This window comes from Halomonas sp. LBP4, from assembly GCF_003202205.1.
In the GTDB taxonomy this organism is placed as follows: Bacteria; Pseudomonadota; Gammaproteobacteria; order Pseudomonadales; family Halomonadaceae; genus Halomonas; species Halomonas flagellata.
This window is the reverse complement of sequence record NZ_PDOG01000001.1, coordinates 1,461,059-1,517,048: the sequence shown is the minus strand read 5'-3', so window position 1 is coordinate 1,517,048 and position 55,990 is coordinate 1,461,059. Positions and strand designations below refer to the sequence as shown.

The window sequence follows — 55,990 nt, the reverse complement described above, 5'->3', positions numbered from 1 at the left end:
ATGGCACCATCGATGGCATCGTCGGCTACATGGACTTCCCGGTGTCGACCATGCTGCCGATCCTCTGCGAGCGCTTCGGCACCCGCTCCACCTCCCTGGAAAGTCTGCTCAAGTGCGAGCACAAGTACTGGAGCCGACGGGTCCAGCGCGAGGTGATTCCCGACTTCATCCCCGCCTTCACCGCCTTCGATCCCTTCGACGATGACGCCCTCACGCGGATCGGCGAGGCGGGGCTGTATATCCCCTTCTTCGTCAAACCGATCAAGTCCTCGGGCTCCCGGCTGGGCTTCCTCATCGATAGCCCCGAGACCTTCTACCTGGCCATCGAGCAGCTGCGCGAGCAGATCGGCCTGATCGCCGACCCCTTCAACACGGTACTCGAGCATGCCCGCCTGCCGCCGGAGGTCGCCGCCGTGGATGGTCACTTCTGCATGGCCGAGGAGATCATCGGCGGCTGGCAGTGCACGGTGGAGGGCTACGTCTTCGAGGGCGAGGTCGTGAGCTACGGTATCGTCGATTCGCTGCGCTACCCCCAGGTGCTGAGCTTCTTCCACTACCGCTACCCCACGGGGCTGCCCGGCTATGTGCAGGAGAAGATGACCGAGCTGACGCGCACGGTCATGACGCATATCGGCTACGACAACGCTGCCTTCAATATCGAATACTACTGGGACGAGGTGCAGGAGCGGATCTGGCTGCTCGAGATCAACACCCGGATCTCCCAGTCGCACTGCGACCTGTTCGAGAAGGTCGACGGCGTCAGCAATCAGCAGGTCACCATCGACCTGGGGCTGGGGCGGCGCCCCGACATGCCCCATCGCGAGGGCGAGTTTCCCATGGCCGCCAAGTTCTTCTACCGGGTGTTCTTCAGCGATGCGGTGGTGACCCGGGTGCCCAGCGAGGCCGAGATCGCCGCCCTGAAGGCGGACTTCCCCGGCACCCTCATCGCGCTCCAGGTGGCGGTCGGCCAACGCCTGTCGACGTTACCCGAGCAGGACAGCTACAGCTATGCCCTGGCCCACATCTGGATGGGGGCGCGGGATGAAACGCAGTTGCTGGCCAACTACGACAGCCTGGCCTCGCGCCTGGGCTTCGAGTTCGACGACATCCAGGGTTGAGGACATCCAGGACCGAGAAAGACCACTAGGGGCAAGGAGAGCAGGGCCATGCGTATCGTGAACGACTTTCCCCGCCGGGTGCAGGAGGAGGAGACCTGGATACCCCTGGCGGATGGCACCCGCCTCGCGGCACGCATCTGGCGCCCGGTGGATGCCGAGCGCCACCCGGTACCGGCCATCCTCGAGTACCTGCCCTATCGCAAGCGCGACCTCACCGCCGAGCGCGATGTCCAGAGTCATCCCTACTGGGCGGGCCACGGCTATGCCGGGGTGCGGGTCGACATCCGCGGCACCGGCGAGTCCGATGGCGTGCTCACCGACGAGTACCTGCCCCAGGAGCTGGACGATGGCCTGGAAATCCTCGCCTGGCTCGAGGCCCAGCCCTGGTGCACCGGCGAGGTGGGCATGATCGGCATCTCCTGGGGCGGCTTCAACGGCCTGCAGATCGCCGCCCTGCAGCCCCCCCAGCTCAAGGCGGTGATCACCCTGTGCTTCACCGACGACCGCTACGCCGACGACATCCACCACATGGGCGGCTGTCTGCTGGCCGACAACCTCTCCTGGGCCTCGACCATGTTCGACGGCAACGCCTGCCCGCCGGATCCCAAACTGGTGGGCAAGCGTTGGCGCGAGATGTGGCTCGAGCGCCTGGACGGCAGTGGCCTCTGGCTGACCAAGTGGCTCGAGCACCAGCGCCGCGACGACTACTGGAAGCACGGCTCGGTGTGCGAGGACTACTCGCGCATCCAGTGCCCGGTGTATGCCGTCAGTGGCTGGGCCGACGGCTACTGCAACGCGGTGTTCCGGCTGCTGGCCGGGCTATCCGTGCCGCGCAAGGGGCTGGTCGGCCCCTGGGCCCACAAGTACCCGCACCTGGGCGTGCCGGGGCCGGCCATCGGCTTCCTGCAGGACTCGCTGCGTTGGTGGGGGCAGTGGCTCAAGGGCGAGGATACCGGGATCATGGAGGAGCCGATGCTGCGCGTCTGGATGCAGGAGTCGGCGCCGCCCTCGGCGCGCTACGACGTGCGTCCCGGTCGCTGGGTGGCCGAGCCGGTTTGGCCATCACCGAACATCGTGCCGACGTCCTTCCGTCTGACCGCGGGACACGACCTGCTGCCGGAAGACGACGCCGAGGATGACGAGGCCAGCCTGGATATCCGCTCGCCGCTGTCGGTGGGGCTCTACGCCGGCAAGTGGTGCTCCTACAATGCGCCGCCCGACCTGCCCCATGACCAGCGCGACGAGGATGGCGGCTCGCTGATCTTCCAGACGCCGCGCCTCGAGGCGCCGCTGGAGATCTGCGGCCAGCCGCTGGTCGAGTTGGAACTGGAGGCAGACCAGCCGGTGGCCATGGTGGCGTTGCGCCTTTCCGACATCGCCGAGGACGACAAGGCCACCCGGGTCTCCTACGGGCTTCTCAACCTCACCCATCGCGACAGCGACGAGGATCCCGAGCCGCTGGAGCCGGGACGCCGCTATCGGGTGCGGGTGCTGCTGAAGCACATCGCCCAGCAGTTTGCCGCCGGGCATGCCGTTCGCCTGGCGCTCTCCACCAGCTACTGGCCGCTGGCCTGGCCGGCCCCGGAACCGGCCCGGATCACGATCCGGCCGGGTCGCAGTCGACTGATCCTGCCGGTGCGGGCGCCGCGGCCCGCCGAGGAGGCGGCGCTGCCGGAGTTCGCCGAGCCGGAGGGCGCGCCCCCCCTGGCCAAGACGTTGCTGCAGCCGACCCAGGAGACCTGGCAGGTGATCCGCGACCTGGCCAATGACCGCACCACCCTGGAGGTGGTCAACGACGAGGGGCGTTACCGTCTCGACGACATCGACCTGGAGATCGCCGCCCGGGTCACCGAGCGCTATCAGTACGCCTACGGCAGCTACGACAGCGTCAGCGGCTGGACGGAGTGGCAACGCAGCTTCAAGCGCGGCGACTGGGAGGTGCACACCCTGACCCGCACGCTGATGACCAGCGATGCCGACAGTTTCCGTATCCGCGCGACCCTGGACGCCTGGGAAGGCGACACTCGCATCTATGCCCGGACCTGGGACGAGACCGTGCCTCGCGACCTGGTCTGACACTTCACCCCCGGCCCTGCCGGCAGGAGAGCGGCCATGCCGAGAATCACCGGCCTCGACCACCTGGTGCTGCGCGTCACCGATCTCGACGCCATGCTGCGCTTCTACTGCGAGGCACTGGGCTGCGAGATCGAGCGCCGCAACGACGACCTGGGCCTGATCCAGCTGCGCGCCGGTGCCGCGCTGATCGACCTGGTGCCGGTGGAGAGCGAGCTGGGGCGTCGGGGCGGGCCGGCACCCGGTAGCGCGGGGCGCAACCTGGATCACTTCTGCCTGCGCGTCGAGCCCTTCGACGCCGCGGCGATCCGTGCCGAGCTGGCCCCCTTCGGTATCGAGGTCGGCGAGGAGAAGACCCGCTATGGTGCCGAAGGCAGCGGGCCCTCGCTCTACCTGCGCGACCCCATGGGCAATACCGTCGAGCTCAAGGGGCCACCGCTGCCGTGAATGCTCGGCGCGCCCGATTTGCTGGTAGGCTAGGGGGCTGACGGGCCCCGGCCCCTGCATGGCAAGGAAGGCGCGCATGAGTGTGGTTCCAGCGGCTGCCGGCACATCGCCCCGGCAGCGGGCAACGAGAAAGGAAATCTTCGGCTGGGCGATGTTCGACTTCGCCAACCAGGCCTATACGCTGCTGATCATCACCGTGGTGTTCGGCGAGCTGTTCACCACGGTGATCGTCGGCGACCGCGGCGACGACCACCGGCTGGCCAACCTGCTGTGGAGCCTGGCGCTGGCGGTGAGCTACCTGCTGGTGGTGATCACCGGCCCCCTGTGCGGGGCGGTGATGGACTACCACGCCGCCAAGAAGCGCTTCCTGTTCGCTAGCTACCTGGCCACCGTGGCGACCACCGCCATGCTCTACTTCGTGGCGCCGGGCTATGTGGTGCTGGGCCTGGTGCTGATCGTGGTGTCGAACTACGCCTACTCCATGGGCGAGTCCTTCATCGCCGCCTTCCTGCCCGACCTCGGGCCCCCGGAGGACCTGGGCAAGATCTCCGGCTTCGGCTGGGCTCTGGGCTACGTCGGCGGGCTCTTCGCCGCCGGCTTCACCCTGGTGGCGCTGGGCGAGGCCACGGCGGAGAACTTCGAGCGCATCCGCTGGGTGGGGCCCTTCGCCGCCGGCTTCTTCCTGGTCACCGCCATCCCCACCTTCCTGTGGGTCAGGGAGCGCGGCACGCCGCAGCCGCCCGGCATGCCCTACCACCGGATCGCCTGGGAGCGGGTCGCCACCACCCTGCACGAGCTCCGGCGCTTCCGCGACCTGGGCATCTTCCTGGTCTCGCTGCTGTTCTCCATGGCCGGGGTCTACATCATCATCGCCTTCGCCTTCATCTACGGCGCCCAGGTGATCGGCTGGGACGAGTCGATCCGCAACCTGATGTTCATCATCGTGCAGATCACCGCCGCGGCGGGGGCGCTGGGGTTCGGCTTCATCCAGGACCGCATCGGCACCAAGGTCACCTACCTGATCACCCTGATGCTCTGGGTGGCGGCGATCTTCGCCATCTGGGCCACCCCCGAGGTCACCGCCTTCCTCAATGCGCGACTGGGGCTCGACTGGGAGGCGCAGCACCTCTTCCTGGTGGTGGGCTGCCTGGCCGGCCTCAGCCTGGGCTCGAGCCAGTCGGCGAGCCGCGCCCTGGTGGGGCTCTTCTCGCCAACCCGCAAGGCCGCCGAGTTCTTCGGCTTCTGGGGCCTGGCCAACAAGCTGGCCGGGGTCTTCGGCATCATCGCCCTGGGGCTGCTGCAGTCGCTGGTGGGCCTGCAGGCCTCGATCCTGCTCTGCGCGGCACTGTTCATCGTCGCCATCCTGATCTGCCTGGCCGTGAATCAGGCCCGCGGCCAGCAGGCGGCGCGCGACTGGGAGGTGCGCAACGGCCTGGAGCCGGCGAGGACGCCCTGAGTGTCGGCGCCGGATGTCGGGATGCTGGCATTGGTGGGTGTGACCTTCCTCGCCGCCGGCACCGTGAAGGGCGTGATCGGCATGGGCATGCCGACGGTCTCGCTGGCGCTGCTCACGGCGACCCTGGGGCTGCACTCCGCCATGGCGCTGCTGCTGGTGCCCACCGTCATCACCAATGTCTGGCAGGCGCTGGTGGGCGGCCGACTGGTGATGATCGCCAGGCGGCTGTGGCCCTTCCTGGTGACCTCGGTGCTGGCGGTGTGGCCCGGGGTGGTGGTGCTGGCCGGTGTCGATGTGCGTTGGCCGTCGCGGCTGCTGGGGGTGTTGATCATCGGCTATGCGCTGATGAACCTGGGCATGGCCCGACTGGTGCTGCCGGTGCGCCATGCGCGCCGCGCCGGGGTGATCTCCGGGGTGGCCAATGGCCTGCTGACCGGCATGACCGGCTCGTCGGTGTTCCCGGGTGTGGCCTATCTGCAGGCGCTGGGGCTGCCGAGGGACCAGTTGATCCAGGCCATGGGGATCCTGTTCACCCTCTGTACCCTGACGCTGGGCCTGGCCATGGGGGAACAGGATCTCTTGACCGGCGACCTGATGTTGACCTCCAGCCTGGCGGTGATTCCCGCTATCCTCGGCATGCAACTGGGCCAGCGGCTGCGCCGTCGGCTCTCGGCGGAGAGTTTCCGGCGCTTCTTCTTTTCCGGGCTGCTGGTGATGGGCGGCTATATCGTGCTGCGTTCCCTGAGCGGATAGCGGGCCGTGACGCAACGGCGGCTGAGGTGTCATAGACTGGAAGGATCCCGCCCAGCCCGGCCCACTGGAAGTTGCCGCCATGGACCCCGTCATGTTGCGTGCCGTCGAGCGCATCCTGGTCGTGCTGTTCGCCGGCATGGCCATCTATCTCGGGTATCGTCTGTTCCTGGCGGTGCCCGCCCACCGCGACAGCGACGGCAAAATGACCCTGCCCGGCGGCACCGAGGTAGTGCTGAACCGCGCCGCGCCGGGACTCTTCTTCGCCCTGTTCGGCAGCGTGGCCCTGGGTATCTCGCTCTACAGCGCCGTCCAGGCCACCTCGGCACCGGCCGTGACGACCGGCGATGCCCCGACGCTGGCCAGCTACTCGGGGCTAGGCCAGGACGCCGGTGGTATCGACCCCGCCCTGGAGCAGGCTCAGCTGCGCCGTCTCTTCTTCACCCTCAATGCCCTGGGCGACGCCTCCTCCGCGGAGGGCAGCCAGGCCGTGGCCGAGCGTGGCGACCTGCGCCAGGTGAAGCTGCGGCTGATGCGCGATGCCTGGCTGGACGCCTGGGGCGACCATGCCGCCTTCAGCGACTGGGCCAATGGCACCGACGCCCGGGGGGAGCCGCCGGATGCCCGTTTCTCCGAGCCGGCGGCCCTCTACCATCAGGGCAGGGACCGGCCATGAACGCCGGCTGGCGGCTCGGCCTGGCCCTGTCATGCTGGCTGCTGGCATCGCCGGCCGTGGGCATGGCCACCCTCTACGACGATACGACCCTGGCCTACTGGTCGCGCATCACGCCCGCGGACATTCGCCGCGTCCATGACGAGGACCTGTTGCCGGCATTCGAGGCCGAGGAGCGCGAGCGGCTGGCGGACGTCGAGCTGCAATTTCCGCTGCGCTGCCCGGTGCTCGCCAGCGAGCCGTTCTGCTACTACCAGCAAACCCTGGCCGATGGCCGCCGTCAGGTGGTGATGTCGGTGGCCTCGCTGCGCCTGTTCGGCGACCTCGCCCTGGCCATGGCCTGGTTGCAGCTCGAGGGACTGTCGATCGAGACGCCCGGCCAGTACCTGGCCATGCTGCGTCACCGCCGGCGCGAGTCGTTTCCCGACGATCGCTACCCGCCGCCCCTGGAGGCACTGGGGGTGCCCGATGACGTACGGGATCGGACGGAGGTGATGGAGCTCTACGGCAAGATCTTCACCTCCTCGGTGGTCTTCGTGCTGCTCCACGAACTGGGGCATGCCCTGCACCGTCATCCGGGCTACGGCCCCGAGGTATCCCGGGAGGCGGCACGCCGCCACGAGATCGAGGCCGACGATTTCGCCCTGGACGTCATGGCCCGGCTCGCCTATCCGCCGCTGGGCATGAGCGTCTTCTTCACGCTGCTGGCCCACTGGGAGCCCAATCGCTGGCACTTCGCCGACGAGGCGGCGTATCGGGCCCATCTGGCCGAGGCCACCCATCCGTTGACCTCGGACCGGCTGCGCGGGCTGGCGTCGGCCCTGGCCCAGCGCCGCGATGCCTTCGCCCGGGCCGAGCCGGACTTCGCCGCGGCCCGCGAGCGGATCGACGGCGTGGCCGCCGAGATCGGTCGCCTGGCGGATTTCATGGACGACCGCGACATCCAGGAGGGCATCGTGCGCCTTGGCCGTGCCACCGAACCGGCCGTCCTGCGGCCGCGGCGGGAGGGGGAGCCGGCCATCGCCCCGGCGGTGCCGGCCGCCGGGCTCCCCTTCGCCGGTACCTTCCAGGGCCGGCTTGGCGACGCCTCGGGGGAGCTGCCGGTATGGCTGGTGCTCGAGCGGCAGGGTGACCGGGTCCAGGGGGTGTTCACCTACGGGTTGGGCCTGGGTCATCTGGAAGGGGAGGTGTGGGCGGGGCGCCTGCACTTCGGCTGGACCCTGGGGCTGGAGCGGGGGCTGGGTGTGCTCGAGGCGACGGCGGACGACGAGCGACTGCATGGCAGCTGGGGGCGCGAGCGCTCCGCCGACGATGGCGGTTATTGGGAACTGTGGCGAGAGGAGCTCGAGTAGGGAAAGCTTGCCCCTGTGGCAACGACGAGGGAGGCAAGGGCATGCGTGGGCGGGGAAGGCCGACGCTTCGCGGCCTGCGTACAGGGGGGGCTCCTTGTCGGCGGGTAGACAGCGCCGGAATAGGTATCAATGCTGTAGTAGTGGCCAGCGGCAGCGGTCGCCGGGCCCAGTGAGGGAGGACGGCGGATGAGCGACGAAGACTCCACGCGGCGTGCCGGGCTCGGCATGATGCTGCTGTTCTGGGTGCTGTTCATCGGTTCCGGCACCTGGTGGTTCCAGGGTTACCTGGCAGAGCAGCGCAATCCCAACGCCCATCTGGCCACGACCGTGGCGGGGGACGGGGAACCGGTGATCCTGGAGCGCAACCGCGCGGGCCATTTCGTGGCCACCGGGCGCATCAACGGCGAGCCAGTGGAGTTCCTGCTTGATACCGGGGCCACCTACGTGGCCGTGCCCGCCGGCCTGGCCGACAGGCTGGGCCTGGAGCGGGCCGATTCGGCCTGGTTCAACACCGCCAACGGCCGGGTGCGCGGCCATCTCACCACCCTCGACGAGGTCAGCCTGGGGGGCTTTTCCGCCACCGAGGTGCGCGGCTCGATCAGTCCTGGCCTGGACGGCGACGTCGCCCTGCTGGGGATGAGCTTCCTCAACCGCTTCGACATCGAGATCCGTGACGCACGTATGGTCCTGCGCCCGGCACAGCAACCCTGAGGAGTCCATGTCGAACCACCCGAGAGGCCATCGAGCCGAGCAGCCGCGGGAGATCTCCGGCCCCGGCTGGCTGGACATCCTGTGGCGCGTCAAGCAGGAGATGAGCGACGACCGTATCACCATGCTGGCCGCCGGTATCGCCTTCTATGCCCTGCTGTCGCTGTTTCCTGCCATCGCGGCCGTCATCTCGCTCTGGGCGCTGGTGCTCGACCCCCAGGACATGGCACGCCAGATCATCGAATTGAGTCGCTTCCTCCCCCAGGGCGTGACGAACCTGATCGAGGAGCAGGCCCGCAAGATCGGCGACAACACCGATACCGGGCTGAGCCTGACGGCCCTGACCAGCCTGGTGATAGCGATGTACGTGGCCTCCAAGGGCGTGCGAGGCCTGATCGTCGGGCTGAACGTCGTCTACGGCGAGGACGAGCGCCGCGGCCTGGGCCACCGCACGCTGGTCATCGCCGGCCTGACCCTGGGACTGATCGTGCTGACCCAGGTCACCATCGTGTTCATCGCGCTCGTTCCCCTGGCCATCGGCATGCTCGGCCTCGACGACACCCCGGTCAGGGTGATCGGCTGGCTGCGCTGGCCGGTCCTGCTGCTGGTGATGATGTTCGTCATTGCCGTGCTCTACCGCTTCGGCCCCTATCGGCGCTCGCCGCGCTGGGAGTGGGTCAGCGTCGGCACCGTCACTGCCACCCTGCTGTGGTTGCTCGGCTCCGGTGGGCTCTCGCTCTACGTTGGCCATGTGGCGAATCTGGGCGAACTCTATGGCTCGCTGGGCGCGGTGGTGGTACTGATGCTGTGGTTCTGGCTCTCCGCCTTCGTCGTATTGCTCGGTGCCGAGATCAACGGTGAAATGGAGCGCCAGACCCGGCACGACACCACCATCGGCGAGTCGCGGCCCATGGGAGAGCGCGGCGCCCATGTGGCCGATACCCTGGGCCCGAGGCGCCGCGATCGCTCCAGCGACACGCCCGACCAGGGAGAGAACCCGTGATCCTCAAGCAACAGCTCGGCATCGACCTGCCCATCCTCCAGGCACCCATGGCGGGCGTGCAGGGGGCCGACCTCGCCGTGGCGGTCTGCGAGGCCGGCGGCCTCGGGGCACTACCCTGCGCCATGCTGGGGCCGGACGCCATGGCGCGTGAACTCGAAACCATCCGAGCGCGCACTCGCGCACCGCTCAACGTCAACTTCTTCTGTCATACGCCCCCCGAGCCCGACGCCGGCCGCCAGGCGCGCTGGCACCGGGCGCTGGCGCCCTACTATGCCGAGTTCGGCCTCGACATCGCGAGCGTGCCGGCGGGGGCGGGACGCCGGCCCTTCGATCACGAGGCCTGCGATCTGCTGGAGGCCGTCCGCCCCGAGGTGGTCAGCTTCCACTTCGGGCTGCCGGCGCCGGCACTGCTCGAGCGGGTCAAGGCCTGGGGCGCCACGGTGCTGTCGTCGGCCACCACGGTGGAGGAGGCCTTGTGGCTCGAGGCCCGGGGCGCCGATGCGATCATCGCCCAGGGGCTCGAGGCGGGCGGCCACCGTGGCCTCTTCTTCTCCGAGGATCTCACCACCCAGGTCGGCACCTTCGCCCTGCTGCCCCAGGTGGTGGCGGCGGTCGAGGTGCCGGTGATCGCCGCCGGCGGCATCGGCGATGCCCGCGGAGTGGCGGCGGCCCTGGCGCTGGGCGCCGACGCCGTGCAGGTCGGCACCGCCTTCCTGTGCTGCCCGGAGGCGACCACCACACCGATTCACCGGCAGGCGCTGATGAGCGAGGCGGCTCGCCACACGGCCCTGACCAACCTCTACAGCGGCCGCCCGGCGCGGGGCATCGTCACCCGCTTGATGCGCGAGCTGGGGCCGATGAGCGAGCTGGCGCCGGCCTTCCCCACGGCTGCGGCGGCCATCGCCCCGCTGCGCGCCGCCGCGGAAGCGCAGGGCAGCGGTGACTTCTCGCCACTCTGGGCCGGGCAGAACGCCAGTGGCTGTCGGGAGATTCCTGCCGCCCAGCTAATTCGTCAACTGGCCGAGGGGGTGGAACAAGCAGCCATCGACGAGGTGACGTATCGGCCATGACGCCGATCAGGCCCGATGGCGAATCTCCAGCACCTGGGCCGGGGGCCGGAAGCTGTCGGCCCGGCTTGGCGCCCTGGGAGAGCTTGATCTCGATCATCTTGACCTCAGGGCGCGCGGCATTCTCGGCGAAGGTCGCCGCATCGAAGCCTCCCAGGCGATCGCGACAGCCGAAATAGCCCGAGCCGATCTCCCACACCAGGTCACCGCCAGCCAGGTGATGGCGGGAGATTCCGCCTTCGCCGGTGTCGTGGTAGAAGCCGCCGCGCTTGGCTCCCTGGTTGAGGGCCTGGATGGCGTTACCGGAAAGGGCGATGGCGAGACCCAGCCAGCTCATCAGGTAGGCACTATAGCGCAGCGGGACGGGCCATCGAATACGAGTCGCCATTGGTGCGAGGTATCCGCTCGGCGCAAAGCCCGTATTGGCCCTCAGGGGTCCTGTCGTGCTTGGGGTGCATCGTTGCGCCGGGGTGCCGTGGTGGCGACTTCCTCGTCGGCTTCGTACAAGGCTTCCAGTTCCTGGGCGGCCTCCTGCACGGTCTGTATCAGTTTCTTCTCGTTGCCGAAGACTTCGAGCTGACGCATCAGCGCCTGCTCGTCGTGGGGACGGAAGGTGTCGATGGTGTGCTGTGCTTGTTCGTTGGGGATGCCCAGCTCGATCAGCACGTCGCGGGTGAGTTCCAGGCTGGCGGGCAGCAGTTCGCGCACGATGTCGTGGATGCCGGCGCGCATCAGCAGGTGGGCATGGTAGCGGTTGCGGGCCCTGGCGAAGATGCGCAGGTGCGGGAACTGACGCTTGACCTGCTCGACGATGCGCATCGAGGCTTCGATGTCGCCCACTGCCACTACCAGCACGCGGGCCTTGTCGGCGCCGGCGGCACGCAGCAGGTCGATGCGCGAGGCATCGCCGAAATAGACCTTGTTACCGTAGCGGCGCACGAATTCGACGTGATCGGCATTGATGTCGAGCACCGTGTAGGGAATCTTCAAACCCTGCAGCGCGCGGCCCATGATTTGCCCGAAACGGCCGAAGCCGGCGATGATGATCTGTGGCGCATCATCTTCGGGGCTGTCGTAGGCAGGCGTGGGCCGGGACTTGCCGAACAATGGCCGGATCCAGTGCAGGTGAGCCAGGAAGAGTACCGGGGTCGCCGCCATCGACAGCGAGATCACCAGTACCAGCAGGCTTACCAGTTCAGAGCCGAGCAGGGCGGCAGTGCCCGCCGCAGTCAGCACCACGAAGCCGAACTCCCCGCCCTGGGAGAGCAGCACAGCGAGATTGGTCGCCTCCCGCCAGCCGGTGCCGAACAGCCGTGCGGCCACCACCATGCTCAGCGCCTTGGCCAGCAGTAGGCCCAGTGTCAGCCCGACGATCATCCAGGGCTGCTGGGCGAGCAGCCCGAGCTGGGCGGTCATCCCCACGGCCATGAAGAACAGTCCCAGCAGCAGGCCGCGGAAGGGCTCGATATCCGCCTCGATGTTGTGGCGATATTCCGAGTCGGCGAGCAGTACCCCGGCGATGAAGGCCCCCATCGCCATCGACAGGCCGGCGATCTCCATCAGCAGGGCAGAGCCGATCACTACCAGCAGGGTGGTGGCGGCGAAGACCTCGCGGCTGCGGGTGCTCGCCGCCAGGCGGAACAGTGGACGCAGCAGATACCGGCCAACGATGATCAGTCCGAGGAAGGCACCCGCGGCGAGCAGGATCTCGCCCAGCAGCGGTGCGACGCCATCGGCGATCAAGGATCCGGCGGCGAGGATGGGGATGACAGCCAGGACCGGGATCGCCGCCATGTCCTGGAACAGCAGCAGCGCGAAGGCATGGCGCCCATGACGGGCCTGCAGCTCCTTGCGCTCGCCCAGCAGGTGCAGCACCAGCGGTGTGGAGCAGAGCCCCAGGCTGAAGCCGACCACCAGGGCCGCAACGGGGGGAAGGCCCAGCCACCAGGCGCCTGTCGCCAGGAGTACGGTAGTCACGGCGACCTGCAGACTGCCGAAGCCGAACACCGCCTTGCGCATCACCCTGAGACGCGCCGGCTTGAGCTCGAGGCCGATCACGAATAGCAGGAAGACGATGCCCACCTGGGCGAACTGCAGCACGCCCTCGGCATCCGGCACAAGCCCCAGTACCGATGGGCCGATCACGACTCCTGCGGCCAGGTAGCCCAGCACCTCGCCGAGCCCCAGGCGCTTGAATACCGGCACGATCAGTACCGCCGCGGCAAGGAAGATCAGGGCGTTGAACAGCAGTCCGGTGGCCAAGGGTGACTCCTTCTTCGAGGTGGCGAGGGGGCCCCATTCTACCCGAGCGGGGGCTGCTTATTGATAAGCAAGCACCGGGCCAACCGGACGGCCGAGGCCGGGAACGCCTGGCGGGCCCCGGGGTCCGACATCCTGAACATCAGCGAGGCGCCACGGCTCCGGCGAGCCGGTAGCGAGAGGAGAGCACCATGCGACTCAATGCCGACTTCTCCCGGCGGGCGGTGGTCACGCCCGAGGCCTACCGCTGGGTGGACTCGCCCACGCCCGGCGTGGAGCGGATGATGTTGGATCGCGTCGGCGAGGAGGTAGCCCGTGCCACTTCGCTGGTGCGCTATGCACCGAACAGCACCTTCCCGACCCATGAGCACGGCGGCGGCGAGGAGATCCTGGTGCTCGAGGGCGAGTTCGCCGATGAACATGGCAGATACCCGGTGGGAACGTACCTGCGCAATCCCATCGGCACCGCCCATGCGCCGAGGGTCGGTGAGCAGGGGGCACTCATCTTCGTCAAGCTGCACCAGTTCTCTCCGTCAGACAGCGCACGGAAGGTCATCGATACCCGCACGGCCGACTGGCAGCCGGGGCAGGAGAAGGGGCTCGAGGTGATGCCCCTCCACGAGTTCCGAAACGAGCACGTGGCACTGGAGCGCTGGGCGCCGAATCTGCGTCTCGCCCCGCGAGAATACCGGGGCGGCGCGGAGGTCCTGGTACTGGAGGGTTCCTTCCACGACGAGCACGGCAGTTACCCGGCTGGCAGCTGGCTGCGCAGCCCGCACGGGAGCCGGCACACGCCCCGCACCGGGGCGGACGGGGCCCTCGTCTATATCAAGGCGGGCCATCTGCCACCCGGCTGAACGCGGCTCGACTTGGCGGTCACCGATTCCGATTGTGCCGGGTCATGAAGATATGCTACCCATGATCGGCCAACCCATTGAACTGCAAAGGAGCATGCATATGGGCATCGAAGTGGGCGGCCTGCTGGGCCTGATCTGGTTGATCATCGTCATCTGGGCCATCGTCAAGGTCGCCAAGAGTTCGGCGGGAGGGGTCGCCAAGCTGCTGTGGATCCTGATCCTGCTGTTCTTCCCCGTGTTGGGCCTGATCATCTGGCTGTTGCTCGGACCCAAGGGGTAGCGGTTCCTCAGGCGTCATCCTTCCTCGTCGGCGGGTGCCTCGCGGTCCAGCAGGGCCGCGAGCGCTTCGCGATGCGCGTCCAGCGCATGAGCGTGCCCGGGCATAGTAGTCGATCAGGTCCCCCTTCGTCAGGCCAGCCTCGGGGAAGAACAGCTTGTCGCGGTTCGAGGTGTCGATGCGATGGCCGTCAATGTCCATTTCGGCCCTGGCCCTCCTCGACCGCGATCTGCTCCAGGGTGCGCCCCGACTGGACGGACTCGGGCTCGGTGGAGGTCGGATTGCGCCGGGCATCCGCCATCTCGTCGTCGATCTTCACCAGCAGCCAGTCCTTGCCCTGCTCGAGCCGCGTGCGGATCAGCGCATAGCCGCCGCGCAGCTTCTCGCCCTCCAGCCAGACGGTGGCGTGGCCGTCGGCGAGCTGCTCGGCGACCGAGGGCGGATCCTTGCCTTCCTTCAGGTTACGGTAGTGGCCCCGGTCCCAGATCAGCACGGTGCCGGCGCCGTACTCGCCTGCGGGGATCACGCCCTCGAAGTCGGCATAGGCCAGCGGGTGGTCCTCGGTGGGGATGGCCAGGCGCTTGACCCGCGGGTCGGTGGAGGGGCCCTTGGGGACTGCCCAGGACTTCAGCACGCCGTCGACCTCGAGTCGGAAGTCGTAGTGCCGGGTGGAGGCATCGTGCAGCTGGATGACGAAGATCGGCCCGCCGTGCTGCCCGCGTCGGGCTTCGACGACGATGGGCTCCGGGGTACGGCGGGCCTCGCGCTTCTGCCGGTAGCGTTCGAGGGTGTCGCGGGACTTGGCCATGGGGTCGACTCTCGACCGAGATATCGAGACTAGTCTAGCGTCTTCTCGGGGGTGTCGCGGGGCTCGCCCCGATCGCACTTCACGCACGCGAGCCGCATGCCGAGCCGCGAACGGCGCCCCGCCTCGCTGGTGACCCAGGGGCGCTCGACCCAGGGCGGCCGATGGCGCACATGCTGGTGGTGGCCGCAGGCGAGCTCGGCCACCCAGTAGCCCTCCTCGTCGCGGTGGTAGCCGGTGATGGGCTGCCGCATGGCAAAAGATCAGGGGCAGGGGCCGTCGTCGCTCATTTCTCGTGAGCCCTGTAGTGTCCCGGCACCTTCACGCGCTCGCCGCTGGGGAGCTGGCGAACATGGGTGGGGACATAGACCCGCTTGATGACGCTTCTGTCGTTGCTCTCGGTCATGGGTGAACCCTCCGTGTCATCCCGCAGACTAAGCTCACTACGTTAGCGCCACGCGCGGCTGAGGATCAATCCCGCTCAGGATGCCGCTGCCCCTGAGCAAGGCGGGCTATGCAATGTGCGTAATGACAGGGACGGCATCTACCGACGCAGTGGCGGGGACGAGCTGGTGCTGGATCTGAGCGACAGCGGAGAGGGCTGCGCGGGGGCCTTCCGCATAGCCCTGGAGATGAGTCGAGAGCGCAGGGTGGGTAGGAGATGGCAACGAAAAACCCCACCCGTTTCCGGGTGGGGCAGGCGAGACTTCGATTCTCCAGCCAGTCATGAGCAATCCCGCCTCAGCGTGCCAGCGACGGGGCAGCGAGTGCCCCGGGGCGCGCCGTCAGCTCGACGGCCGCGGGATGGCGATAGGCGCTTCGCTGGCCTGGCCGGCGGCCCCGAGGTCGGTAGCAATGGCCTCGCCCTGCTCCTGCCAGAGTTGCCGCTCCTCCTCGCTGGCCCGGGGGGAGAACAGGCCGGTCTGCGCATAGAGCAGGCCGATCACCGGGGACATCCAGCAGGCGAAGGCCAGCGGAATGTACAGCAGGTTCTCGACATTGCCCTCGACGATACCGAGTCCGAGGGCGCTGATCACGAAGGCCCCGCCGGCATTCCACGGAATCAGCGGCGAGATGAGGGTTCCACCCTCTTCGATGGCGCGCGACAGGTTCAGGGTCGAATACCCCATGCCGCGGTAGGTGGGGGCGTACATGCGGCCGGGAAGGGCAATCGAAAGGTACGGGTCGCCGGCGACCAGGTTGGTGGACACCGAGGTCAAAACCGCGGCTGTCTGTACACCTTTAAAGCTGCGCACCTTGGTCATGATCGCGCGGATGATCGCTTCCAGGCAGCCGGTCTTTTCCAGCGCACCGCCGAAGCCGAGCGCGATGAGAATCAGTGAAATGGTCCACATCATCGACTGGATGCCACCGCGATTGAGCAGGCTGTCGATGGCGCCGATACCGGTCTCGATCGAATAACCGCTGTTGGCATAGGTGAGCAGGTCATGCACGCCGACCCCCTGCGCGACCATGGCGGTGACCGCACCGGCCAGGGCGCCGGCGAACAGCGACGGGATGGGGGGCATGCGCTTGACCGCGAGCACGATCACCAGCACCGCCGGCAGCAGCAGCCAGGCCGAGATGGTGAAGTTCGCCTGCAGCGCGGTGGTGATGGCATCGATCCGGTCGAAGGAGGCGGCCTCGTCGTCGATCAGGGTGAAACCCGCCACCAGGTAGATGGCGAAGGCGATCAGCATCGCCGGGATCGTCGTCGGCATCATGTTCTTGATATGGGAGAAGACGTCCGTGCCGGTGACCGCCGGGGCGAGGTTCGTCGTGTCCGACAGCGGCGAGACCTTGTCGCCGAAGAAGGCGCCCGACACCACGGCGCCGGCGGTCCAGTACATCGGGATATCGAAGCCTGCGCCGATGCCCATCAGGGCGAGGCCCACCGTGCCGACCGTGCCCCAGGAGGTGCCCAGCGACACCGAGACGACCGAGCAGAGCAACATGGCCGCCGCCAGGAAGATGGTCGGCGATAGAATCGTCAGCCCGTAATAGATGAGGGTCGGTACGGTGCCGCTGGCGATCCACACGCCGATGATCATGCCGACGCAGATCAACACCGAGACGGAGGGCAGGGACACGTGGATGACGTGAAAGATGCCCTCTTCGATCTGTTTCCACCGGAAGCCGAGCTTGACCCCCACCAGCGCCGTGATCGCCAGGCCGATGGCCAGGGGAATGTGGGGAGTGAAGTCGCCGAAATAGAAGAGTTGTACCGCCAGTACCAGCAACGTCAGGACGACGGGAGTGAGCGCCAGCATCAGGCCTGGCTGTTTATAGTCGAATGGACTTCTTGGACTTGTCATGTCAGTTACCTTCGGTTTGATGTGCGTTGTTCTTGCTTTGCTTTATCAAGCGTTACGCAACTTTCCGATTGTTATCGATCGACTCTCGATCGGTAGAAGCTATAACAGTAATAGCGGTAGGCAGTTGCCGTGCATTCGTATCCCCCTTTGCCGCCAGATGTCGCAAGGCCCGACCGGAAGGCTGCAAGGACACCGTGATCCAGGTGTCGTGGGCGGTCGGATCGCTATATCTGGCTACTTTGTGCCTTCATTCAGCCTTCAAGGCTTATTGTTGGCCATTTTGGCTAGGAATTGGCTCCAAATAACGCTAGATTGGTTTACCTTTGTCCTTGATATAAGATGGTGATAGGCAATATGGCTAAGAAGATGGAGCGCCTGGATCGCATAGATCGCCGCATTCTGCATCAACTTCAGGAACATGGACGCCTCCCCATCGTGGAGTTGGCCAACCGGGTGAACCTCACCAAGACGCCCTGTGCACAGCGTGTACGCCGACTCGAGCAGGCCGGTATCATCCGCGGCTATCGTGCCGACCTGGACCCGGGGCAACTCGGTGCGGGCCATGTGCTGGTGGTGCTGGTGACCATGGAGAAGACGAGCGAGGACGCCCTGGACCGATTCAACGAGGCCGTGCGCCTCATTCCGGAAGTGCAGGGCTGCTATATGGTGGCGGGGAACTTCGATTACCTGCTAAAGGTAAGGACCCACGATATCTCGCACTATCGTGCCGTGCTCGTCCAGCAGATCGGTCGGCTGCCGAATGTTCACCAGACGCACTCCTTCGTGGTGATGGAGCTCGTGAAGGACGAAGTGACGGTGCCCATCGATCACGTCACCTGGCCGGAATAGTTCACGACTACCAGGCGGGCGCCTGGCCTGGGCGGTGACGCGGTCACGAGGAAGGGGGGGCTGTCGATGGTCGCGTACGGGCTCGGCACCCGGGGGGAGGGGCGGCCTCGCCCGGGGCGGGGCCCCGGGCGAGGCGGTTCAGTGATAGCGAGGTCCGGCGCCGGCGCGCAAGGCCCCGCGGGGGAGTCGGGTGAAGCGGACCGGCGGGCTGTACTCCTCGCCCTCGGGGGCTCGCTCCGGCGCCGGCCGGACCCGCCAGCCACGCGAGCTTGCCCACTCCTTGAGTTCCCGGTAGTTGAGCAGCGGGTAGTGCCGCGAGTAGGGGTTGGGTGACGACGAGGGGAAGGCGAAGGCCACATGGGGGTAATGGGCGAAGGCATCTTCGCTGTCATGGGCGGCCAGTGCCCGATCCAGGGCGGACTGCCACGCCTGGGAGTCGCGACGTGCTACGGCTTGGGTTGCATGCATCGGATTGCCCTCCGTTGTTATGCCTGTTTCCGGGCCATGAAAAACGCCCCGCCCGGCGTGGCCGGACAGGGCGTCATCATCGGGGTCGGCGAAGTCGGCCCGAAGCGCTCGGGAGCCGCGGGCCCGCCTGAGGGAGGCCGGTGGACGCGGGCGGCCTCACGGGGTCGCGCGTCGAGGGTCGGGGTCTTCTGGTCCACCATGGCGATGCCTCCGGAAATCACGCCGGGGAGTGACTCCCCGGACGAAACTCGCTCAATCCCAGCTCAGCGCGCCACCCACCTGGTACTCGGTGACGCGGGTCTCGAAGAAGTTCTTCTCCTTGCGCAGGTCGATGATCTCGCTCATCCACGGGAAGGGGTTCTGGGCGCCGGGGAACTGCTCCTTGAGGCCGATCTGGGCCAGGCGGCGGTTGCAGATGAAGTGGAGGTACTCCTCCATGATCGCCGCGTTCATGCCCAGCACGCCGCGCGGCATGGTGTCCCGGGCGTAGGCGATCTCCAGCTCGGTACCCTCGAGGATCATCTGGGTGACCTCGTCCTGGAACGCCGGCGTCCACAGGTGCGGGTTCTCGATCTTGATCTGGTTGATCATGTCGACCCCGAAGTTCAGGTGCATCGACTCGTCGCGCAGGATGTACTGGAACTGCTCGGCCACCCCGGTCATCTTGTTGCGCCGGCCCATGGAGAGGATCTGGCTGAAGCCGCAGTAGAAGAAGATGCCCTCGGTGACGCAGTAGAAGGCGATCAGGTTACGCAGCAGCTCCTGGTCGGTCTCCGGGGTGCCGGTGTTGAAGTCCGGGCGCGCCAGCGACTGGGTGTGCTTGAGGCTCCAGGCGGACTTGGCGGCCACCGAGGGCACCTCGCGGTACATGTTGAAGACCGCGCCCTCGTCCATGCCCAGCGACTCCACGCAGTACTGGTAGGCGTGGGTGTGGATGGCCTCCTCGAAGGCCTGGCGCAGCAGGTACTGGCGGCACTCGGGGTTGGTGATCAGGCGATAGAGCGCCAGCACCAGGTTGTTGGCGACCAGCGAATCGGCGGTGGAGAAGTAGCCCAGGCTGCGCTCGACGATGCGCCGCTCGTCCGCGGTCAGGCCATCCTGGCTCTTCCACAGGGCGATGTCGGCGTTCATGTTCACTTCCTGGGGCATCCAGTGGTTGGCGCTGCCGTCCAGGTATTTCTGCCAGGCCCACTCGTACTTGAAGGGCACCAGCTGGTTGAGGTCGGCGCGGGCATTGATCATCTGCTTGTCGTCGACCTCGATGCGCGCCGCGCCCATCTCCAGCTCCTCGAGGCCGGCGGCCACATCGAGCTCCTCCAGCGACTTGCGTGCCCGGGTCAGGCGGTCCTGATCGACCACGGCGTAGCGAGCGGCACCTTCTCTTACGGTCTCTGCTCTCACGGCCTCTTCGCGCACGGCCTCTTCCCGGGGCGCGGCGGCGGGCTGCGGCTTGGCGGCGGGCGCCGGTGCGGCCTTGGACTGCTCGGTGACCGCGGTCTCGTCCTCGTGGAATTCGTCCCAGTTAAGCATCTCTATCTACCTTTCGATCTCTGGTCGATGAGCCGGAAGAAACGGGTGTTCCTTCCAGCTTCCGGCTTATAGCTTCCTGCTTTATTGGCAGGCCTCGCAGCCCAGTTCGTCGATATCGCCGGCCGAGGGCGGGCGCTGGCCACCCTTGCCCTTGAGAAAATCAGCCTGCAGGAAGTCCTCGATGCCCCGCGGCTCGGGGTTGGCCGGCGCGGCGGGGGTCGGGCTCGGCTCCGCCGCCGGGGCTCCGCCATTGCTCACCGCATTGAGGGTGCCGCGGTCGACGGTGGACTTCTCCACCGAGGTGGCCCCCAGGGCGCGCAGGTAGTAGGTGGTCTTGAGGCCGCGGAACCAGGCCATGCGGTAGGTGACGTCGAGCTTCTTGCCCGAGACGCCCTGGATGTAGAGGTTCAGCGACTGGGCCTGGTCGATCCACTTCTGGCGACGGGCGGCGGCCTCCACCAGCCACTTGGGCTCCACCTCGAAGGCGGTAGCGTACTTGGCCTTGAGATCGTCCGGAACGCGGTCGATGGGCTGCGCCGAGCCGTCGTAGTACTTGAGGTCGTTGATCATCACCTCGTCCCACAGGCCGCGCGCCTTGAGGTCGTTGACCATCTGGGCGTTGACCACGGTGAACTCGCCGGAGAGGTTCGATTTCACGTAGAGGTTCTGATAGGTCGGCTCGATGGACTGGGTCACCCCACAGATATTGGAGATGGTGGCGGTGGGGGCGATGGCCATCACGTTGGAGTTGCGCATGCCCTGCTCGGCGATCTTGTCGCGAATGCGGGCCCAGTCCTGGGTGGCGGAGGTGTCGACCTCGATGTACTTCTCGCCACGCTCGGCCTTGAGCTTCTCGATGGAGTCGATGGGCAGCACGCCCTGGCTCCACAGCGAACCCTCGAAACTCTCGTAGCGGCCACGCTCGGCGGCCAGGTCACTGGAAGCCTCGATGGCGTGGTAGCTGACCAGCTCCATGGAGCGGTCGGCGAAGGTCACGGCCGCCTCGGAGGCGTAGGCGATGTCCTGGGCGTAGAGGGCGTCCTGGAAGCCCATGATGCCCAGGCCCACCGGGCGGTGCTTGAAGTTGGAGTTCCTCGCCTGGGGCACCGCGTAGTAGTTGATGTCGATGACGTTGTCGAGCATGCGCACCGCGGTGCGCACGGTCTTGCGCAGCTTGGCGTCGTCGAGCTGGCCGTCCACCACGTGCTGGGCCAGGTTGACCGAGCCGAGGTTGCACACCGCGATCTCGTCGACGCTGGTGTTGAGGGTGATCTCGGTGCACAGGTTGGAGGAGTGCACCACTCCGGCGTGCTGCTGCGGGCTGCGCAGGTTGCAGGGGTCCTTGAAGGTGATCCAGGGGTGGCCGGTCTCGAACAGCATCGACAGCATCTTGCGCCACAGGTCCTTGGCCTTGACCCGCTTGTAGAGCTTCAGCTGGCCGGTACGGGTCATCTCCTCGTACTCGGCGTAGCGCTGCTCGAAGGCGGCGCCATAGAGGTCGTGGAGGTCCGGGCAGGTGGCCGGCGAGAACAGCGTCCACTCCTTGTCGTCGAAGACCCGCTTCATGAACAGGTCCGGCACCCAGTTGGCGGTGTTCATGTCGTGGGTGCGGCGGCGGTCGTCACCGGTGTTCTTGCGCAGCTCGAGGAACTCCTCGATGTCCAGGTGCCAGGTCTCCAGGTAGGCGCATACCGCCCCCTTGCGCTTGCCGCCCTGGTTGACCGCCACGGCGGTGTCGTTGACCACCTTGAGGAAGGGCACCACGCCCTGGGACTTGCCGTTGGTGCCCTTGATGTAGGAGCCCAGCGCGCGCACCGGGGTCCAGTCGTTGCCCAGGCCGCCGGCCCACTTGGAGAGCAGGGCATTGTCGCGGATCGCGCTGTAGATGCTGTCCAGGTCGTCGGGTACGGTGGTGAGATAACACGAGGAGAGCTGGCTCCTGACGGTGCCCGAGTTGAACAGGGTGGGCGTGGAGGCCATGTAGTCGAAGCTGGAGAGCAGTTCGTAGAACTCGATGGCCCGCGCCTCGCGGTCGTCCTCGTTCAGGGCCAGGCCCATGGCCACGCGCATGAACATCACCTGGGGCAGTTCGTAGCGCACGTCGTCCCGGTGGATGAAGTAGCGGTCGTAGAGGGTCTGCAGGCCCAGGTAGGTGAAGGCGTTGTCGCGGGTATGGTCGAGGGCATCGCCCAGGCGCTCGAGGTCGAACTCGGCGAGCCGCGGGTCGAGCTGCTCGAATTCGATGCCCTTGGCCACGTAGGCGTGGAAGGCCGGCTTGTAGAACTCGGCCATCTCGCCGAAGGTGGCCTCGTCGGCCACGCCCAGGAACGACAGGGCCTCGCGGCGCAGGTTGTCCTGCAGCAGGCGGGCGGTCACGTAGGTGTAGTTGGGCTCCTTCTCGACCAGGGTGCGGGCGGTCATCATCAGCGCCTGGGAGACGCCGTCGATGGTGACGCCGTCGTAGAGGTTCTTCAGCGACTCCTCGACGATGCGGTTGGGATCGACGTTGGCGAGTGCCTCGCAGGCGTCGAACACCAGGGTCTCGACCCGGCCCAGGTCGAGCGGACGGGTGCTGCCGTCGGCCAGGGTCACATTGAGCGTCGGGTGCGGCTTCTCGATGTCGCCGCCGGCGGCGGCGCGGGCGCGGGCATGCTCCTCGCGGTAGAGCACATAGGCGCGGGCGACCTTCTGCTCGCCGGCGCGCATCAGGGCCAGCTCGACCTGGTCCTGGATGTCCTCGATGTGCAGGGTGCCGCCGTCGGGCATGCGGCGCTGGAAGGCCTGGGCGATGGCGTCAGAGGAGTGCTGGACGAAGTCACGCACCCGCGAGGAGGTGGCGGCGTTGTCGCCTTCCACGGCGATGAACGCCTTGCTCATGGCCACGGCGATCTTGCCGGCATCGAAGGGCACCACGTCGCCGGTGCGCTTGATGACGCGCAGGGTACGGGGTGCGGTGACGGAGACGGATGTCTTGTCCGGGGTAGCGGTGGTATCCATGGCGCCGAGGGTCCCTGTCTGATGGTCGAAAAACACGCGAACGAGGCCGCTGTTGACAGCGGGCGAAACGGTTGCTATGGCACAGTATATGGTGTGCGTGCCGTGACGAAGCACAAGATAGTGTGCTTTCATGGCTCCATCAAGTGGATAAGTTGTGGATGGCCTGTGACCATTCGGGGAGAGTTCCGCGACGGCCTGTCAGGCCGCATGGTTGGGCCTTTCCCTCCTGCCTCACCGGGTTTCGGGAGGGCGAAATCGTGGTTTTCGGGTATCCTTTAGCCAGTGGCGGTAGTCGACTCGTCTGCGGGTGGCCTGCCGTACCCGATCACCAGCCCATCAGGACGGATACACAGGATGGATGACAGCTTGGAACCCCAGGAACAGGATCATGTGCTGATCATCGAGGACGATGAGCGGTTGGCCGGACTGACCCGTGACTATCTGGAGGCCAACGGTTTCCGGGTCACGCTGGAGGCCGACGGTGCACGAGGCGTCGAGCAGATACTGGCACTGCAGCCGGATCTGGTGATTCTGGATCTGATGCTGCCCGGCGAGGACGGCCTGTCGATCTGCCGCCGCGTGCGTGCCGACTACCCCGGCCCGATCCTGATGCTCACCGCGCGCACCGACGACATGGACCAGGTGCTGGGCCTGGAGATGGGAGCCGACGACTATGTGCCCAAGCCGGTGCAGCCACGGGTCCTGCTGGCGCGCATGCGTGCCCTGCTGCGGCGTACCGATCCCAGCGAACCGGGTGGCGAGACGCGGCTGGCCTTCGGCAACCTCGAGATCGACAGTGCCACCCGGGAGGCCTGGCTGGAGGGTGAGCGCATCGACCTGACCAGCGCCGAGTTCGATCTGCTGTGGTTGCTGGCCAGCAATGCGGGGCGGGTGCTGACCCGCGAGGAGATCTTCTCCCAGTTGCGTGGCATCAAGTACGACGGTCAGGACCGCTCCATCGACGTGCGCGTCTCGCGTATCCGTCCCAAGATCGGCGATGATCCCAACCAGCCGCACCGCATCAAGACGGTACGCAGCAAGGGTTACCTCTTCGTCAGGGACAGCTGATCCATGCGACGGTCGCTGGCCGACAGCACCTTCCTGCGTGTCTATGTGCTGCTGGCACTGGCGCTGCTGTTGACCTTCGGCCTGGCCCTGCTGGGCCTGGCCATGGTCGATCAGGTGCGTCGCGAGCATCATCGCGAGCAGCTCGCCGACGCGCCCACGCGCCTGCTGGTGGAGAAGCTCTCGGCGCTGCCACAAGACAAGCGCGAGGCGTGGCTGGATCGCCGTGCCGAGCGGCTCGACATGACCCCGACCCTCTATCCCGTCGACTCCCTCATGCTGAACTACTTCGATCGCACCCGGCTCGAGAGTGGCCGGGTGCTGGTCTCCTCCCGGGGCGAGCATGGCTGGCGCCTGCAGCGGCTGCTGCCCGGCGGCGACTGGCTGCTGGAGGTCGACCTGGTGGGCATGAGCGAGCAGCAGCTACGCGGACTCACCGAGCTGTTCGGCGAGTGGCTGACCGAGGTGGAGGGCGAGGAGCGTCAGCGGCGCCTGGAACTGGTCTCCGGCGGGGGCATTCCGGTGACCCTGACCGACCGGGCGCCGGAAGGGCTGGATGCCCGCCAGCTGTCGCGGCTGGCCGAGGGCGAGGTGGTGATCCGCCTGCTGCCGGGGCGCTGGTCGATGACGATGTATCTGGAGTTGCCGGATCCCGACGACGAGGCCCGTTGGCTGGCCATCGGGCCGGTGCAGGCCTTCGAGCCGATGCCGGCGTCCCTGCAGCTGCTGCTGCTGATGATCCTGCTCGGTGTGCTGGCGGTGATCATCTACCTGATCGTGCGTGGCGTGGAGGCGCGCATGGCACGGCTCGAGCTGGCCGCCACACGCATCGCCGGCGGCCGCCTGGACACCCGGGTGAAGGTCGAGAGCGGCGACTTCCTGGGGCGGCTGGGCATGGCCTTCAACGGCATGGCCACCCAGGTGCAGTCGCTGCTGCGCGCCCAGCAGGACATGATCCGCGCCGTCTCCCACGAGCTGCGTACCCCGGTGGCGCGCATCCGCTTCGCCGTGCAGATGGTCGAGGACATGACCGATGACCCGGCGATCCGCCGCCAGCTCGAGGGCATCGACGGTGACATCGAGGAGCTCGACGGCCTGATCGACGAGATCCTCACCTATGCGCGGCTGGGCAACGAGTCGGTCAACAGCATGGAGATGGATACCTCGCTGGTCGACTGCCGGGCCATGGCGGAGCGGGTGATCGAGACCCTCAGCCCGCTGCATGGCCACCTGCGCCTCGAGCTGGCCGGGGGGGACGAGGTGGAGATCAGCGCCGAGCCCCGGTATCTCCAGCGGGCGCTGCAGAACCTGGTCGCCAACGCCTGCCGGCACGCCCGCTCGCACGTGCTGATCCGCCTGCATTCCGAGCCGCACCTGGTGCGTATGGACGTGGAGGACGACGGCCCCGGGGTGCCCGTTTCGGAGCGCCTGGAGGTCTTCAAGCCCTTCGCCCGGCTTGACGATAGCCGCACCCGCAGCTCCGGGGGCTACGGGCTGGGGCTCTCCATCGTGCAGAAGGTGATGACCTGGCATGGCGGCAGCGTCGCGGTCGATGACAGCCCGCAGCTGGGCGGCGCCCGCTTCACCCTGCTGCTCCCGCGTCGGCCCGTCACGCCGGCTTGATGCCCTCGAGCACCGCAAAGGACGTCTCCCGGGCGGTGCGCAGGAAGTCCTCCATCCAGGGTGCCTCGCGGCTCTCCTCGCGAATTGCCGCGAACAGCGTGCTCCATACCCCCTTCTCGCCGAGTGCCACGGCGCTCACGTAGCTGCGCTCCAGGTACTCGGTCAGCGCCCAGTTGGGCAGGGCGCAGACTCCCCTGCCGCTGGCCACCAGCTGCATCATCATGATCGTCAGCTCGGCGGTGCGCACCTCCTTCGGACGCACGCCGGCGGGGTCGAGGAACTGGGTGAAGACGTCCAGCCGCGCATGCTCCACCGGATAGGTGATCAGGGTCTCCTCGGCCAGGTCGTCGGGAAGCACGAAGGGCCTGCCCGCCAGACGATGCTGGCGGGCCACCGCCAGCAGGCCCTCGTAACGGAACAGGGGCTCGTAGAAGACCCCCGGCAGCGGCTGGGGATCGGCGGTGATCACCAGGTCCAGCTGCTCCCGGGCCAGCGCCGGCAGCGGGTCGAAATGGTGGCCGCCGGGGATGTCGATCTCCACCTCCGGCCAGTGGTCGCGGAAGTGGTCGATGGTGGGCATCAGCCACTGGAAGCAGCTGTGGCATTCGATGGCCATGTGCAGTCGCCCCTGCTCATTGCCGGCCAGGCGGGCCAGGTCGCGTTCGGCCATGCGCACCTGGGGCAGCACCTGCTCGGCCAGGGCGAGCAGGCGCTGCCCGGCCCGGGTGAACTCCACCGGGCGGGACTTGCGCACGAACAGCGGAGTGCCCAGGCGCTCCTCGAGGTCCTTGATCTGGTGCGACAGGGCCGACTGGGTCAGATGCACGCGCTCGGCGGCCTCGACCAGGGAGCCGGCATCGCGCAGGGCGACGAGGGTGCGCAGATGGCGAAGTTCGAGCATTCGGGTGAGCCATTTTCATTTTAAAGATTAAGAAGTTTAGTTTGATTCACCAGCCGGAGCCAGCGAGACTCTGTCGCATCATTCATGCACAGAGGATCGCATCATGACCTTGGCTCATATTGGCGGCTATCCGCGCATCGGCGCGAACCGCGAGCTGAAGAAGGCCACCGAGGCCTACTGGAAGGGCGAGATCGACCTCGAGACCCTGGAGGTCACCGGCCGGGAACTGCGCCAGCGCCACTGGGCGGCCCAGCGCGAGGCGGGACTCGACCTGGTGACGGTGGGCGACTTCGCCTTCTACGACCAGGTGCTCGACGTCTCGGTGCTGCTCGGCGCCGTGCCGGGGCGCTTCGCGGCCGACGACGAGGTGGCCCGGGGCGAGGTGACGCTGGACACCGCCTTCCGCATGGGCCGGGGACGTGCGCCGACCGGCACCCCGGCGGCGGCCTGCGAGATGACCAAGTACTTCGATACCAACTACCACTACCTGGTGCCGGAGCTGCACGCCGGCCAGACCTTCCGCCTGGCAAGCCCTCGGCTGTTCGACCAGGTGGCGGAGGCCCGCGCCGCCGGCCACGCGGTCAAGGTCACCCTGCTGGGGCCGCTGACCTGGCTGTGGCTGGGCAAGACCCGGGACGAGGGGCTCGATCGCCTGAGCCTGCTGGAAGCGGTGCTGCCGGTCTACGGCGAGATCCTCGCGCGGCTGGCCGAGCAGGGCGTGGAGTGGGTGCAGCTCGACGAGCCGGCCCTGGTGCAGGACCTGCCGCTGGCCTGGCAGCAGGCCTTCGAGACCGCCTACAACAGGCTGGGAGGGGCGCCGGTCAAGCTGCTGCTGGCTACCTGCTTCGGCGGCCTGGGCGACAATCTCAACCTGGCGGTGAGCCTGCCGGTGGAGGGGCTGCACATCGACGCGGTGCGCGCCCCCGAGCAGCTCGAGGCGGTGCTCGACCGCCTGCCCGCCTACAAGGTGCTGTCGGTGGGCGCTATCGACGGCCGCAACATCTGGCGTGCCGACCTGGCGCTGCTGCACGAGCGCCTCGCTTCGGCCCGCATGCGCCTGGGCAAGCGGCTGTGGCTGGCCCCGTCGTGCTCGCTGCTGCACGTGCCGGTGGACCTCGCCGCCGAGACCGCGCTCGACCCCGAGCTCAGGAGCTGGCTGGCCTTCGCCCGCCAGAAACTCGACGAGGTGGTGACGCTGGCGCGCCTGCTCGATGGCCGCGCCACGGCGCAGGACCGCGAACGCGTCGAGGACGCCACCCTGGCGCTGCAGGCGCGCCGGGATTCCGTGCGCATCCACCGGCCGGCGGTAGCCGAGCGCCTGGCCGGAGTGAGTGCCGCCGATGCCGAGCGGGCCAGTCCCTACCCGGCACGGGCCGCCGCCCAGCGTCGGGGTCTGGGGCTGCCGCTCTTTCCCACCACCACCATCGGCTCCTTCCCCCAGACGGCGGCGATCCGTGCGGCCCGGCGGGCCGTCAAGGCCGGGGAGCTGGAGCCCGGGGCCTACGAGGCACGGATGCGCGAGGAGATCGCCCATGCCGTGGCGCGGCAGGAGGCCCTGGGGCTCGACATGCTGGTACACGGCGAGGCCGAGCGCAACGACATGGTCGAGTACTTCGGCGAGCAGCTCGAGGGCTACGCCTTCACCCGCTACGGCTGGGTACAGAGCTACGGCTCGCGCTGCGTCAAGCCGCCGGTGATCTTCGGCGACGTCAGCCGCCCCGGGCCAATGACAGTGCGCTGGAGCGAGTACGCCCAATCACTCACCGACAAGCCCATGAAGGGCATGCTGACGGGGCCGGTGACCATGCTGCAGTGGTCCTTCGTGCGTGACGACCAACCCCGCGAGACCACCTGCCGCCAGATCGCCCTGGCCCTGCGCGACGAGGTGCGCGACCTCGAGGCCGCCGGCATCCGGGCGATCCAGATCGACGAGCCGGCCCTGCGCGAGGGGCTGCCGCTGCGCAGCGGCGAGTGGCAGGCGTATCTCGACTGGGCGGTGGAGTGCTTCAGGCTCTCGGCGGCGGTGGCGCGGGACGAGACCCAGATCCACACCCACATGTGCTATTCGGAGTTCAACGACATCATCGCCGCCATCGCCGCCCTCGACGCCGACGTCATCACCATCGAGACCTCGCGCTCCGACATGGAGCTGCTCGATGCCTTCCAGGGCTTCGCCTACCCCAACGAGATCGGCCCGGGGGTCTATGACATCCATTCGCCGAACATCCCCGAGGTGGACTGGATGGTGCAGCTGATGGAGAAGGCGGCCGAGCGCATTCCGCCGGAGCGGCTCTGGGTCAACCCGGACTGCGGCCTCAAGACCCGCAGCTGGGCCGAGGTGGCGCCGGCGCTGGCCAACATGGTCGAGGCCGCGCGGGTACTGCGGCGGCGTCATGGCTGAGGCTGGGCGTTGAGCGGGTGGGGGCGGTTGGCGGAGCGCGAGGCCGCGGTGGCTGGTATCCTGGCGTCATCAGGGAATACGACACCACGCAAGGAGCCGCCATGTCTCGTCCTTCCGCCGTTCTCGCCCGGCCCGTCCCGCTGCTGCTTGGCGCTGCCCTGGTGCTGGCCGGTTGCGCCGCCGCCCCGGGTGGCGAGGGGCGCCCCGAGGTCGCCGACCGCTCCGCGGGTGATGGCGGCAAGGTCGTGCAACCCACCGCACCGCTGATGCCCTCGGCCTTCTTCGCCGGCGGCGCCGAGGCGTTCGTCGCCTGGCGCTGTACCCCGGCCCAGGACCTGGTCACGGCGCATCCCGACGACGAGCTACGGCTCTGGTCGGCCCACGGCGCCTGGCGGTTGTCGCCGGCGGTGGTGGCCAGCGGTGCCCGCTACCAGCAGGACGACCTCAGCTTCTGGAACAAGGGCGAGGCGGCCGTGGTGGAGAGCCCCAGCGGCCGCCTCGACTGCTCCCGCGACCTGGCGCGCACGTCCCTGACCCGCCACGATCGTCCCGGCGTCATGTTCCATGCCCGCGGCAACGAGCCGGGCTGGGTGGCCAGCCTGCCCAGCGACGTGGCCGAGATCGACCTGCTGCTCGACTACGGCAGTCGCCAGCTGACCCTGCCGTATCGGGTCACCACCCTGGACAACGGCGAGGGGCGCATGATCCTGGCCAGCGGCCGGGCCGACACCCCCTTCGAGCTGCGCATCGAGGGGCAGGCCTGCTTCGACGACATGAGCGGCGAGCCCTTCCCGGCTCGCGTGACCCTGACCATCGACGGCGAAACCTATCGGGGCTGTGGCCAGGGCATCGCCCCCTAAAGGCCTCAGGCTTTCGACTTTGTCGAATGTGGGCCGCGGTTTTTTGCGCTTTTCGTTGTAAAAATTCCACCTAGAATGGCAATCATTACCCTGTTAATGACTCAAGGAGATTGCCATGACTACCCGCGCCCTCGTCATCACGTCCTCCATCCTGGGCCACCAGGGCCAGTCCATCGCCCTGGCCGAACACTTCAAGGAGCGCGCCGCCGGACGCGACGGTCTCGAGGTGACCAGCCGCGACCTGGTCGCCGACGAGCTGCCCCATCTCGGCCCCGCCGAGCTCGGCAGCTGGCAGGTGCCGGTGGCCGAGCGCACGGCCGAGCAGCGTGACCTGGCGGCCCGCTCCGATGCCCTGATCGCCGAGCTGCGTGACCACGACGTGCTGGTGCTGGCGGTGCCGCTCTACAACCTGGGCATTCCGTCCCAGCTCAAGGCCTGGTTCGACCGGGTGCTGCGTGCCGGCGAGACCTTCCGCTACACCGAGCAGGGCCCTCGAGGGCTGGTCGAGGGCAAGCGGGCGGTGATCCTGGCGGCCCGCGGCGGCCAGTACGCCGGCACGCCGCTGGACAGCCAGACCCCGCACCTGAAGGGCATGCTGGGCCTGATCGGCATCACCGAGGTGGACGTGGTCTACGCCGAGGGCCTCGCCATGGGCGAGGGCCACCGCGAGGCCGCCCTGAAGGAGGCGAAGCAGGCCATCGACAGCCTGGTGGCGCGCCTGTAACCGCCACGATCAACGGCGGGTGTCGTACGCGAGCGGGGTGGCCGAATGGCCAGCCCGCCTTGGCGTCTGCACTCGGCCGGGAGGGCAGGCTCAGCACCAGCCGGGGCGGCTGACCACCCACCGGCTGGCCACGAAGGCGCTGGTGCAGAGTGACGCCTCCGGGTTGAGGATGCGGGCGCCGAGCCGCGCGAGGGCATCGCGGTTGCTTCGGGCGGGGGCAGGCACCTGCTGGGGGACGTCCAGCGGTTGCCAGTCGCCGCCGTCGCGGATCGCCAGGGTGAAGCTGAAGGGGTGGAAGCCCGGAAAGCCGAGGCGCAGGTCGGTGGCCACCAGGGTCTCCCGGCCATCGAGCTCGCGCACCTCGTAGCGCAGGAAGGGGCCGGCGAACCAGTCGAGCCTGGCGCCACGCCGGCTCGCCAGGGCCACCGGTTCCAGCTCGGCGCCGCGGGAGTAGGTCTCCAGTTCTGGCGCGCGGTCGCCGTCGAAGAGTCCGAGCAGGGTCTCGTACTGCCGGTCGCCGTCGACCACCGTCACCCGCCACAGCAGGGTATTGAAGGGCGTCGGCTGTACCAGCCGTGGGGCCTCCGCGAGGCCGTGACCGACCAGCACCGGCTCGAGGCGCTGCTCCACCAGGGTCTTGGCGCCCACCGCGAACACCAGGTAGGCCGTGGAGAGCGCCAGGCCCCAGGCGGGGCCGCGCCGGCCGTTGCCGCCGACCAGGGCCACGCCGATACCCACCAGCAGTGGCAGGGTATAGAGCGGGTCGATGATGAACACGATCGGCCAGGCCGACGGGCGCACGTCCAGCGGCCACCACAGCTGGGTGCCGTAGGTGGTCAGGGCATCGAGCAGCGGATGGGTCACCAGGCAGAGCCCGAAGAAGGCCCACCAGCGGCGGAAGGCGATGTCCCGGGGCGGGGCGAAGCGGGCGGCGAGCAGGGCGAGCAGGGTGGCCAGGCCCGAGAGCACGAAGAGCGAGTGGGAAAAGCCGCGGTGCTCGGTGATGTCGGCCACGGCATCGCCGTAGTCGATGACCACGTCCAGGTCGGGCAGGGTGCCCAGCACCGCCCCGATCAGCACCGCCTTGCGGCCCAACCGGCGACCCAGCACCACACCGCCGATCGAGGCGCCCAGCGCCACTTGGGTAACGGGATCCATGATTCGTGCCCCCTGGCGTGTTCCAACCTTTCTGTGATGCTCCGGGTCGCGAGCGGTTCCCGCTCAGAACCGCTGTGCCCAGGCGGGGCCGGCCACGAGGATGCGCGCGTGCACCGGGCAGTCGTCGCGGTGGGCGCCGGACAGGTAGCCGGTGCTCATCAGGAATTCCTTGACGATCTCCGGCCCGGTGAAGCGGAAGGTACGCCGGAACAGCCGTACCCAGTCGTCATGGGAGAGCGGGTGGTGGTGGTCGAGCCAGGCGCGGAAGCTGCCGTGCTCGGCCTGCAGACCCTGGATCACCGCGGCGTTGTGGATCGTCGCCTCAACCTTGAGACGGTTGCGGATGATGCCGGCGTCGGTCAGCAGGCGCTCGCGCTCGGCCTCGCCATAGTCGGCGATCCGCTCGATCGCGAAGCCCTCGAAGGCTCGCCGGAAGGCGTCGCGTTTCTTCAGCACGGTGAGCCAGGACAGGCCCGCCTGGTTGATCTCCAGGACCAGGCGCTCGAAGAGCGCGGTGTCGTCGGCGACCGGGAAGCCGTATTCGCGATCGTGGTAGGGGCCGTGAAACGGATGACCCGGTGCCAGGTCACAGTAGTGGCTCATCGATGGCTCTCGATCTTGGCAGGGAAAGGTCGGATTGCCGACAATACCCGTCTACCTTATTACACTCCGGGAGCAGGCGTCATGACACACAGCCCCCCGGCCGTGTCGACCGCCCTCCCGAGATCTTCAACGCCTGCACTCACCGATCCACGACCCAGGAGAAGGACATCGCCATGCAGTACCTGCACACCATGGTTCGCGTCAGCGATCTGGACGCCTCCCTGCGCTTCTATTGCGACCTGCTGGGCCTCAAGGAGGTGCGCCGCAAGGAGAACGAGAAGGGGCGCTTCACCCTGGTCTTCCTCGCCGCGCCGGAGGACGAGGCGCGCTCCGCCGAACTCAAGGCGCCGGAGCTGGAGCTGACCTGGAACTGGGAGCCCGAAGAATACACCGGCGGGCGCAACTTCGGTCACCTGGCCTACCGGGTCGACGACATCTACGCTCTCTGCGAGAAGCTGCAGGCGGGGGGCGTGACCATCAATCGCCCGCCCCGGGACGGTCACATGGCCTTCGTCAGGAGCCCCGACGGGATCTCCGTCGAGCTGCTGCAGAAGGGCGAGGCCCTGCCCCCGAAGGAGCCCTGGGTATCGATGGAGAATACCGGCACCTGGTGACATCCAGGCGAAAGCTGGCTGCGCTCGCTCATACGGCATTGAAACCGGCTTAAAATCCGAGGCACTCCCAGAAATATTTCAGCATTATCAATGCATTGGGCATGGGTGGGTGGCAAGCTGCCAGCGCTGCCGGTCCCTATGGGGTCAGACCCCGGCGGTGTCGAATCCGCTCGCAAGGCGCACCATGACGGGCTTCGTGACTTGGCTGGGGTCTGACCCCATAGGGGCAGACTCGGCGCCTTTTTCGGCGAACATGCTGTCAACATCGAGAAAAACGTGGAGATTCGTCAGGCTTAAAATGCTCATTTACCCGATTGTAAACTGCGCTTTCTCGCTGGATGACGGATCAATCCGGGCGCCAGGCCATGCGTCCGCTGCCGAGGAAGACGAGGGCCACGGCACCGAACAGGAAGAGCCCCTGCACCTCCAGGGCCCAGCCGCCGTTGCTGGTGAACTCGGTGAGCTGGTGCATATGGGCCAGGAAGATCGCCACCACCATGTTGGCGGCCATCAGTAGGCCAGCCAGGCGCGTCTGGATGCCGATGATGGCCATCAGGGGGGCGACGAGTTCTCCGATCAGCACGCCATAGGCGAGGAAGCTGGGCAGGCCTTGGGCGGAGAGGGTATCGCCGATCCAGGTCAGGCTGCCGGGGTTGAGCAGCTTGGTCAGGCCGTGGGGCAGCAGCAGGCCGGCTACCGTCAGGCGCAGGATCAGCTTGCCGAGGGCGTCGTTGTGAAGGGCATGGAACATGACGAGGTCCTTGTCGTGCGGCGGGGGAATTGTCTGCGGGCGCCGGCTGATGCAAGCTTGGCCCTCGGCGCCGAGCATCGGCATGAACCGCTGTGAGCCTCAAGGAAGATATCATGACGACCAATCGCTTCGCCAAGTCGCTCGCCCTGCTGCTGGGGGCGCTCACGCTGGCCGCCTGCAGCAGCCGTCCCGTTCCCGAACCCGGTGCACGGACGGCCGCGCTGGAGGGGCCGGTGGTGGGACCGCGCTGGAACCTGCTGCTGGTGGGGACCGACGAGCGCCTCTCGATGCCCGAAACTCCTCACATCGTAGTCGCGCCGGACGGCCGGGTGAGCGGCAGCGACGGCTGCAACCAGCTGAATGGCCGGGTGCGGCTGGGCGAGGGCAATCGCATCGAGTTCACCGAGCTCGCCACCACCCGCCGGGCCTGTCCCCAGGGGGAGGACGCCCGGCGCGTCACCGGGATGATGGAGAACGCCCACCGCTACCTGATCGACCACGACCGGCTGGTGTTCTTCGGCCCGGACCAGCGGGTATTGGGCGGCTGGCGCCGCGCCGACTGAGCAGGCCTCGGCATGACAACGGCCCGCCTGGGGCGGGCCGTTGTCGATACCCGGGGGGCAAGATCAGAGCGTAGCGATCTTGTCGCGCTGTTCGACCAGCAGGTTGCGGGTGGCCTGGAAGTCGGCGAGCTTGCCGCGCTCCTTCTCGACCACCGCCGCCGGCGCCTTGGCGACGAAGCTTTCGTTGGAAAGCTTCTTCTCGATGCCGCCGATCAGCTTGTCCTGCTTGTCGATCTCCCTGGTGAGCCGGGCCAGCTCCGCCTCCTTGTCGATCAGGTCGGCCATGGGCACCAGCACCTCCAGCTCGCCGACCAGCTGGGTGGCCGAGAGCGGCGCCTGGGCGGGATCGTCGAGCCAGGTGGCGCGCTCGAGCTTGGCCAGCTTGGCGAGGAACGGGCGGTTGGCCTCGAGGCGCTCGCGATCCGCCGGACCGCCCTTGGTCAGCAGCACCTCCAGCGGCTTGCCCGGGGCAATGTTCATCTCGGCGCGGATGTTGCGCACCGCGATGATCACGCCCTTGAGCCACTCGATATCGTGGGTCGCGGTCTCGTCGATCATCTCCGGCTCGGCCTGGGGCCAGGGCTCGCTCATGATCGACTCGCTGCCGTCACCACTCGCCTTGCCGGCCAGCGGGGCGACGCGCTGCCAGATCTCCTCGGAGATATAGGGCATCATCGGGTGGGCCAGGCGCAGGATCGCCTCGAGCACCCGCACCAGGGTGCGGCGGGTGCCGCGCTTGGCTTCCCGGCTGGCATTGTCGTCCCAGAGCACCGGCTTGGAGAGTTCCAGGTACCAGTCGCAGTACTCGTTCCAGACGAACTCGTAGAGCGCCTGGGAGGCGTGGTCGAAGCGGAACTCCTCCATGGCCCGGGTCACCTGGGCCTCGGTCTGCTGCAGGCGCGAGACGATCCAGCGGTCGGCCAGCGACAGCTCGACGGGCTCGTCGCCGGTGCCGGTGTCCTGCCCCTCGGCGTTCATCAGCACATAGCGCGAGGCGTTCCACAGCTTGTTGCAGAAGTTGCGGTAGCCGTCCAGTCGCCCCATGTCGAACTTGATGTCGCGCCCGGTGGTGGCCTGGGACAGGAAGGTGAAGCGCAGCGCATCGGTGCCGTGGGGCTCGATGCCCTCGGGGAACTCGTCGCGGGTGGCCTTGGCGATCGCCTTGGCCTTCTGCGGCTGCATCAGGCTGCCGGTGCGCTTCTCGACCAGGTTCTCCAGGTCGATGCCGTCGATCAGGTCGATGGGGTCGAGCACATTGCCCTTGGACTTGGACATCTTCTGGCCCTGGCCGTCGCGCACCAGGCCGTGGACGTAGACCTGCTTGAAGGGCACCTCGCCGGTGAATTTCAGGGTCAGCATGATCATCCGCGCGACCCAGAAGAAGATGATGTCGAAGCCGGTGACCAGCACGCTGGAGGGGTGGAAGGTCTTGAGCTCGTCGGTCTGCTCCGGCCAGCCGAGGGTGCCGAAGGTCCACAGGCCCGAGCTGAACCAGGTGTCGAGCACGTCCTCGTCCTGGGTCAGGGCGATATCGGCGGCGAGGCCGTACTTGTCGCGGGCCTCGGCCTCGGTGCGTGCCACGTAGACGTTGCCTTCGGCGTCGTACCAGGCGGGGATGCGGTGGCCCCACCACAGCTGGCGCGAGATGCACCAGTCCTGGAGGTCGCGCATCCAGGAGAAGTACATGTTCTCGTAGTTCTTGGGCACGAACTGGATGTCGCCCTTCTCCACCGCCGCGATGGCCGGCCCCGCCAGCTCCTCGACGGCGACGAACCACTGGTCGGTGAGCAGCGGCTCGATGACGTCGCCGCTGCGGTCGCCATAGGGCAGGGTGTTGCTGACCGTCTCGACCCGCTCGAGCAGTCCCGCTGCCTCCATGTCGGCGACGATGCGCTGCCGAGCCTCGAAGCGGTCGAGGCCGGCATAGGCCTCGGGCAGGCTGGGGTCGATCTCGGGCAGCGGTCGGCCCTGGATATCGAAGGCTTCCGCCCGGGCCAGGATGCTGGCGTCCTGGGTGAAGACGTTGATCAGCGGCAGGCCCTGGCGGCGGCCGACCTCGTAGTCGTTGAAGTCGTGGGCCGGAGTGACCTTCACGCAGCCCGAGCCCTTGTCCATATCGGCGTGCTCGTCGGCGACGATCGGGATGCGCCGGCCCACCAGCGGCAGCTCGATGAACTTGCCGACCAGCGAGGCGTAGCGCGGATCCTCGGGGTTCACCGCCACCCCGGTATCACCCAGCATCGTCTCGGGGCGGGTGGTGGCGACGACCAGATGGTCGAGGCCGGCGTCGCTGGTCACGCCGTCGGCCAGCGGGTAGCGGAAGTGCCAGAACTGGCCCTGCTGGTCGCGGTTCTCTACCTCCAGGTCGGAGATCGCGGTGTGCAGGGTCGGGTCCCAGTTGACCAGCCGCTTGCCGCGGTAGATCAGCTCCTCTTCATAGAGGCGCACGAAGACTTCCTGCACCGCCTTGTAGAAGCCGTCGTCCATGGTGAAGCGTTCGCGGCTCCAGTCGACGCTGGCGCCCATGCGGCGTAGCTGGCGGGTGATGTGGCCGCCGGACTCCTGCTTCCACTCCCACACCTTGTCGATGAAGGCCTCGCGCCCCAGGTCATGGCGGCTCTTGCCCTCCTCGGCGGCGACCTTGCGCTCCACCAGCATTTGCGTCGCGATGCCGGCGTGGTCGGTGCCCACCTGCCACAGGGTGTTCCTGCCCTGCATGCGCCGCCAGCGGATCAGGGTGTCCATGATGGTGTCCTGGAAGGCATGGCCCATGTGCAGGCTGCCGGTCACGTTGGGCGGCGGGATCATGATCGAGTAGGGCTCGCCCACGCCGCTCGGGGCGAAGCGGTCGCCGGCCTCCCAGCGCTCGTACCAGCGGGATTCGATCTGCTCGGGTTGGTAGGTCTTGTCCATGGGCGTTCCGGGTCCAGAAATGGGCAGCGCCGGCCGGGGGCGGGCCGGGCAGCAGGAATTCATCGAAAAATGGGCCCGATTATAGCGCGATGAGGCCTTGATCGTCAGCTCGACTGACCGCGCAGAGAGTGGGCCTCCAGCGTTGGCGGTCCCTTTGAGGTCAGGCCCCGGCGGTGTTGAAGCCGCTTGTCATGTGCATGACTGAGGGCTTGCAGGTTCGGCTGAGGTCTGACCCCAAAGGGGCCATGCCGCCGATATCTTCAGCGAAGACCCGCAGGGATAGACCCCAAGAAGTCGCGGCCTCGGCGTCCCTCCATCGTCAGCGCCGATTGCCCTAGCCACGTAACTGATGGGCCTTGACCGGATAGCCGCGTTGCTTGTAGGTCTGCCAGCATTCGCGCTTGGCGGTCAGCACGTCCTGGTGCTGGTTGATGATCTCGGCCACCCGTTCGAAGCGCGAGAACCACTCGGGGATGCCCGGGTGCAGGTTGAGCATCGCCTGCACGGCAAGCTCCGGCGCCGGCGGGCCCTCCCAACCGATGGTTACCGGCACGCCCGACGCCATCTCGCTGCCGAGCAGGTTACTGTCCACAAGGGCGTGGGGCAGGTAGGCGTCGGGACGGAAGGTCCACAGCCGGTCGTCGAGGTCCCGGGCCATGGCCTCGTCCTCGGCGTGCAGGTGCAGCCGGTAGCCCTTGCGGGCGATGGTCTCGGCCAGGCGACAGGCGAAGCCGAGGCGCGCCTCCAGCGTCGTGTCGGGCAGGATGTAGAAGTCGACGCGGGTCAAAGAGAGATCCTTTCAGAACCAGGCAGATAAGGGCTGCCCCCGGCGCCCTCTCGTCGGAGAGGGCATGGTACAGGCGTTCTTAGAGCTCGCGGCCGTTCTCCACGCTCTTCGTCTCCTCCTCGCGGTCCAGCAGGTACTGGGTCAGCAGGCCCACCGGGCGGCCGCTGGCGCCTTTCTGCTTGCCGGAGGTCCAGGCGGTGCCGGCGATGTCGAGGTGTGCCCAGGGGAACTTGTCGGCGAAGCGCGAGAGGAAGCAGGCGGCGGTGATGGTGCCCGCCGGGCGGCCACCGATGTTGGCCAGGTCGGCGAAATTGGAGTCGAGCTGCTCCTGGTACTCGTCCCACAGCGGCAGGTGCCAGGCACGGTCCCAGGCGGTCTCGCCGGCGTCGAGCAGGTCCAGCGCCAGGTCGTCGTCGTTGGAGAGCAGGCCGGTGGCGTGGTGGCCCAGGGCGATGATCGCGGCCCCCGTGAGGGTGGCGATGTCGACCACGCTGGCCGGTTCGAAGCGCTCGGCATAGGTCAGGGCGTCGCACAGTACCAGGCGGCCCTCGGCGTCGGTGTTGAGCACCTCCACCGAGAGGCCCTTGAGGGTCTTGATGATGTCGCCGGGCTTGGTGGCACGGCCGTCGGGCATGTTCTCGGCGGCGGCGACGATGCCCACCAGGTTGAGCTTCGGCTTGATGGCCAGTATCGCCTTGACGGTACCGAACACGCTGGCCGCACCGCACATGTCGAACTTCATCTCGTCCATGGCCTCGCCGGGCTTGAGCGAGATGCCGCCGGTGTCGAAGGTGATGCCCTTGCCCACCAGCACATGGGGGGCCTCGTCGGGGCTCTCGGCGCCCTGGTAGCGCATCACGATCAGCCGCGAGGGTTGATCGCTGCCGCGCCCCACGGAGAGCAGGCTGAGGGCCCCCAGGCGCTCGAGCGCCTCCTCGTCGAGGATCTCCACGGAGAGCGCGCCGTCGGAGGCCCTGCCCAGCGCCTCGGCCTGCTCGGCCAGGTAGCGCGGGGTGCAGACGTTGCCCGGCAGGTTACCCAGGGTGCGGGTGTAGGCGACGCCTTCGCCCACCGCCTTGCCGATGCGGGCGCCCTCGCGGGCCGAGTCGGCATCGCCGTTCTCGCTGACCAGCAGGGTGACGCGCTCGAGCCTGGGGGCCGGTGCCGGCTCCGACTTGAACTCGGTGAAGCGGTAGACGGCGCGCTGGGCGGCCTCGGCCACCATGTGGGCCTTCCAGTCGCAGGCGCGGTCGGGCAGCGACACGTCGGTGAAGGCCACGGCGGCGTCATCGACCGGCAACCCGGCCAGGGCAGTGAAGGCGGCGTCCAGGGCCTTGCGGAAGGCTCCCTCCCGGCACTTGTCCCGGTTGCCCAGTCCCACCAGCAGCAGGCGTTCGGCGCTGACCCCGGGGGCGAAGGGAATCAGTTGCACATTGCCCAGCTTGGGGTCGAAATCGCCGCGCTCGATCAGCTGGCCGATCAGCCGCTCGCTGGCATCGTCGAGCTTGGCGGCGGCGGGCAGGAGGTCGCCATCCTTGAACACCGGTACCACGATACAGGCCGTCTCGGTCTTGACGGGATTGCCCGTCTGAACTGGGAATTCCATGGTGTCTCCACAAGACAAGCGTTGGGGGATTCTGGATAATGCCGGCACTCGGCCGTGTCACGCCAGTGTACCCAAGGCATGGCCCGAATGCATGGAAGGCGGCTGCATGATCATCTTTCGTTACCTGACCCGCGAGATCCTGCTCACCATGGCCGCGGTGGCCGGGGTGCTGCTGCTCGTCATCATGGGCAGCCGTTTCATCCGCTACTTCACCAATGCCGCCGAGGGGGAGATTCCGGTGAGCATCCTCGGCACCCTGATGCTGTTCCATCTGCCGGGCTTTCTCGAACTGATCCTGCCGCTGGCCTTCTTCCTCGGCATCCTGCTGGCCTATGGCCAGCTCTATCTCAACAGCGAGATCACCGTGCTGGTGGCCTGCGGCACCAGCCCCAACCGGCTGCTGCAGGTGAGCCTGGTGCCGGCCACCCTGGTGGCGGTCCTGGTCGGGCTGTGCAGCCTCTGGCTGACACCGGCGGGCGCCCTGCACAATGCGGTGATGCTCGAGGAGCAGCGCAGTCAGCTGGACTTCACGGCATTGGCCCCCGGCCGCTTCCAGGACTTCGGCGGTGGCCGTACCGCCTACACCGAGGGGTTCGACGACGGCCAGGCGCGCATGGAGAACGTCTTTATCAGTGAGCGCCAGCGACGCCGCGACGGCACCCCCGAAAGCACGGTCACCCGCGCCGCGAGCGGTTACCAGACCGTCGACCCGGATACCGGCAGTCGCTTTCTGGTGCTGGCCGACGGCGAGCGCTACAGCGTCGAACCGGGGCGTCATCAGGCCGAACGGTTGGAGTTCGATACCTATGCGGTGCGGCTCTCCCAGGCCGATGACATGCGCGAACTCGATGTGCCGGAGTACGCCAGTACGGCGGCCCTGCTCGCCGACGATTCGCTGCGCGCCAGGGCCCAGCTGCAGTGGCGGCTCGGCCTGCCGCCAATGGTCTTCATCCTCACCCTGCTGGCCATGCCGCTGTCCCGGGTCAACCCCCGCCAGGGCCGCTTCGCCAAGCTGTTGCCGGCAATCTTCCTGCACGTCGCCTACCTGAGCCTGCTGCTGGCGGCATTGGACGCCATCGGGCGTGGGGCCCTGCCGGCGGCAGTGGGCATGTGGCCGATCCACGGTGCCTTCCTGGCTCTCGGCCTGGCGATGACGGCCCATGCCCAGCGCAAGGGGATGAGTGGATGATCGCCGATCGCTTCGACCGTTACCTGGCCCGCAACGTCCTGGCCGCCATCGTCGTGGTGCAGGTGGTGCTGCTCGGCCTCGACCTGGTGATCACCTACATCAACGACCTGGACGACGTGGAGGGGGGCTATGGCGCCTTCCAGGTGCTGCTCTACCTGCTGATGCGCCTGCCCTGGCGCTTCTACCAGTATGCGCCGGTGGGGGTGCTGATCGGCGCCCTGATCGGCCTGGGCAGCATGGCCTCGAGCAACGAGCTCACGGTGATGCGCGCCGCCGGCCGTTCCCTGACCCGTATCCTCTGGGGGGTGATGAAACCGATCATCCTGGTGGTGGTGGTGGTGCTGTTCATCGCCGAGTACGTCAGCCCGCGCACCGAACAGTTCGCCAGCGCCTGGCGCCTGGAGCAGATGCAGGGGGAGGGCGCGGTGCTCACCGAGCGCGGCGGTTGGCAGCGCGAGGGCGACAGCTTCTATCGCTTCGGCGCCATCCGGGCCGACGATACCGTGCTCGACCTGACCCGTTACCGCTACGAGGGCCGGGTGCTGAACGAGGCCACCACCGCCAAGCGGGCGGCCTGGCGGGATGGCGGCTGGGTGCTCGAGCGGGTCGAGGTGACCCGCTTCGGCGATGAGCGCACCGAGGTGGAACATCATGACACCCTGGACTGGGAGACCAGCCTGACCCCCGAGCAGCTCGGCCGCCTGCTACGGGACATCGACAGCCAGGCACCCAGCGAACTGTGGGCCTATGCCCGCTATCTCCAGGCCCAGGGGCAGGTGGCGACTCAGCCGCTGCTCTACTTCTGGCAGAAGATGCTGATGCCGCTGACCATGGGCTCGCTGGTGCTGGTGGCGGCCTCCTTCGTGTTCGGCCCGCTGCGCAGCGTGGCCGCCGGCACGCGGGTCTTCTACGGCGTGATCACCGGCCTGGCCTTCAAGTATCTGCAGGACCTGCTGGCGCCGGCTTCCACGGTATTCGGCTTCTCCCCGGCCTGGGCGGTGCTGGCGCCGACCCTGCTCTGTGCCGGGGTAGGGTTCTATCTGCTGCGACGAACCGGTTGAGGGCGTTCCATCTCATGCAACGACGCTTCGGTAATCTCGACGACACCTGGCCGGCCGGCCTGGGGCGGCGGCTGGGCGCGATGCTCTACGACAGCTTCCTGGTGGCGGCGATCTGGCTGCTGGTCACGACCCTGCACCTGGTCGTCGTGAGGCAGGTGCTGGGTCTGCCAGCCGAGCAGGTCGGGGCCGGCCTGGTCCAGGTGATCAGCCTGCGCCTGCTGCTGCTGGCCAGTGCCTTCGCCTTCTTCGCCTTCTTCTGGGTGCGCGGTGGCATGACGCTCGGCATGCAGGCCTGGCGGCTGCGGGTGCAGACCCTCGACGGCCGCTCCATTACCCTGGGCCAGAGCCTGGTGCGCTTCCTGGTGGGGGGGCTGTCGCTGGCCGCCTTCGGACTGGGCTACCTCTGGATCCTCTTCGATGCCGAGCGGCGCAGTTGGAGCGATATCGCCTCCGGCACCCGGGTGGTGGTGCTGCCCAAGCCGCAGCGAGGTCGTTGAGGCAACCTCGTTCTCATCCTTAGGTCGAATGAGAAGAAATTTCTTCTTCCTATGCTTGCGATAGGCTATGCGAATCATTTACATTCACTCCTGTAATCCGAGGCGAGGTGATGTCGATGTACGTGTGTCTTTGCAAGGGCGTGAGTGATCACAGGATCCGCCAGGCTGTCGAGGAGGGGGCGCGCAGCTGGCGCGATGTGCAGCGCGAGACCGGCTGTGGCACCCAGTGTGGCAAGTGCGCCTGCATGGGCAAGACCATCACCCGCGAAGCCGTGGTGGGCGAACTGGCGAGCTCTTCGGCCGACCTGGCCTACGCGGTCTGACTGCCTGCCGGCTTCCCCGGTCTCGCCCCGCCCCGCGAAAACTCAATCGCTATCATTCTTGTTGACACTCTCCCAACTCTTTGTCGTCGTTGGACTTTCTTGGTAGCGTGGCCAATACTGCAGATGGCCACGCAAGGTTGGCGTGCCCGGACGATAGGGCCGTGCCTGGCGTTGCCACCGCCCCTGACACCCGACTGCGACGATGAGGGAGAGACACCGATGAAAGGCGACAAGAAGGTCATCGAGCATCTGAACAAGACGCTCGGTAATGAACTGGTGGCCATCAATCAGTACTTCCTGCATGCCAAGATGTACAAGGACTGGGGCCTCAGGGCGCTGGCCAAGTGGGAGTACGACGAATCCATCGAGGAGATGAAGCACGCCGACAAGCTGATCGAGCGCATCCTCTTCCTCGAGGGCGTGCCCAATCTCCAGGACCTGGGCAAGCTGCAGATCGGCGAGAACACCCGCGAGATGCTGGAGTGCGACCTGAAGCTCGAGCACGAGGGTCGCAAGGACTATATCGAGGCGATCAAGCACTGCGAGAAGGTCCAGGACTACGTCAGCCGGGACCTGTTCCGCGAGATCCTCGCGGATGAAGAGGAGCATATCGATTACATCGAGACCGAACTCGGCCTGATCGACAAGGTCGGCCTCGAGAACTACCTGCAGACGCAGATGCAGGAAGCTGGCGGCGAGTGATCGTCGCTTCCCGGCAAGGACGTGGATGCCGCCCGCCCCTCCAACCTGGTCGTCGAGGACGACCAACGGCGAGGCGAGGGTGACACCGGCCCCCCGCGACACCGGTTGCCGACCAGGCCCTGGCGCTCAGTCGACAGGGCCCGGCAGTTCGGTGCCGGGGGCATGACGCCGCTTGGCGGCCATGGCGGCCTGCGCTAGGGAAAGGCAGCCTCTCTTCGCTCGTGACGAGAATCCGCACTTTCCCGGACGTGGATCAAAAGGCCTTCTCGAGCTCGAAGCGCGGTACCGGCTCGCCCTGCACTTCCACCAGCTCGGTGAATATCTCCAGTGGCCTGACCCAGAGACCGTAGTCGCCGTAGAGGGCGCGGTAGACCACCAGCGGCTCCTCGGTCTCGCTGTGGTGGGCCACGCCGAGCACCTCGTAGCGGTTGCCCTTGTAGTGGCAGTAGATGCCGGGAACGGGAAGCGGATGTGACATAGGGGCTCCGGAAGTCAGGGGGTGGCCGGGTCGCGGGTCGTCGCAGCCTGCCTGGCTAGCCGGGTCAGCACCCGGGCGGCGGCCGTGAAGCCGAAGCTGCCGGTGACGAAGGTGGCGGCACCGAAGCCCGAGGCGCAGTCGAGCCGGGTCGCCTCGCCGCTGCCGGGTTTCTGGAAGCAGACCTCGCCGTCGCTGCCCGGATAGACCAGTTGCTCGTCAGAGTAGACGCATTCCACCGAGAAGCGCCGCTTGGGATTGCGCGAGAAGCCGAAGTCGCGGCGCAGCCGCGCGCGCACCTTGGCCAGAAGCGGGTCGTGCTCGGTGCGGGCCAGGTCCGCCACCCGGATACGCGTCGGGTCGGTCTGGCCGCCGGCGGCGCCGGTCACCGTGATCGGCAGCTTGCGTCGCCGGCACCAGGCGATCAGTGCCGCCTTCGCTACCACGCTGTCGATGGCGTCCACCACATGGTCGGCGTCCTCGGGAATCCGCTCGGCCAGGTTGGTCGGGGTGACGAAGGCGGTGTCGGCGACCACCTCGATGCTCGGCTGGATAGCTCGGCAGCGTTCGGCCAGCACCTCCACCTTGGGGCGACCGATGGCGCCGTCGAGGGCATGCAGCTGGCGATTGACGTTGGAGACGCAGACGTCGTCGAGGTCGATCAGCGTCAGCCGGCCGATACCGGAGCGGGCCAGTGCCTCCACCGTCCAGCTGCCCACGCCGCCCACGCCCACCACCACCACATGGGCGCCGCGAAAGCGCGCGAAGGCGCGGGCGCCGTAGAGCCGGCGGATGCCGCCGAAGCGCAGGGCATGATCATCCGTGGCGACGTCGCGGGGATCGATGGCGGTGGAGGCGAAGGGCAGGTTGGTCATGGCGGTTCGTATCGGTCGCGGGTGGTGAATGAGGTCAGCTCGCGGGTTCGAGGTCGGCACGGGGCCGGGTCAGGCGCACCTTGTCCGGCGGCAGGTGGCCGGCCCAGCCGAAGCGCTGGAAGAGGGCCACCATGCTGGCCTCCGGGGCGGCGCTCAGTTCCAGGCGATGATCCTCCACCGGGTGGTCGAAGGCCAGGCCCACCGCGGCGAGCAGCAGGCGTAGGCAGTCGAGGCGCTCGGCGAAGAAGCGGTTATGGTTGCCCTTGCCGTGCTTGGCGTCGCCGATGATCGGGTAGCCGCGGCGTGCCAGGTGGCGGCGGATCTGGTGGCGCCGCCCGGTCAACGGCCGCGCCTCCATCAGCGAGTAGCGGCTCCGCGGGTAGCGATCGACCTGCACCGGCAGCTCCACGCTGTCCAGGCGCCTCACCGCGGTCACCGCCTCCAGCGCCGGCATCTCAGCCTTGGGGCGGCGGCCGTCCTCCTCGCGAAGCGGGTATTCCAGCCGCTCGTGCTCGGGGCCGATGCCGCGCACCACCGCCAGGTAGCGTTTCGCCACCCGGCGTTCAGCGAAGGCGTCGGCCAGCGGCGTGGCGGCATCCGGCGACAGCGCGAAGACCATGAGGCCCGAGGTGGGGCGGTCCAGCCGGTGCACCGGATAGACCCGCCGGCCGAGCTGGTCGCGCAGGCGCTGCAGCAGGAACTGGTGCTCGCCCCGCGCCAGGGCAGTGCGGTGCACCAGCAGGCCCGCCGGCTTGTGCACGGCGACCAGATGGTCATCCTGATGAAGTATCGTCAGCGGAGGCGACATCATGGTTCCGGTCGGTGGAGCGAGGCCGGCCATTGTCGCCGTACGGGGCGGCGCTGTCACCCATGATCATGTGGCGAGGCGGGCGCTGTCGCGCTCGATCAGCGGTTCGAGGGTCAGGATGGCCTGGCGCCGTTCGGCCTTGCGCTCATGCAGCCGGGCGAGCCAGCGCCTGGCCTGAGGCATCCGGCAATTGTGACCCGGGGGTGTTGCCTTGTGGGTACCTGGGTTCCGGCAGGGTGACATCGACACGCTATGCTGAAAGCGACCGAGGCGCTCCGTTCCTCCCTTGATTCAAGGAGAACGTCCATGTTGGAACTCATCTCCCATCCGGCGGACCATGTCGTGGCGTTGAAGGCAGGAGGTATCGTGACGGCGCGGGAGCTACAGTGCGCTATTGATGCCATCGAGGCCGCCAAGAAGGCTCATCCCAGGGTCAGTATGGTGGCCGAAATCGACGACCTGCGCTGGATGACGCTGACCGCACTGATGAAAGATATCGGTTATGGTCTGACCCAGCTCGGAGACCTCAAGCACTACTATCGTGCCGCAGTGATCACCGACAAGGAGTGGATCAAGCATATCGCCCATCTGGAAGAAAGGCTGTTCAAGGCCCTGGAGATACGCACCTTTCCCAGACGCGATCGTGACGCCGCCATGGCCTGGGTCGGTGAATTACCCAAGGGCGCCCACGAGGATCCCGAAGAGGATGGCTATCACGGGGCGTGACCTCCCTGCAGAGAAATTTCGAGGTGAAATATGAAGGTCAGGCGCATCGTATCCAATACCGAGACCTCGGACCTCAGCAAGGCGGTCGCCTTTTACCGGGAGATTCTCGGCCTTGACCTGCTCATGGATCACGGATGGTTCCAGACGTATGGCTCGGACGAAAGGATGACCGTTCAAGTCAGCTTTGGATCGGAGGGTGGGTCAGGCACCCCAGTACCTGATCTTTCGATTGAGGTCGATGACTTGGAAGCCGCATTAACAAGAGTCAAAAAGGTAGACATTCCCATTGAGTATGGGCCAGTGAGTGAGGCTTGGGGAGTGCGGAGGTTCTATGTCCGAGATCCATTCGGGAAGCTTATCAATATCCTGCAGCACGAATGAACGGAGTTGCCCTAACACGGCGCTCAACCGGACGCTCGTGCCTCGCGCCGGTTAGCTCTGCGTTAATGCATCAGGACGCTCTAAATGTCCGCTCCTGGCCCAGCCGCACGCGTGCCAGGGGGAGGCTCGGCTGGTGGTCCCGGTGAAAGCGCGGGAAGGCGCTCCACTATACTTCCAAGTCAGGAGGCATCGACGGATCGCCTCTCCGTCTGGGGAACCGTGGGGATGTGAGAGCATCCCGGGAGGGTGTCGTGGACGAAGACTTGACCGAGATGACGCGCGAGGAGCTGCTGAACGAGGTCAAGAAGCTGCGCCAGGCGATTCGCGAGCATCGGGACTGCAGTGGGCATGACCTCTGCTGGCATCATCCGGCGCTGTGGGGCCTCCTGCCCGAGAAGACGGATCCACTGCCGGTCGTCCCCGAATGGCCGGAGTTCCTGCGGGGCTGCATCAAGTATCGTCAGTCCCTGGACGAGCAGGTGCCCCAGGCTCCACGCTCGGATGAGCCCTATGAGGAGTGATCGACATCGCGGGAGGTTGCCATGCTCGGCGCCATTGCGGGCGATATCATCGGCTCGGTGCATGAGGGGCGGGGGACCAAGCACCGGGACTTTCCCTTGTTCACGCCGCACAGCACCTTCACCGACGACACCGTGCTCTGCGTGGCGGTGGCGGAGGTGCTGCTTGCGGGCGGCGACTTCGTCGATGCCTACCACGACTACTTCCACCGCTACCCGGATGCCGGCTTCGGCGGTGGTTTCATGCGCTGGGCGGCGAGCCGCGACCGGCGGCCCTACTACAGCTGGGGCAACGGCTCGGCCATGCGGGTCCCGCCGGTGGGCTTCGCGGCCCAGACGCTGGACGAGGCCCTGACGCTGGCGCGGCGCAGCGCCGAGGTCACCCACGACCACCCCGAGGGCATCCGCGGCGCCCAGGCCGTGGCGGCGGTGATCTTCCTGGCGCGCCAGGGAGCCGACAAGGCGAGCCTGCGCAATGAGGTGGAAGCGCGCTTCGGCTACGACCTGTCCCGAAGCCTGGACGAGATCCGCCCCGGCTATCGCTTCGACGTCTCCTGCCAGGGCTCGGTGCCGCCGGCGATCACCGCCTTCCTGGAGGCCGACGGCGTCGAGGCGGCCATCCGCAATGCGGTCTCCCTGGGCGGCGATGCCGATACCCAGGCGTGCATGGCGGGGGCCATGGCCGAGGCCTTCCAGGGTGGCCTGCCCGAGCCGCTGCTCCGCGCGACCCTCGCGAGGTTGACGCCCGAGCTGCGCGCGGTGGTGAAGGCCTTTCAGGTCCGCTTTTCGTTACCTTGAGGCCGGCGTGCGGTGGCCGGTCATGGCGTCTCGATCAGCAACCTCTGCAGCTCGGCATGCCGTTCGGGCCTGGCCACCAGCAGGCTCTCCCAATTGGCGGGCTCGGGGTCGCCGGCGAGATCGGTGACCGTGCAGCCCGCCTCCCGGGCGATGACGATGCCGGCGGCGATGTCCCACAGCTCGAGCCGGGCGCCCTGGGACCAGAAGGCGTCGAAGCGGCCGAGACCGGCATAGGCGATCTCGAGAGCCGCCGAACCGGGGGTGCGGATGCCGGCCACCTCCGGCATCAGGGCGGTGAGCTGGCGCAGGCTGGTCGCGCAGTCGCCCTTCTCGTGGTAGGGCAGGGAGGTGCTCACCAGCATCTCGGTCAGCGGCTTCGCCGGCGGTGTCGGAAGGCGGCGCTCGTCGAGGAAGGCGCCCTGGCCGCGGATGGCCCAGAGCATCTCGTCGAGCAGCGGCTGGTAGACCACCCCGTGGGTCAGGGTCGTGCCCTCGCGCACGGCGATGGAGACCGAGAAGTGGGGCACCCGGTGCAGGAAGTTGTTGGTGCCGTCGAGCGGGTCGATGATCACCGTGACGTTGCCGGCCAGGGCTGGCGTGGCGCCGGTCTCCTCGCCGAGGAAGCCCACCTCGGGGTGGGCCCGGTGCACGATGTCGATGATGGTGCGCTCGGCCGCCTGGTCGTAGTGGGTCACGAAGTCCGAGGCGCCCTTGCACTCGAAGTCGATGGCGTCGGCCGTGCCGAAACCCTCGCACAGGATCTCGCCGGCCGCCCGGGCGGCACGCTGCAGGGTAGTGATCAGGGTCGGGGATGTCGGGTCGGTCATGCCGGGTCTCCTGATGGGCTTCACGATGAGTACCATCTTGATGGCGGACCATTGCAGGGAGTTGACGCCCGGATCGGGTCGGCTGTCAGGACGCGGGCTGCTCGGCCAGGCGACACACCTCCACATGGGAGAGCCAGGTGAGATCGCGGGCGCTGGCCTCCAGCGCAGTCACCACGGCCTGGCTCTCCAGGGGCGCCTGCTCGTCCAGGCAGGCCACCACCGTCACCGCGCCATCCAGGTAGTGCAGTTCCAGGTTACGCACCCAGGGCCAGGCGGCCAGGGACGACCAGCGCGCGGTGAGGGCCGCTTCCACCTCGGGGCGCAGCGGCAGGCCGGGGAAGCGACTGGGATCCCCTTCGCCGGCATCGTCCTCCGGATCGATGTGGAAGGTCAGGTCGGTGAGGGCGGGGTAGGCGCGGCGCAGCCGGCGGCTCACCTCGTTGCCGATCTCGTGGCCCTCCGAGACGCTGATGCGCGGCGACACCACCACGTGCAGGTCGAGCATGGCGCGCCCCGCCGACTGGCGGGTGCGCAGGTCGTGGACCCCCATCACGCCCGGGACGTTCAGCGCCACCTGGTGCATCCTGGCCTGTTCCTCCATGGGCAGGGCGGTGTCGACCAGCTCGCGGCCGGACTCCCAGAGCAGGTCCCAGCCGACCTTGCCCACCAGCAGGCCGACGATCACCGCGGCGACCGCATCCAGCCAGCCGACGCCGAGCTGGGCCGCGACCAGCGCCACCAGCACCACGGCGGTGGAGAGCACGTCGGAGCGGGAGTGCCAGGCGTTGGCCTCCAGCAGGCGCGACTTCACCCGCTTGGCGACCCGCATGGTGACATGAAAGAGCGCTTCCTTGGCGAGCAGGGCGACCAGGGCCAGCAGCATGGCCCAGTAGCCCGGCGGGGGGCTCTCTGCGCTGGTGATCAGCCGCTCCAGGCTCGACCAGGCGATGCCGCCGGCGACGAAGATCAGCACGCTGCCGAGGAAGAGCGTGGCCAGGGTCTCGATGCGGCCGTGGCCGTAGTGGTGGTCCTCGTCCGGTCCCTGGCGGCCGTAGTGGGTGGCGGCCAGCACCAGGACGTCGGTGACCAGGTCGGAGAAGGAGTGAATGCCGTCGGCGACCAGGGCCGCCGACCCCACCAGGGCGCCGACGATGACCTTGGCCAGGCCCAGCAAGCCATCCAGCCAGGCGGCCAGGTAGGTAACGCCTTTGGCTTCCCGCTGGTCGTTGGTAGGTGACGTCGCCATGGCGACCCCCGTCGAATCGGCCTCGGTTCGGCAAAGCCGGGATTCTACCGCAATCAGGCCTTCGGCATCAGGGGGCGGTGCGTCGCCGGCACACGAGTGGCGGCGATGGGCCCGCCCGAGATGGCGGTAGCGCGTGACCGGTGTGTTGCGGGACTACAGCCCGCTCCACCATCGTCGGCTCGCGAAAGTCGCCGGAATCCGCGATGCTGGCACTTCAAGCTGCCCGGAGTCCGCCATGAAGCTTTCGCCCGCCTATCGCCTCGCCGCCACGATCCTGTACGGCTTCGACGAGTATCGCTCGCGCTTCAAGGATATCACCGCGGATGCCAGCCGGCGCTTCCGCGATGCCGCCTGGCGCGAGGCCCAGCAGGCCTCGGCGGATCGCATCAACCTCTATGACGAGAAGGTCGAGGAGACGCTGGTGCGCCTGCAACGGACCTTCGAGGAGGAGGTGCTGACCCACTTTGACTGCTGGCGCGAGGCGCGTGGCCACTACGCCGGGCTAATCAGCCAGCGGCTCGACTACGAGCTGGCCGAGACCTACTTCAATTCGCTGTTCTGCTCGATCTTTCACCACCGGCACATCCGCAACGACTGGATGTTCGTCTACCGCTCCCGCGAGGCCGCCGCCCACCACTCCGGTCTCACCCTGACGCGCCGCCGAGGCGTGGAGGGGGACTGGGCCAGGGCGCTGCGTTGGGCGCTGGCCGAGGCGCCGCTCGAGATCCCCTTCGAGAATCTCGAGCGCGATGTCCGCTTGGGGGCGGACTTCCTCTCCAGCCACCTGCCGGCGGCGATCCTCGACGCCGTCGACGCCGAGGTCGAGCTGCTCAAGAGCGTCTTCTACCGCAACAAGGGGGCCTACCTGGTGGGGCGCATCCGCGGCGGCGGAGAGCAGGTGCCGCTGGTACTGCCCATCCTGCACGGCGAGCGGCAGGCGGCCAGCGAGGGCCTGCACCTGGATACGGTGATCATCGAGCCCGAGGAGGTGTCGATCATCTTCTCCTTCACCCGCGCCTACTTCCAGGTCGAGGTGCAGGTACCCTGCGAATTCGTCGACTTCCTGCAGGAGCTGATGCCCGACAAGCCCGAGGGCGAACTCTACTCGGCCATCGGCTTCTACAAGCACGGCAAGACCGAGTTCTTCCGTGGCCTGAACCGCCAGGTGGCCAAACGCGAGGACCGGTTCATCATCGCCCCCGGGGTGCGCGGCATGGTCATGGCGGTGTTCGTGCTGCCGTCCTATCGCACGGTGTTCAAGATCATCAAGGATCGCTTCGATCCCTCCAAGGAGATGAGCCGCGACAACGTGCGCGACAAGTACCATCTGGTCAAGCGCCACGACCGGGTGGGGCGCATGGCCGACACCCAGGAGTTCTCCAACTTCATCGTCCGGGCCGACCATTTCGCTCCCGAGTGCCTGGAACACCTGCTGGACGTCGCGCCATCGACCGTCTATCTCAAGGACGACAAGGTGATCATCAAGCACTGCTATACCGAGCGCATGATGACGCCGCTCAACCTCTATCTGGAGCAGTGCGACGAGGCCGAGACCTTCGCGGTGCTCAAGGACTACGGCAACGCCATCAAGCAGATGGCGGCGGCCAATATCTTTCCCGGCGACATGCTGCTGAAGAACTTCGGGGTCACCCGCCATGGCCGGGTGATCTTCTACGACTACGACGAGATCTGCTATCTCACCGAGTGCAACTTCCGCCACATCCCCGAGCCGATGTATCCGGAGCAGGAGCTCTCCAGCGAGCCCTGGTACTCGGTGGGACCCAATGATATTTTCCCCGAGGAGTTCGGCCCCTTCCTGTTCGCCGATATCCGGTTGCGCAAGCTCTTCTATGAGCTGCATCCGGAACTGTTCGATGCCGACTACTGGACGGGGTTGCAGCGGGCCATCCTCGACGGGCGGGTGATCGACGTCTACCCCTATCGTAACAAGCAGCGCTTCGTGCGCGATGATGGCAATGGCCTGGTCTACTGACGTCAACCACGAGCCGCATGACGGGAAAGCCCATGGGCGAGCAGAACCGGCCCCATCTGGTGCGTCACTGGACACGGGAGGGACGGCTGAGGATGCCGGAGACGCTGTTGGGCTGAGGCGTCGGCAGCGGAGCCTGCATGCTAGAATGCCGGTCCACTCTCCATGACGATGCGCCATGCAGGACGACTCTTTCCGCGTTGACACCGACCGGCACCCCGCTGTCGGGCCGGCCACCGATCCCGGAGCCGGGCACGCCATCGATCCCGCGAGCGGTCATCCCCGCCCGCCGCGACGCGAGTTCAAGGCGCGGGGCAGCTTCGTCCGGCGCTGCCCGGGCTGCCACCTGCCTGAGCTCAACTGTCTCTGCCCCTACCGGGTCACCGCCGCGAGCGTGGCCCGGGTGTGGCTGCTGACCCACGCCATGGAACACCACAAGCCCACCAATACCGGGCGCCTGATCCGTGACGTGCTGCCCGATACCGAGGTATTCACCTGGTACCGGACGGTGCCGGACGAGCGGCTGCTGGCGCTGCTCGACGACCCGCGCTATTCACCCTTCGTGATCTTCCCCGACGATCAGCCGGACTATGCGGACCGGGTGGTGGGAGTGGACGCCGTGGCCGGTGCCAAGCGGGAGGGGCGGATTCCGGTCTTTATCCTGCTCGATGGCACCTGGCGCCAGGCCCGGCGGATCTTCCGCAAGAGCCCCTATCTCGATGGCCTGCCGGTGCTGCCCCTGGCCACCGAGCGCCTGACCCGCTATCGGCTGCGCAAGCCGGCATCGGCATCGCACCTCTGTACCGCCGAGGTCGCCGCCGAGCTGCTGCGCCAGAGTGGTGATGTCGTCGCCGCCGATATCCTCGACGACTATTTCGACGCCTTCAACGACAGCTACGCCGCCAGCCGGCGCTTCGAGAGGCTCGAGGCGCCGACGGCGGCGATGAAGCGGTTAGTGGAGCGCCAGCGCTGATCAGGCACCGCTGCCGAACAGGGCGCCGGCGATGCGGAAGCCGGCGATCCAGGTGCCGGCGGCCGAGCCGATGGTGGCGGTCAGGAAGACCAGCAGGGTGCGCGAGACCCGGTTGCGCCACCAGCCCTTCAGCTCGGTGACGTCGTGGCGCAGGGTCGAGAAGTCCCGCACCTTGGGCTTGCGCATCCAGAGCTCCACCCCGGCGGCGACGAAGCCGGCGCCGATGGTGGGGTTGAGCGAGGTGAGGGGAGCCGCGACCACGGTGGCGGCCACCGTCACCGGGTGGGCCAGGGCCGCCAGGGTCGCCAGGCCCGAGAGCACACCATTGATCAGGAACCACTCGCCGACCAGTTGCCAGCCCAGGTCGGTGTTGCGCGAGAAGCCGATGGCGAAACCGGTCAGCACCAGGGCGGTGATCAGCCAGGGCAGGGCCCGCCACAGCTTCGTCGGCGGGGGCGTGACCTCCAGCCGCTCGCGCTCGGGGGTAGGGGCCTCGGGCAGCGGGGCTTCCAGCTGCTCGGCCATGCCCTTCATGTGGCCGGCCCCGATCACCACCAGCACGTTGCGGTAGCGCCCCGGCGGGGCGTCCTCCGCCAGGCGCAGCACCATGTAGCGGTCGCGCTCGGTGATCAGCGGGAGGTAGAGGGTCTCGGACTCGGCGGCGAACTCGCTGAAGGTGGACTCCAGGACGTCACCCTCCTTGAGCCGCTCGATCTCCTCGGCCGAGACCTCCTGGCGCGACATCACGCTGCCGAGCAACCCCGAGAACAGCGAGAAGCGCTGCCACCAGGGGACGTTGTGGTAGATGCGCTTGAGGGTGACGCCGACGTCGCGGTCGATCAGCAGCAGCGGCAGCCCCGCGCGACGGGTTTCCTCCAAGGCGGCGCGCATCTCGGCGCCCGGTTCGATCCCCGACTGCTCGGCGACCCGCTGCTGGAAGGCGCCCAGTGCCAGGCTGGCGGCCACCATGCCGGCCTTGCCCTGGCGGAAGATCTCGAACAGGTCCTGGCCGGCCAGGGCATCCGGGTTGTCGAGGCCCTGGTGGCGCGAGCCGCACAGCTCGATGGCCACGACGTCGAATTCGCCGGAGCGGATCAGTTCGCGTACGTCCGCGGCGCTCTCGGCGGAGACATGGGCGGTGCCCAGCAAGGTGTAGCGGGTCTCGCCCACCTCGACGACCCGGCGTGGGCCGCTGATGGCGTCATCCCGGCGGGGGGCGATCACGGAGTCCTGGGAGTCGGTCATGGACGCTCGGTGTGACGGAGTGAGAAGCTGATTATCCATGAAGGAACCTGCCAAGCCAAACCCCCGGGACACCTGGGGTCATTTTCTCCAGAAGGCCGGGGTGAACAGCACCAGCACGGTGAAGATCTCCAGGCGGCCGAGCAGCATGGCCATGACCAGGATCCACTTGGCGAGCACCGGCAGGTCGCCGTAATGGCTCGAGGCCTCGCCCAGGGCGGGGCCCAGGTTGTTCAGCGCCGAGGCCACCGTGGACCAGGCGGTGACCTGGTCGACGCCGGTGGCCATCACCCCCACCAGCATCACGAAGAACAGCATCACGTAGACCGAGAAGAAGCCCCATACCGCCTGGGCGATGCCGTCGGGGACGCTCACCTTGCCCACCTTCACCGCGATCACCGCACTGGGGTGGATCAGCCGCATCACCTCGCGCATGCCCTGCTTGAGGATCAGGATGATGCGGATCACCTTCATGCCGCCGCCGGTGGAACCCGAGCAACCACCGACGAAGGCGGCAACGAACAGCAGGAAGGGCAGGGCACCGGGCCAGGCGGAGAAGTCGGCGACCCCGAAGCCGGCGGTGGTCGCCACCGAGACCACCTGGAACAGGCCATGGCGCAGGCCGCGCTGTGTGTCGTAGGTGGCGGTCAGCCACAGCGTGATCACGGTGATCACGGTCAACCCGGCCAGGAACAGCAGCAGGAAGCGTGCCTCCGGGTCCTGCAGGTAGTGCTTGAGCTGTCGTCCGCGCCAGGCCATGAAGTGCAGGCTGAAACTCATCGCCGAGACGATCATGAAGCCCACGCAGATCAGCTCGACGGTGGCGCTGTCGAAGTGGCCGATGCTGGCGTCGTAGGTCGAGAAGCCGCCGATGGCGACGGTGGAGAAGCTGTGCCCCAGGGCGTCGAACCAGTCCATGCCGGCGGCCAGGTAGGCGAGGAAGCAGGTGAGGGTCAGGGCGGCATAGATGTACCACAGTGCCTTGGCGGTCTCGGTGATGCGGGGGGTGAGCTTGGAGTCCTTCAGCGGGCCGGGGATCTCGGTGCGGTAGAGCGCCATGCCGCCGACGCCGAGGGTCGGCAGGATCGCCACCGCCAGTACCACGATCCCCATGCCGCCCAGCCACTGCAGCTGCTGGCGATAGTAGAGTATCGACTCCGGCAGGAAGTCGATGCCGGTGATGACCGTGGCGCCGGTGGTGGTTAGCCCCGAGAAGGACTCGAACACCGCGTCGGTGACCGACAGCGCCGAAGCGTCGGCCAGCATCAGGGGCAGCGAGCCGAACAGCCCCAGCACGCTCCAGAACAACGCGGCGATCAGGAAGCCGTCGCGGGTGCGCAGTTCCTTGCGGGCCCGGCGGTTGGGCAGGTACATCACCGCCCCGGTGAGCACCGTGATGGCGATGGCGGCGGCGAAGGCTTCCCAGAGGCCGTCCTGGAACAGCAGCGAGATCAGGACCGGCGGCATCATGGTCAGGCTGAACAGCATCAGCAGCAGGCCGAGGATGCGCAGGATCATGCGCAGGCTCATCGGGCGACTCTCCTTGGGTCGCAGGGAGTGATCAGGATTGCCATCAGAAGAAGGTCAGGCCGACCTGGAACAGCCGCTCCACGTCGCGCAGGCGGCGCTTGTCGATCACGAACAGGATCACGTGGTCGCCGGACTCCACCACCACGTCGTCGTGGGCGATCAGCACCTCCTTGCCGCGCACGATGGCGCCGATGGTGGTGCCCCGCGGCAGGTCGATGGCGCCGATGGCGCGGCCCACCACCTTCGACGACTGGGC

At 67.5% G+C, this 55,990-nt stretch carries 53 protein-coding genes and 1 pseudogene (1 of these 54 only partly in view); 31 read left to right on the top strand and 23 right to left on the bottom strand.

What is annotated here, in order from left to right; translation table 11 throughout:
• From CR157_RS06920 to CR157_RS06875, 10 genes are all read left to right on the top strand, one after another.
• Positions 1–1,118: the 3' portion of an ATP-grasp domain-containing protein gene (locus tag CR157_RS06920; RefSeq protein WP_110282735.1), read on the top strand. It extends 184 nt beyond the left edge of the window; 1,118 of the gene's 1,302 nt are visible here — the last part of the coding sequence; its start codon lies beyond the left edge, outside the window; the stop codon is at positions 1,116–1,118.
• Between the two features lie 48 nt (positions 1,119–1,166).
• Positions 1,167–3,194 (top strand): CocE/NonD family hydrolase, encoded by a 2,028-nt coding sequence (locus CR157_RS06915; RefSeq protein ID WP_110282734.1) that lies wholly within the window; start codon positions 1,167–1,169, stop codon positions 3,192–3,194.
• 36 nt (positions 3,195–3,230) lie between these two features.
• Positions 3,231–3,638, top strand: a complete 408-nt coding sequence (locus tag CR157_RS06910; protein ID WP_110282733.1) for a VOC family protein — start codon at positions 3,231–3,233, stop codon at positions 3,636–3,638.
• A 76-nt stretch (positions 3,639–3,714) separates the two neighbouring features.
• Positions 3,715–5,094: an MFS transporter gene (locus tag CR157_RS06905; protein ID WP_110282732.1), complete on the top strand. Its 1,380-nt coding sequence runs from the start codon at positions 3,715–3,717 to the stop codon at positions 5,092–5,094.
• A gap of 21 nt (positions 5,095–5,115) precedes the next feature.
• Entirely contained in the window at positions 5,116–5,847 is a 732-nt protein-coding gene (locus tag CR157_RS06900) for a sulfite exporter TauE/SafE family protein (RefSeq protein ID WP_110282731.1), read from the top strand.
• A gap of 79 nt (positions 5,848–5,926) precedes the next feature.
• Entirely contained in the window at positions 5,927–6,520 is a 594-nt protein-coding gene (locus tag CR157_RS06895; protein ID WP_110282730.1) for a hypothetical protein, read from the top strand.
• Positions 6,517–7,869, top strand: coding sequence for a hypothetical protein (locus tag CR157_RS06890; RefSeq protein WP_110282729.1), 1,353 nt, complete (start codon positions 6,517–6,519; stop codon positions 7,867–7,869). Before CR157_RS06895 ends, CR157_RS06890 begins: the two co-directional genes overlap by 4 nt.
• A 186-nt stretch (positions 7,870–8,055) precedes the next feature.
• Positions 8,056–8,580, top strand: coding sequence for a retropepsin-like aspartic protease family protein (locus tag CR157_RS06885; RefSeq protein WP_110282728.1), 525 nt, complete (start codon positions 8,056–8,058; stop codon positions 8,578–8,580).
• Positions 8,581–8,587: 7 nt separating this feature from the next.
• Positions 8,588–9,580 (top strand): YihY/virulence factor BrkB family protein, encoded by a 993-nt coding sequence (locus CR157_RS06880; protein ID WP_110282727.1) that lies wholly within the window; start codon positions 8,588–8,590, stop codon positions 9,578–9,580.
• Complete coding sequence (locus tag CR157_RS06875; protein ID WP_219999892.1) at positions 9,577–10,650, top strand: NAD(P)H-dependent flavin oxidoreductase; 1,074 nt, start codon at positions 9,577–9,579, stop codon at positions 10,648–10,650. The genes CR157_RS06880 and CR157_RS06875 overlap by 4 nt, the downstream gene beginning before the upstream one ends.
• 58 nt (positions 10,651–10,708) lie before the next feature.
• Here the strand turns inward: CR157_RS06875 and CR157_RS06870 are convergent.
• Positions 10,709–10,960, bottom strand: a pseudogene (locus tag CR157_RS06870) (glutamate synthase-related protein); the annotation flags it as partial.
• 116 nt (positions 10,961–11,076) lie between these two features.
• Positions 11,077–12,909 carry a monovalent cation:proton antiporter-2 (CPA2) family protein gene (locus tag CR157_RS06865; RefSeq protein WP_110282726.1) on the bottom strand — a complete coding sequence of 611 codons (1,833 nt, stop codon included), beginning with the start codon at positions 12,907–12,909 and terminating at the stop codon, positions 11,077–11,079.
• 188 nt (positions 12,910–13,097) lie between these two features.
• On the opposite strand from CR157_RS06865, the gene CR157_RS06860 reads away from it, so the two are divergent.
• The gene (locus tag CR157_RS06860) at positions 13,098–13,763 is read left to right on the top strand and encodes a cupin domain-containing protein (protein ID WP_110282725.1); all 666 of its coding nucleotides are present in this window, start codon (positions 13,098–13,100) and stop codon (positions 13,761–13,763) included.
• A 100-nt stretch (positions 13,764–13,863) separates the two neighbouring features.
• Positions 13,864–14,043: a PLDc N-terminal domain-containing protein gene (locus tag CR157_RS06855; protein ID WP_110282724.1), complete on the top strand. Its 180-nt coding sequence runs from the start codon at positions 13,864–13,866 to the stop codon at positions 14,041–14,043.
• Between the two features lie 187 nt (positions 14,044–14,230).
• On the opposite strand, the gene CR157_RS06850 is transcribed toward CR157_RS06855, so the two are convergent.
• From CR157_RS06850 to nhaC, 3 genes are all read right to left on the bottom strand, one after another.
• Positions 14,231–14,848, bottom strand: coding sequence for a DNA polymerase ligase N-terminal domain-containing protein (locus tag CR157_RS06850; protein ID WP_110282723.1), 618 nt, complete (start codon positions 14,846–14,848; stop codon positions 14,231–14,233).
• Between the two features lie 29 nt (positions 14,849–14,877).
• On the bottom strand, positions 14,878–15,099 hold the full coding sequence (locus CR157_RS06845; RefSeq protein WP_110282722.1) for a DUF3565 domain-containing protein: 222 nt from the start codon (positions 15,097–15,099) through the stop codon (positions 14,878–14,880).
• Positions 15,100–15,630: 531 nt separating this feature from the next.
• Complete coding sequence (gene nhaC / locus CR157_RS06840; RefSeq protein ID WP_110282721.1) at positions 15,631–17,160, bottom strand: Na+/H+ antiporter NhaC; 1,530 nt, start codon at positions 17,158–17,160, stop codon at positions 15,631–15,633.
• A 354-nt stretch (positions 17,161–17,514) separates the two neighbouring features.
• Here nhaC and CR157_RS06835 point away from each other — a divergent pair, with 354 nt between their 5' ends.
• On the top strand, positions 17,515–18,009 hold the full coding sequence (locus CR157_RS06835) for an Lrp/AsnC family transcriptional regulator (protein ID WP_240569416.1): 495 nt from the start codon (positions 17,515–17,517) through the stop codon (positions 18,007–18,009).
• A gap of 138 nt (positions 18,010–18,147) precedes the next feature.
• Here CR157_RS06835 and CR157_RS06830 read toward each other — a convergent pair whose 3' ends face one another.
• The 3 genes from CR157_RS06830 to CR157_RS06815 all read right to left on the bottom strand — a co-directional run bounded on the left by CR157_RS06830 (position 18,148) and on the right by CR157_RS06815 (position 23,004).
• Positions 18,148–18,477 carry a hypothetical protein gene (locus CR157_RS06830; RefSeq protein ID WP_110282720.1) on the bottom strand — a complete coding sequence of 110 codons (330 nt, stop codon included), beginning with the start codon at positions 18,475–18,477 and terminating at the stop codon, positions 18,148–18,150.
• Between the two features lie 252 nt (positions 18,478–18,729).
• Positions 18,730–20,007 carry a ribonucleotide-diphosphate reductase subunit beta gene (locus CR157_RS06820; protein ID WP_110282718.1) on the bottom strand — a complete coding sequence of 426 codons (1,278 nt, stop codon included), beginning with the start codon at positions 20,005–20,007 and terminating at the stop codon, positions 18,730–18,732.
• An 81-nt stretch (positions 20,008–20,088) separates the two neighbouring features.
• Complete coding sequence (locus tag CR157_RS06815; RefSeq protein WP_110282717.1) at positions 20,089–23,004, bottom strand: ribonucleoside-diphosphate reductase subunit alpha; 2,916 nt, start codon at positions 23,002–23,004, stop codon at positions 20,089–20,091.
• 354 nt (positions 23,005–23,358) lie between these two features.
• On the opposite strand from CR157_RS06815, the gene CR157_RS06810 reads away from it, so the two are divergent.
• Positions 23,359–24,072: a winged helix-turn-helix domain-containing protein gene (locus CR157_RS06810; RefSeq protein ID WP_110282716.1), complete on the top strand. Its 714-nt coding sequence runs from the start codon at positions 23,359–23,361 to the stop codon at positions 24,070–24,072.
• Positions 24,073–24,075: 3 nt separating this feature from the next.
• Positions 24,076–25,692 (top strand): ATP-binding protein, encoded by a 1,617-nt coding sequence (locus CR157_RS06805; RefSeq protein ID WP_110282715.1) that lies wholly within the window; start codon positions 24,076–24,078, stop codon positions 25,690–25,692.
• Here CR157_RS06805 and CR157_RS06800 read toward each other — a convergent pair.
• On the bottom strand, positions 25,679–26,593 hold the full coding sequence (locus CR157_RS06800; protein WP_110282714.1) for a LysR family transcriptional regulator: 915 nt from the start codon (positions 26,591–26,593) through the stop codon (positions 25,679–25,681). The two genes, CR157_RS06805 and CR157_RS06800, sit on opposite strands and share 14 nt — an antisense overlap.
• 103 nt (positions 26,594–26,696) lie before the next feature.
• Between CR157_RS06800 and metE the strand changes: the two genes are divergently transcribed.
• The 3 genes from metE to CR157_RS06785 all read left to right on the top strand — a co-directional run bounded on the left by metE (position 26,697) and on the right by CR157_RS06785 (position 30,578).
• The gene (gene metE / locus CR157_RS06795) at positions 26,697–28,994 is read left to right on the top strand and encodes a 5-methyltetrahydropteroyltriglutamate--homocysteine S-methyltransferase (protein ID WP_110282713.1); all 2,298 of its coding nucleotides are present in this window, start codon (positions 26,697–26,699) and stop codon (positions 28,992–28,994) included.
• A gap of 101 nt (positions 28,995–29,095) precedes the next feature.
• Entirely contained in the window at positions 29,096–29,854 is a 759-nt protein-coding gene (locus tag CR157_RS06790; RefSeq protein ID WP_110282712.1) for a COG3650 family protein, read from the top strand.
• A 115-nt stretch (positions 29,855–29,969) separates the two neighbouring features.
• The gene (locus tag CR157_RS06785) at positions 29,970–30,578 is read left to right on the top strand and encodes an FMN-dependent NADH-azoreductase (protein WP_110282711.1); all 609 of its coding nucleotides are present in this window, start codon (positions 29,970–29,972) and stop codon (positions 30,576–30,578) included.
• Positions 30,579–30,668: 90 nt separating this feature from the next.
• Here CR157_RS06785 and CR157_RS06780 read toward each other — a convergent pair whose 3' ends face one another.
• Both CR157_RS06780 and CR157_RS06775 read right to left on the bottom strand, forming a co-directional pair.
• On the bottom strand, positions 30,669–31,736 hold the full coding sequence (locus CR157_RS06780; RefSeq protein WP_110282710.1) for a metal-dependent hydrolase: 1,068 nt from the start codon (positions 31,734–31,736) through the stop codon (positions 30,669–30,671).
• 63 nt (positions 31,737–31,799) lie between these two features.
• Positions 31,800–32,339: a DNA-3-methyladenine glycosylase I gene (locus CR157_RS06775; protein WP_110282709.1), complete on the bottom strand. Its 540-nt coding sequence runs from the start codon at positions 32,337–32,339 to the stop codon at positions 31,800–31,802.
• 173 nt (positions 32,340–32,512) lie between these two features.
• On the opposite strand from CR157_RS06775, the gene CR157_RS06770 reads away from it, so the two are divergent.
• Positions 32,513–32,953, top strand: a complete 441-nt coding sequence (locus CR157_RS06770; protein ID WP_110282708.1) for a VOC family protein — start codon at positions 32,513–32,515, stop codon at positions 32,951–32,953.
• Between the two features lie 346 nt (positions 32,954–33,299).
• Here CR157_RS06770 and CR157_RS06765 read toward each other — a convergent pair whose 3' ends face one another.
• Positions 33,300–33,704 carry a DoxX family protein gene (locus tag CR157_RS06765; RefSeq protein WP_110282707.1) on the bottom strand — a complete coding sequence of 135 codons (405 nt, stop codon included), beginning with the start codon at positions 33,702–33,704 and terminating at the stop codon, positions 33,300–33,302.
• A gap of 113 nt (positions 33,705–33,817) precedes the next feature.
• On the opposite strand from CR157_RS06765, the gene CR157_RS06760 reads away from it, so the two are divergent.
• Positions 33,818–34,267: an META domain-containing protein gene (locus CR157_RS06760; RefSeq protein ID WP_110282706.1), complete on the top strand. Its 450-nt coding sequence runs from the start codon at positions 33,818–33,820 to the stop codon at positions 34,265–34,267.
• 63 nt (positions 34,268–34,330) lie between these two features.
• Here CR157_RS06760 and CR157_RS06755 read toward each other — a convergent pair whose 3' ends face one another.
• The 3 genes from CR157_RS06755 to CR157_RS06745 form a co-directional block, all read right to left on the bottom strand.
• Positions 34,331–37,180, bottom strand: a complete 2,850-nt coding sequence (locus CR157_RS06755; RefSeq protein WP_110282705.1) for a valine--tRNA ligase — start codon at positions 37,178–37,180, stop codon at positions 34,331–34,333.
• Positions 37,181–37,514: 334 nt separating this feature from the next.
• The gene (locus CR157_RS06750; RefSeq protein WP_110282704.1) at positions 37,515–37,967 is read right to left on the bottom strand and encodes a DNA polymerase III subunit chi; all 453 of its coding nucleotides are present in this window, start codon (positions 37,965–37,967) and stop codon (positions 37,515–37,517) included.
• Between the two features lie 79 nt (positions 37,968–38,046).
• Positions 38,047–39,573, bottom strand: a complete 1,527-nt coding sequence (locus tag CR157_RS06745; protein WP_110282703.1) for a leucyl aminopeptidase — start codon at positions 39,571–39,573, stop codon at positions 38,047–38,049.
• 106 nt (positions 39,574–39,679) lie between these two features.
• Here CR157_RS06745 and lptF point away from each other — a divergent pair, with 106 nt between their 5' ends.
• The 5 genes from lptF (at position 39,680) to bfr (ending at position 43,345) form a co-directional block, all read left to right on the top strand.
• Entirely contained in the window at positions 39,680–40,762 is a 1,083-nt protein-coding gene (lptF, locus tag CR157_RS06740; protein WP_110282702.1) for an LPS export ABC transporter permease LptF, read from the top strand.
• Positions 40,759–41,823: an LPS export ABC transporter permease LptG gene (gene lptG / locus CR157_RS06735; RefSeq protein ID WP_110282701.1), complete on the top strand. Its 1,065-nt coding sequence runs from the start codon at positions 40,759–40,761 to the stop codon at positions 41,821–41,823. The genes lptF and lptG overlap by 4 nt, the downstream gene beginning before the upstream one ends.
• Before the next feature lie 14 nt (positions 41,824–41,837).
• Positions 41,838–42,320, top strand: a complete 483-nt coding sequence (locus tag CR157_RS06730) for an RDD family protein (protein WP_110282700.1) — start codon at positions 41,838–41,840, stop codon at positions 42,318–42,320.
• Between the two features lie 116 nt (positions 42,321–42,436).
• Positions 42,437–42,643 (top strand): (2Fe-2S)-binding protein, encoded by a 207-nt coding sequence (locus CR157_RS06725; protein WP_110282699.1) that lies wholly within the window; start codon positions 42,437–42,439, stop codon positions 42,641–42,643.
• Between the two features lie 219 nt (positions 42,644–42,862).
• The gene (gene bfr, locus CR157_RS06720; RefSeq protein ID WP_110282698.1) at positions 42,863–43,345 is read left to right on the top strand and encodes a bacterioferritin; all 483 of its coding nucleotides are present in this window, start codon (positions 42,863–42,865) and stop codon (positions 43,343–43,345) included.
• Positions 43,346–43,598: 253 nt separating this feature from the next.
• Here bfr and CR157_RS06715 read toward each other — a convergent pair whose 3' ends face one another.
• From CR157_RS06715 to CR157_RS06705, 3 genes are read right to left on the bottom strand one after another with little or no spacing between them, the layout of a single operon-like run.
• Positions 43,599–43,823: a DUF1653 domain-containing protein gene (locus CR157_RS06715; protein ID WP_110282697.1), complete on the bottom strand. Its 225-nt coding sequence runs from the start codon at positions 43,821–43,823 to the stop codon at positions 43,599–43,601.
• Between the two features lie 14 nt (positions 43,824–43,837).
• Positions 43,838–44,695 (bottom strand): tRNA cyclic N6-threonylcarbamoyladenosine(37) synthase TcdA, encoded by an 858-nt coding sequence (tcdA, locus tag CR157_RS06710; protein ID WP_110282696.1) that lies wholly within the window; start codon positions 44,693–44,695, stop codon positions 43,838–43,840.
• A 34-nt stretch (positions 44,696–44,729) separates the two neighbouring features.
• Positions 44,730–45,503, bottom strand: a complete 774-nt coding sequence (locus CR157_RS06705; RefSeq protein WP_110282695.1) for a pseudouridine synthase — start codon at positions 45,501–45,503, stop codon at positions 44,730–44,732.
• 306 nt (positions 45,504–45,809) lie between these two features.
• Between CR157_RS06705 and CR157_RS06700 the strand changes: the two genes are divergently transcribed.
• From CR157_RS06700 to CR157_RS06685, 4 genes are all read left to right on the top strand, one after another.
• Entirely contained in the window at positions 45,810–46,229 is a 420-nt protein-coding gene (locus CR157_RS06700) for an STAS/SEC14 domain-containing protein (RefSeq protein ID WP_110282694.1), read from the top strand.
• A gap of 30 nt (positions 46,230–46,259) precedes the next feature.
• A complete protein-coding gene (locus CR157_RS06695; protein ID WP_110282693.1) occupies positions 46,260–46,610 on the top strand; it encodes a VOC family protein in 351 nt (116 codons plus the stop codon).
• A 251-nt stretch (positions 46,611–46,861) separates the two neighbouring features.
• Positions 46,862–47,131, top strand: coding sequence for a hypothetical protein (locus CR157_RS06690; protein ID WP_110282692.1), 270 nt, complete (start codon positions 46,862–46,864; stop codon positions 47,129–47,131).
• Between the two features lie 21 nt (positions 47,132–47,152).
• Positions 47,153–47,926: an ADP-ribosylglycohydrolase family protein gene (locus CR157_RS06685; RefSeq protein ID WP_110282691.1), complete on the top strand. Its 774-nt coding sequence runs from the start codon at positions 47,153–47,155 to the stop codon at positions 47,924–47,926.
• Between the two features lie 20 nt (positions 47,927–47,946).
• Here CR157_RS06685 and CR157_RS06680 read toward each other — a convergent pair whose 3' ends face one another.
• Together CR157_RS06680 and CR157_RS06675 are read right to left on the bottom strand one after the other, a co-directional pair.
• Positions 47,947–48,753: an inositol monophosphatase family protein gene (locus tag CR157_RS06680; RefSeq protein WP_110282690.1), complete on the bottom strand. Its 807-nt coding sequence runs from the start codon at positions 48,751–48,753 to the stop codon at positions 47,947–47,949.
• 85 nt (positions 48,754–48,838) lie between these two features.
• On the bottom strand, positions 48,839–49,999 hold the full coding sequence (locus tag CR157_RS06675) for a cation diffusion facilitator family transporter (protein ID WP_110282689.1): 1,161 nt from the start codon (positions 49,997–49,999) through the stop codon (positions 48,839–48,841).
• Positions 50,000–50,234: 235 nt separating this feature from the next.
• Between CR157_RS06675 and aceK the strand changes: the two genes are divergently transcribed.
• Together aceK and CR157_RS06665 are read left to right on the top strand one after the other, a co-directional pair.
• Positions 50,235–51,992 (top strand): bifunctional isocitrate dehydrogenase kinase/phosphatase, encoded by a 1,758-nt coding sequence (gene aceK, locus CR157_RS06670; protein ID WP_110282688.1) that lies wholly within the window; start codon positions 50,235–50,237, stop codon positions 51,990–51,992.
• Positions 51,993–52,167: 175 nt separating this feature from the next.
• Complete coding sequence (locus CR157_RS06665; RefSeq protein ID WP_110282687.1) at positions 52,168–52,962, top strand: tRNA-uridine aminocarboxypropyltransferase; 795 nt, start codon at positions 52,168–52,170, stop codon at positions 52,960–52,962.
• Here CR157_RS06665 and CR157_RS06660 read toward each other — a convergent pair whose 3' ends face one another.
• The 3 genes from CR157_RS06660 to CR157_RS06650 all read right to left on the bottom strand — a co-directional run.
• A complete protein-coding gene (locus CR157_RS06660; protein ID WP_110282686.1) occupies positions 52,963–54,207 on the bottom strand; it encodes a TraB/GumN family protein in 1,245 nt (414 codons plus the stop codon).
• Positions 54,208–54,285: 78 nt separating this feature from the next.
• Complete coding sequence (locus tag CR157_RS06655) at positions 54,286–55,734, bottom strand: TrkH family potassium uptake protein (RefSeq protein WP_110282685.1); 1,449 nt, start codon at positions 55,732–55,734, stop codon at positions 54,286–54,288.
• 43 nt (positions 55,735–55,777) lie between these two features.
• On the bottom strand, positions 55,778–55,990 hold a 213-nt coding region (locus tag CR157_RS06650), incomplete at its 5' end, for a TrkA C-terminal domain-containing protein (protein ID WP_306766762.1).

Coding starts and splice junctions, on each gene's coding strand:
- CR157_RS06675 (WP_110282689.1), bottom strand. CDS start 49,999: ATGGCGACGTCACCTACCAACGACCAGCGGGAAGCCAAAGGCGTTACC.
- CR157_RS06830 (WP_110282720.1), bottom strand. CDS start 18,477: ATGCATGCAACCCAAGCCGTAGCACGTCGCGACTCCCAGGCGTGGCAG.
- CR157_RS06760 (WP_110282706.1), top strand. CDS start 33,818: ATGACGACCAATCGCTTCGCCAAGTCGCTCGCCCTGCTGCTGGGGGCG.
- lptG (WP_110282701.1), top strand. CDS start 40,759: ATGATCGCCGATCGCTTCGACCGTTACCTGGCCCGCAACGTCCTGGCC.
- CR157_RS06860 (WP_110282725.1), top strand. CDS start 13,098: ATGCGACTCAATGCCGACTTCTCCCGGCGGGCGGTGGTCACGCCCGAG.
- CR157_RS06805 (WP_110282715.1), top strand. CDS start 24,076: ATGCGACGGTCGCTGGCCGACAGCACCTTCCTGCGTGTCTATGTGCTG.
- CR157_RS06775 (WP_110282709.1), bottom strand. CDS start 32,339: ATGAGCCACTACTGTGACCTGGCACCGGGTCATCCGTTTCACGGCCCC.
- CR157_RS06855 (WP_110282724.1), top strand. CDS start 13,864: ATGGGCATCGAAGTGGGCGGCCTGCTGGGCCTGATCTGGTTGATCATC.
- lptF (WP_110282702.1), top strand. CDS start 39,680: ATGATCATCTTTCGTTACCTGACCCGCGAGATCCTGCTCACCATGGCC.
- CR157_RS06910 (WP_110282733.1), top strand. CDS start 3,231: ATGCCGAGAATCACCGGCCTCGACCACCTGGTGCTGCGCGTCACCGAT.
- CR157_RS06915 (WP_110282734.1), top strand. CDS start 1,167: ATGCGTATCGTGAACGACTTTCCCCGCCGGGTGCAGGAGGAGGAGACC.
- CR157_RS06685 (WP_110282691.1), top strand. CDS start 47,153: ATGCTCGGCGCCATTGCGGGCGATATCATCGGCTCGGTGCATGAGGGG.
- CR157_RS06655 (WP_110282685.1), bottom strand. CDS start 55,734: ATGAGCCTGCGCATGATCCTGCGCATCCTCGGCCTGCTGCTGATGCTG.
- CR157_RS06725 (WP_110282699.1), top strand. CDS start 42,437: ATGTACGTGTGTCTTTGCAAGGGCGTGAGTGATCACAGGATCCGCCAG.
- CR157_RS06890 (WP_110282729.1), top strand. CDS start 6,517: ATGAACGCCGGCTGGCGGCTCGGCCTGGCCCTGTCATGCTGGCTGCTG.
- CR157_RS06790 (WP_110282712.1), top strand. CDS start 29,096: ATGTCTCGTCCTTCCGCCGTTCTCGCCCGGCCCGTCCCGCTGCTGCTT.
- CR157_RS06755 (WP_110282705.1), bottom strand. CDS start 37,180: ATGGACAAGACCTACCAACCCGAGCAGATCGAATCCCGCTGGTACGAG.
- CR157_RS06745 (WP_110282703.1), bottom strand. CDS start 39,573: ATGGAATTCCCAGTTCAGACGGGCAATCCCGTCAAGACCGAGACGGCC.
- CR157_RS06815 (WP_110282717.1), bottom strand. CDS start 23,004: ATGGATACCACCGCTACCCCGGACAAGACATCCGTCTCCGTCACCGCA.
- CR157_RS06705 (WP_110282695.1), bottom strand. CDS start 45,503: ATGTCGCCTCCGCTGACGATACTTCATCAGGATGACCATCTGGTCGCC.
- CR157_RS06800 (WP_110282714.1), bottom strand. CDS start 26,593: ATGCTCGAACTTCGCCATCTGCGCACCCTCGTCGCCCTGCGCGATGCC.
- bfr (WP_110282698.1), top strand. CDS start 42,863: ATGAAAGGCGACAAGAAGGTCATCGAGCATCTGAACAAGACGCTCGGT.
- CR157_RS06895 (WP_110282730.1), top strand. CDS start 5,927: ATGGACCCCGTCATGTTGCGTGCCGTCGAGCGCATCCTGGTCGTGCTG.
- CR157_RS06850 (WP_110282723.1), bottom strand. CDS start 14,848: ATGGCCAAGTCCCGCGACACCCTCGAACGCTACCGGCAGAAGCGCGAG.
- CR157_RS06845 (WP_110282722.1), bottom strand. CDS start 15,099: ATGCGGCAGCCCATCACCGGCTACCACCGCGACGAGGAGGGCTACTGG.
- CR157_RS06900 (WP_110282731.1), top strand. CDS start 5,116: ATGCTGGCATTGGTGGGTGTGACCTTCCTCGCCGCCGGCACCGTGAAG.
- CR157_RS06885 (WP_110282728.1), top strand. CDS start 8,056: ATGAGCGACGAAGACTCCACGCGGCGTGCCGGGCTCGGCATGATGCTG.
- CR157_RS06905 (WP_110282732.1), top strand. CDS start 3,715: ATGAGTGTGGTTCCAGCGGCTGCCGGCACATCGCCCCGGCAGCGGGCA.
- CR157_RS06730 (WP_110282700.1), top strand. CDS start 41,838: ATGCAACGACGCTTCGGTAATCTCGACGACACCTGGCCGGCCGGCCTG.
- CR157_RS06810 (WP_110282716.1), top strand. CDS start 23,359: ATGGATGACAGCTTGGAACCCCAGGAACAGGATCATGTGCTGATCATC.
- CR157_RS06765 (WP_110282707.1), bottom strand. CDS start 33,704: ATGTTCCATGCCCTTCACAACGACGCCCTCGGCAAGCTGATCCTGCGC.
- CR157_RS06880 (WP_110282727.1), top strand. CDS start 8,588: ATGTCGAACCACCCGAGAGGCCATCGAGCCGAGCAGCCGCGGGAGATC.
- CR157_RS06770 (WP_110282708.1), top strand. CDS start 32,513: ATGCAGTACCTGCACACCATGGTTCGCGTCAGCGATCTGGACGCCTCC.
- aceK (WP_110282688.1), top strand. CDS start 50,235: ATGAAGCTTTCGCCCGCCTATCGCCTCGCCGCCACGATCCTGTACGGC.
- metE (WP_110282713.1), top strand. CDS start 26,697: ATGACCTTGGCTCATATTGGCGGCTATCCGCGCATCGGCGCGAACCGC.
- CR157_RS06680 (WP_110282690.1), bottom strand. CDS start 48,753: ATGACCGACCCGACATCCCCGACCCTGATCACTACCCTGCAGCGTGCC.
- CR157_RS06665 (WP_110282687.1), top strand. CDS start 52,168: ATGCAGGACGACTCTTTCCGCGTTGACACCGACCGGCACCCCGCTGTC.
- CR157_RS06820 (WP_110282718.1), bottom strand. CDS start 20,007: ATGCTTAACTGGGACGAATTCCACGAGGACGAGACCGCGGTCACCGAG.
- CR157_RS06660 (WP_110282686.1), bottom strand. CDS start 54,207: ATGACCGACTCCCAGGACTCCGTGATCGCCCCCCGCCGGGATGACGCC.
- CR157_RS06715 (WP_110282697.1), bottom strand. CDS start 43,823: ATGTCACATCCGCTTCCCGTTCCCGGCATCTACTGCCACTACAAGGGC.
- tcdA (WP_110282696.1), bottom strand. CDS start 44,695: ATGACCAACCTGCCCTTCGCCTCCACCGCCATCGATCCCCGCGACGTC.
- CR157_RS06785 (WP_110282711.1), top strand. CDS start 29,970: ATGACTACCCGCGCCCTCGTCATCACGTCCTCCATCCTGGGCCACCAG.
- CR157_RS06835 (WP_240569416.1), top strand. CDS start 17,515: ATGGCTAAGAAGATGGAGCGCCTGGATCGCATAGATCGCCGCATTCTG.
- CR157_RS06695 (WP_110282693.1), top strand. CDS start 46,260: ATGAAGGTCAGGCGCATCGTATCCAATACCGAGACCTCGGACCTCAGC.
- CR157_RS06780 (WP_110282710.1), bottom strand. CDS start 31,736: ATGGATCCCGTTACCCAAGTGGCGCTGGGCGCCTCGATCGGCGGTGTG.
- nhaC (WP_110282721.1), bottom strand. CDS start 17,160: ATGACAAGTCCAAGAAGTCCATTCGACTATAAACAGCCAGGCCTGATG.
- CR157_RS06700 (WP_110282694.1), top strand. CDS start 45,810: ATGTTGGAACTCATCTCCCATCCGGCGGACCATGTCGTGGCGTTGAAG.